This window comes from Salinarimonas sp. NSM (assembly GCF_052380005.1).
Lineage (GTDB): Bacteria > Pseudomonadota > Alphaproteobacteria > Rhizobiales > Beijerinckiaceae > Salinarimonas.
In genome coordinates this window covers 54,400-109,453 of sequence record NZ_JBQTCJ010000001.1, presented here as the reverse complement: position 1 = coordinate 109,453, position 55,054 = coordinate 54,400, and the positions used below count along the sequence as shown (strand labels likewise).

Genomic DNA, 55,054 nt, shown 5'->3' with positions numbered 1-55,054 from the left:
GGCGTGGACGGCGCTGAGACGGTCCTCGGCCTGTGCCGCGAGCGTCGATGCGGCGAGGGCCGCGATGGAGACGGTGGCGAGAATGGACTTCATGGCGGGTTCCCCTCTTCTTTCGTTGCGGGGCGTCGCGCGCCCCCGTCGTGCCCGAGCTTTGCGGCTCCCGCCGCCCGGGAATGGTATGAGCCTCATGCGCGCCACAGCCAGGGCGCCTGCGCGCGACGCTCGGCGGTGAAAGCCGCGATGCGCTCGCCCCAGGAGGCGGTGAGGTCGATGTCGTCCCAGCCGTTCAACAGCTTCACCCGGAAGACCGGGTCGATCTCGAAGCCGAAGCGCCGCCCTCCGGCTTCCACCGTCGTCGTGTCGAGATCGACGACGACGGGGCACGGGGTCATGCCGAGGAGCGCTTCGATGGCGTCGGGCTCGAGGCGAGCGGGCAGGAGGCCGTTGGCGACGGCGTTGCCGGAGAAGATGTCGCCGAAGCTCGGCGCCAGGACGGCGCGGATGCCGGCATCGACGAGCGCGTAGACCGCGGCCTCGCGGGAGGAGCCGCCGCCGAAATTGCGCCGCGCGACGAGCACGCTCGCGCCGACGGCTTCGGGCCGGTTCAGCGGAAAGTCGGGGCGTGGCGCGTCGGCCTCGTCGTGGCGCAGATCGTGCAGCAGAAAGCGGCCGTAGCCCTCGGAGCGCGGCGTCGACATGAAGCGCGCGGGGATGATCTGGTCGGTGTCGACGTTCTCGAGCGGCAGGCCGACGGCCGTGCCTTCGTGGCGTGTGAAGGGCGTCACGACACCGGCCTCCCCTCCAGCATCGGCCGCACGTCGATGAGCGCGCCGGCGACGGCCGCGGCGGCGACCATGGCCGGCGACATCAGGTGCGTGCGCGCGCCGGGGCCCTGGCGTCCGCGGAAATTCCGGTTCGTGGTGGAGGCGCAGCGCTCGCCCGGCGCGACGATGTCGCCGTTCATGCCGACACACATCGAGCAGCCGGATGCGACCCAGTCGAGCCCGGCGTCGAGGAAGATGCGATCGAGCCCCTCCTGCTCGGCCTGCGCCTTCACCAGGCTCGAGCCCGGCGAGACCATGCCGGGCACCTTCGCCCTGCGCCCGGCGAGGACGGCGGCGGCGGCGCGCAGATCCTCGATGCGGGAATTGGTGCACGAGCCGATGAAGACCCGGTCGACCGGCGTACCCACGAGCGGGCGGCCGGCGGTGAGCTCCATGTAGTCGAGCGCGGCGCGGATGCGCTCGGCCCGCGAGGGATCGCCTGCGCGCGCGGGATCGGGAACGTGCTCCGTGATGGGCAGCGCGTCCTCGGGGCTCGTGCCCCAGGTCACGATCGGCGCGATCTCGCCCGCGGTGAGCGAGACCTCGCGATCGAACGCCGCGTCCTCGTCGCTCGCGAGCGAGAGCCAGTGCCCAGCCGCCTCCTCGAACGCTTCGCCCGTCGGCGCCTCCGGCCGCTCGCGGAGCCAGGCGATCGTGGTTTCGTCCGGCGCGACCATGCCAAAGCGACCGCCGCCTTCGATCGAGAGATTGCACAGCGTCAGCCGGCCCTCGACGGAGAGGGCGCGCACCACCGCGCCCGCATATTCGATGGCGTACCCGCGCGCGCCGTCGGCGCCGAGTTTCGCGATCCAGGCGAGCGCGACGTCCTTCGCGCCGACACCGGGGCCGAGCCGGCCCTCGACGGCGATGCGCATGCGCTTGGGCTTCGTCTGCCAGATCGTCTGCGTCGCGAGCACGTGCGCGACTTCCGTCGCGCCGATGCCGAAGGCCATCGCGCCGAGCGCGCCGTGGGTCGAGGTGTGGCTGTCGCCGCAGACGATGAGCGTTCCGGGGAGCGTCAGGCCCTGTTCCGGGCCGACCACGTGGACGATGCCCTGGCGCGGATCGTCGAGGCCGTAGAGCCGGAAGCCGTGCTTTGCCGCGTTCTCGTCGAGCGTGCGGACCATGCGCGCGATGCTCGCATCCGCGATCGGCGCGCCGCGCCCGCGGGTCGGGACGTAATGGTCCGCGACGCCGAACGTCAGGCCGGGCTGCGAGACCGGCATGCCGCGCTCGGCGATCTTGCGGAAGGCGTGGTGCGAGCCCTCGTGGACGAAGTGGCGGTCGACGAACAGAAGCGACGTTCCGTCGTCGCGTACGGCGATCTCATGCGCGGCCCAGACCTTGTCGAGGAGGGTGCGCGGGGCGTTCATTGCGCCGCCTCCGCGACGCGCGGACCGGTCGTCGGCGCCCAGAGGCGCGCACCGTCGCGCTCGATGCGCTCGAGCGTCATCTCCAGGCGGAACCGGTCGGGCCGATAGAGCGCGGTGAGGTGCTCGACGCCATGTCCGTCGCGGTCGTAGACGACGCGCACCAGCGTCACCAACGCGGCCCCGACGGCGACGTCGAGCGCGTCCGCGATCTCCGGCGTGGCGAGCGTGGCCGAGATCGCCTGCGTCGCGCGCTCGATGGCGACGCCGGAGCGCTCGAGAAGCCGCAGGAGGGGCGTCGTCGCGAGGTCGGCCTCGGAATAGGACCGGGCGATCGCCTCCGGCACGTGGGTCGTCAGGTGCGAGAAGGGCGCGCCCTCGAGCAGGCGCACGCGCACCGCACGCTGCACCCGCGCGTCCGGCGCGAGCCGCAGCGCTTCCGCCACCGCGGGCGTGGCCGAGCCGTAGCCGTAATCGACGAGCCGCGCGGTGGTGGAGAGGCCCATCGAGACGAGCTGCGGCATCAGCGTCGCGAGGTCGGCGGAGATGGCCTGCGAGGGCCCGTCCGCACGGCGGACCACGGTGCCCGAGCCGGCGCGGCGGGCGACGAGCCCGTCGGACTCGAGCGCGTCGAGCGCGCGGCGAATGGTGACGCGGGAGACGTCGTGGAGCTCGGCGAGACGGTGCTCGCCGGGCAGGAGCGATCCGACGGCGAGGTCGCCGCGGAGGATCTCGTCGCGCAGGAGCAGGTAGACGCGCTGCGCCTTTCCCCCCTCCGGCCGTTTGCGAGACGCGTCGCTCACCCCGTGCCCTCACGATACGAAACCCGGGGATCGTAGCCGCCCGATGACCGGATGCAAGCGAATTGTCTGGACGAAACGCAAGAAAATGTCTTTTCGCGTGCCGCGCGATCTGTATTACTGATGAGACAGATCGCAGGCGGGAGTCGTCATGCCCATCGTCACCGTGCAGCTCCTCGAAGGCTACGACGAGAGCGCGAAAGGCCGGCTCGGCCGGGTGCTCACGGACGCCGTGCGCAGCGTGATCGACGCGCCGCCCGAGGTGGTCACCATCATCGTGCAGGATCTGGCGCGCGACGGCTACATGCGCGGACGCACCCGCCGGCGGCCCGGCCCGGTTCTGCCCGACGCCGCCGAGACCGTGCGTTCCTTCCTGTCCGAGATGGAAGCGCGCGACCTCGACGCCGCCCGCGCCCGCCTCGCCGAGGGTTTCGAGATGACCTTCCCAGGTAACGTGCGCATGCGCACGCTCGACGAGCTCGTCGCCTGGGCCCGCCCGCGCTACCGCTTCGTGCGCAAGACCTACGAGCGCTTCGACACGGCGCCCGCGGAGAGCGAGACGCTGGTCTACTGCTTCGGCACGCTTTCCGGCGAGTGGCCCGACGGCACCGCATTTTCCGGCATCCGCTTCATCGACCGCTTCGCGCTCGCGGGCGGGAAGATCGTCCGCCAGGACGTGTGGAACGACATCGCCGAGGTGAAGGCGGGAGCGGCCTCATGACGATCGACCCGATCACGCTCGCGGTTCTGGCGGGGCGGCTCGAGCAGATCGCCGACGAGATGGACGCGACGCTGTTCCGCTCGGCCTTCAACCCGATCATCGCGGAAGCCCACGACGCGAGCCACGGCATCTACCACGCCACCACCGGCGAGACGATGGTGCAGGGCAAGTCCGGCCTGCCGATCTTCGTCGGCGTCATGGCGGTTGCCGCCCGTGCCGTGATCGACAAGGCGGCGCGCGACGGCGATCTCGTCGAGGGCGACGTCTACGTCTTCAACGACGCCCATATCGGCGGCACGCACCTCTCCGACATGCGGCTCGTGCGGCCGTATTTCCACGACGGCGAGGTGTTCTGCCATCTCGCCTCGGTCGGCCATTGGCACGACGTCGGCGGCGCCGTGCCGGGCAACTACAATCCGCGTGCGACGGAGGTCTTCCAGGAGGCCTTCGTGCTGCCGCCGGTGAAGCTGGTGCGTGCGGGCGTGCTGCAGACCGACATCGTGGACATCGTCATGCGCAACACGCGCCTGCCGACATCGGCCAAGGGGGATCTCGCGGCGCAGATGAACGCGCTCGATCTCGGCGTGAAGCGCATGGACGCGCTCCTCGCCGAATACGGCGCCGACACCGTCCGCGCCGCGCTCGATGCGTTGGGTGATCGCGCCGAGGCGCTCGCGCGCGCCGAGATCGCGGCGCTCCCGGACGGGCGCTGGGAGGCGGAGGATTACCTCGACAACGACGGCATCGACGACGTGCCGCTGCCGATCAGGGTCGCGCTCGAGATCCGCGGCGACCGGCTGACGCTCGATTTCACCGGCACCGCCGGGCCGGCGAAGGGGCCGGTCAACATCTCGAAGGGCACCGCGATCGCCTGCGTCTACGTCGCGATCAAGCACGTCTTTCCGGCGCTGCCCGCCAATGCCGGCGTGATGCGCCCGATCGACGTGGTGGTGCCGGAGCCCTCGCTCCTCGCCGCGCAATTCCCGGCGCCGACGGGCGGATACACCGAGACCATCCTGCGCATGATCGACGTGATCTTCTCCGCCGCGGCGCAGGCCGCGCCCGAGCGCGTCGTCGCCAACGCCTACGGCACGATCAACGCGCTCTCGATCGCCGGGACGCGCGGCGACGGGCGGCGCTGGGTGATGTTCTCCTTCTACGGCGGCGGCCATGGCGGCTCGCCCGAGAGCGACGGGCTCAACCACGGCAACGCCCCGATCTCGACGGCGACGATCCCGCCCGTCGAGATCCTGGAGGCGGCCTACCCGATCGCCTTCCGGCAATGGGCGCTGCGACCCGACAGCGCGGGCGCCGGCGCGCATCGCGGCGGTCTCGGCGCGGTCTACGAGATCGAATTGCTCGAGGAGAGTGCGGACGCGTTCCTGTTCGGCGAACGCGGGCGCTTCGCGCCCAAGGGCGTCGCCGGCGGTGGGGACGCCGCGCTCAACGCCTTCGCCTTCCAGCAGGGCGAGACGATGGAAACGCCGGCGCTCGCCTCGAAGGCGCTCGGGATCCGCCTCGCCCGCGGGGAGCGGGTCCGGCTCGAGACGCCCGGTGGCGGGGGCTGGGGTGATCCATCGAAGCGCGAGCCGGCGGCCGTCGCCCGCGACGTCGCGCTCGGCTACCAGAGCGCGGCCGCGGCCGACGCCGCCTACGGCACCGCCTGGCGGGCGGCGCCGGGGGAGGCTGGGCGATGATGCGCTCCACGGGTTCGCGCTCCACCATCGTCGGCGTCGACGTCGGCGGCACCTTCACGGACGTGTTCGTGCTCGACGAGGCGACGGGCGAGGCGAGCGTCGCCAAGGTCCCGACGACCCGGCCCGACCAGTCCGGCGGCTTCCTCGCGGGCGTGCGCACCGTCGCCGATCCGGCGAGCCTCACGACCGTCGTCCACGGCACGACGGCGGGCACCAACGCGCTGCTCGAGCGCAAGGGCGCCCGCATCGGCGTGATCACCACGGCGGGCTTTCGCGACGTGCTCGAGATGCGTCGGCGCGACCGGCCCCGCACCTGGGGCCTGCGCGGCGACTTCGAGCCAGTCGTCCCGCGCGATCTGCGCCTCGAAGTGCCCGAGCGCACCCTCGCCGACGGCACGGTCGAGACGGCGGTCGATCTCGACGCGGTGCGGGACGCGGCCTTGCGACTGCGGGAGATGGGCGCCGAGGCGGTGGCGATCCTCTTCGTCAACGCCTATGCCGACGCCTCCAACGAGGCCGCGGCGGCCGCAGCGGTGCGGGCGATCTGGCCGAACCCGCACGTCTGCGCCTCCTCGGAGATCCTGCCCGAAATCCGCGAATTCGAGCGCTTCTCGACGACGGCGCTGAACGCCTACCTCCAGCCGGAGGTGTCGGGCTATCTCGCCCGGCTCGAGGCGGCTCTGCGCGAGGGCGGCTTCCCGGGCGAGTTCCTGATCGTGCAGTCGAACGGCGGCGTCATGACCGTCGAGACCGCCTGCGCGCGCCCCGTGCGCACGGCGCTCTCGGGTCCCGCCGCGGGCGTCATCGCCGCCGCCTGGATCGCCGAGAGCGCCGGCTTCCCCAACGTGATCACGGGGGACGTCGGCGGCACCTCCTTCGATGTCGCGCTGATCGAGGGCGGGCGCTCGCGCCTCGCGGCCCAGACGAGCATCGATTTCGGCATGGTCGTGCGCACGCCGATGATCGAGATCACCACGATCGGCGCCGGCGGCGGCTCGATCGCGCGGGTCGACGCGGGCGGTCTCCTCGAGATCGGCCCCGAGAGTGCAGGCTCCGATCCCGGCCCCGTCGCCTACGGCCGCGGCAACGACCGCCCGACGGTGACCGACGCCAACATCGTGCTCGGCCGCATCGACGCCGAGCGCCCCATCGGCGGCTCGCTCGCGCGCCTCGACGTCGAGGCCGCCCGCGCGGCCATCGCCCACCACGTCGGCGAGCCGCTCGGGCTCGACGTCGAGGACGCGGCGGAGGCGATTTTGCGCGTCGCGAATTCGCGCATGGCGGGCGCCATCCGCCTCGTCTCGATCGAGCGCGGGCACGACCCCAAGCACTTCGCCTACATGCCCTTCGGCGGCGGCGGCGCGTTGCATGCGGGCGCGCTCGTCGCGGAAGTGGGGCTCGGCTCGGCACTGGTGCCACGCTATCCCGGCGTCACCTCCGCCATGGGCTGCGTCATCGCCGACATGCGCCAGGATTTCGTCCAGACCGTCAACGCGCCGACCGACGCGCTCGATGTCGCGGCGCTCGGCGATCTGATGCAGGCGCACCGCGACGAAGGCCACCGGCTCCTCGACATCGCCGGCGTCGCCTTCGCCGGGCGCGAGACGCTGTTCGAGCTCGACATGGCCTATATCGGCCAGACCCATACGGTCGCCGTGCCGATCGGCGTGCGCATCACGGACCGCCGCGTCGAGGCGCCGAGCCGCGATGACGTTGCGGCGGCCTTCGGCGAGGCCTACCGGCGCGCCTACGGACGCCTGCTCGAGGGTGCTCCGACACGCGTGTTGAACCTGCGCTCGGCCGTCGTCGGCATCCGCCCGAAATTCGACCTCGCCACCCTCGCCCCCGCCGCCGACGCATCGCTGGCAGCGGCGAAACGCGGCTCGCGGCGCGTGCGCTTCGCCGGTGCATGGCGGGACACCGCGCTCTACGACCGCCTGGCGCTGCCCGTCGGCGCCGAGATCGCCGGGCCTGCGATCCTCTCGCAGCCGGACACGACGATCGTCGTCGACCCGGGCCTCGTCGGACGCGTCGACCGCTTCGGCAACATCGTGCTGACCCGGGAGGAGACGGCGTGACCGCTGCCATCGACCCGAGGACGACCGCGCTCCTCACGATCGACCTGCAGAACGATTTCCTCCATCCGGAGGGCGCCTACGGCCGCGGCGGGCAGTCCGCGGGGGCGATCACCGCCCTTCCGGCGCGCATCCGCCCGCTCGTTGACGCGCTGCGTGCGGCGGGTGGGACCTACGTTTCGGCGCAGTTCACGCTGGTGCCGGGCCCGGGCGGCGCCCCGCTGATCTCGCCGCATCTGAAGGAGCTGCGCCCGTTCCTGGCCAAGGGCGATTTCGCGCCGGGCTCCTTCGGCCATTCCCTCGTCGATGCGCTGGCCCCGGCGGACTACACGATCGAGAAGGTCGCGTATTCGGCCTTCTACCAGACCCGCCTCGAGTTCGTGCTGCGCTTCCTCGGCATCCGCACGCTCATCGTCGGCGGCATCGTCACCAACGGCGGCGTCGCCAGCACGATCCGCGACGCGCATCTGCGCGACATCCCGACCGTTCTCCTCTCGGACGGCTCGGCCGCGTTCCGGGCCGACGTGCACGAGGCGACGCTGATGTCGCTCGGCACGGTCACGCGCGTCGTCACCTGCGCGCAGGCGCAGGCCCTCGTCACGGGAGCCGCCCCATGACCAGCCTCGCCGAACGCCTGCGCCGGCCCGAGATCCTCGTCGCACCCGGCGTCTACGACGGCCTCACCGCCGCCCTCGCCGAGCAGGCGGGCTTCGAGGCGGTCTATCTCTCCGGCGCCGCGGTCTCCTACACCCGCCTCGGCCGCCCCGACATCGGCCTCGCCTCCGTCTCCGAGATGGCGGACACGCTCGCTCTCGTCCGTGACCGCATCGGCCTGCGGATCGTGGTCGACGCCGACAACGGCTTCGGCAACGCGCTGAACGCGCGGCGCACGATGATCACCTACGAGCGCGCCGGCGCCTCCGCACTCCAGGTCGAGGATCAGGTCTATCCCAAGCGCTGCGGGCACTTGGCGGAGAAGGCTCTGGTTTCAGCGCGGGAAATGGCCGGCAAGGTCGCCGCCATGGCCGACGCGCGGCGCTCGGCCGAGACGCTGATCATCGCGCGCACCGACGCCATCGCGGTCGAGGGCTTCGAGGCCGCGCTGGAGCGCGCGTCCCTTTATCTCGAGGCCGGGGCCGACGCGCTCTTCGTCGAGGCGCCGCGCTCGCTCGAGGAATTGCGCACCATCGCCGAGACCTTCCGCGGTCGCGCGCCGCTGATGGCGAACATGGTCGAGGGCGGCGCGACGCCGATCCGCACCGCCGCCGATCTCGAGGCGATGGGCTTCGACCTCGTGATCTTCCCCGGCGGCATCGTCCGCGCGCTCGCGAAGACGGCGGAGGACTATTACCGCAGCCTGAAGGCGGCGGGCTCGAACGCGCCCTTCTCGAACCGCATGTTCGATTTCGGTGGCCTCAACGAGCGCATCGGCACCCGCGCCATGCTCGACGAGGGCAAGCGCTTCGAAAGCTTCGACCCGAAAGGCTGAGCCCGTGCGCGTCCTGCCGCCGCCCGCCGAAGGCTTTCCCGCGACCGTCGAGACCCTGATCGTCGGTGCCGGGGCCGGCGGCATGGTCGCCGCGCTCGCAGCGGCGCAGGCGGGCGACGAGGTCGTCGTCGTCGAGCGCGACGCGGTGCCGTCGGGCTCGACGGCGCTCTCCGCCGGCCTGATCCCCGCCGCCGGCACGCGCTTCCAGGCCGCCCACGGCATCGCCGACGATGCGGCGACCTTCGCCGCCGACATCCAGCGCAAGGCGAAGGGCGAGAACGAGCCGACGCTCGTCGAGACCATGGCGTCGACCGCCGCGGAAGCGATCGAGTGGCTCGCCGATCGCTTCGGCCTCGCCTTCTCCCTCGTCCACGATTTCGACTATCCCGGCCACGGCCGGCGCCGCATGCACGGCCTGCCCACGCGCTCGGGTCGCGAGCTGATCGACGCGCTGCGCGTCGCCTGCGAGGGCGCCGGTGTGCCGATCCTGTGCGAAGCCCGCGCCGACACGCTCTACGCCGATGCCGACGGGCGCGTGCAGGGCGTCGGCCTCGTGCGCCCGGACGGCTCCGAGGAGCGGATCGGCTGCGGGCGGCTGATCCTCGCCTCGAACGGCTACGGCGGCAACGCCGCGCGGGTCGCGCGTCACATGCCGGAGATCGTCGGCGCGCTCTGGTTCGGCCATTCCGGCAACGACGGCACCGCGCTCGCCTGGGGCGAGGCGCTCGGCGCCGAGATCCGCCATCTCGGCGCCTATCAGGGCCACGGCAACGTGGCGCACCCCCACGGCATCCTGATCACCTGGGCGGTGATCGGGGAGGGCGGTTTCCAGGTCGACCGCACCGGCCGGCGCTTCTGGAACGAGGCGCAGGGCTATTCGGAAGCGGCCCGCGCCGTGCTCGCCCGGCCCGGCGGGGAGGCCTTCGCGATCTTCGACGCGCGCATCGCCGGTATCGCGCGTCAGTTCGCCGATTTCCGCGAGGCGGAGGCGCAGGGCGCCGTGAGGTCCGCGGACACGCTCGACGCCCTCGCCGGCGCGCTCGGGCTGCCGACGGACGCGTTCGCCGAGACCTGCGCCGCCGTCGACACGGCGAAGGCGGGGCGGGCGGACGACCCCTTCGGCCGCGCCTTCGCCGGCGCGACACCGCTCGCGCCGCCCTTCTGCGGTGTGCGGGTGACGGGCGCGCTCTTCCACACCCAGGGCGGCCTCGCGGTCGACGCCGATGCGCGGGTGCGCCGCGCCGCCGGCGGCACCTTCCCGAACCTCCACGCGGTGGGCGGCGCGGCATGCGGCGTCTCGGGCTCGGGCGATTCGGGCTATCTCTCCGGGAACGGCCTGCTGGCCGCCGTGACGCTCGGCTTTCGGGCGGGGCGTGCGGTGCAGGCTGCGCGCGACGCGTCCGGCTGACCCGGCCGCGCGGTCGGACCGGCGATCAAGTCCTTGATATAATTAATGAAGATTGGAGCGGGCGATCGGGATCGAACCGACGACATTCAGCTTGGGAAGCTGACGTTCTACCACTGAACTACGCCCGCGTCGGCACCATAGATAGCCGTGCCCGCGGCGGCCCGCAAGCGGGTTTTCGTGCGCCGCCGGCGCGCTCCGCGGGCCCGCCGCGCGGCCTCCTCAGAGGGGCTTGAGCCCCCGCTCGATCTCCGCGCGGCGCGGCTCGAGGAAGGGTGGCAGGGCGAGGCGCTCGCCCAGCGTGTCGAGCGGCTCGTCGACCGCGAAGCCGGGGCCGTCGGTGGCGAGCTCGAAGAGGATGCCGTTGGGCTCGCGGAAGTAGAGGCTGCGGAAGTAGTAGCGGTCGACCGGCCCGCTGGAGGGGACGCCGAGACCGCGCAGCCGCTCCGCCCAGGCCTCGTAATCCGTGTCGGGAACGCGGAAGGCGACGTGGTGGACCCCGCCCGCGCCCTGCCGCGCCGGCGGGAGCCCGGGCTCCACCGCGACGTGAAGCTCCGCCGCCGGGCCGCCCTCGCCCATCTCGAAGACGTGCGTCGTCGATCCCGGCCGGCCCGGCGTCTGGTAGGCGCGGGCCTCGCGCATGGCCATGAGCCGCACGAGGACCGCGGCGGTGGGCGCGAGGTCCGGCACCGAGATCGTGATCGGGCCGAGCCCGCGCACCTGATGCTCGGCCGGGACGGGCGAGCGCTCCCAGGGATGCGAAGGCCCCGTGCCGCCGTCGCCGACGAGGGTGAGGCGCTGGCCCTCCGGGTCCTCGAGGTCGAGGACGAGCCGGCCGTCGCGCCGGTCGATCCCGCGATTGGCGACGCCCCGGTCGGCGAGCCGCGCCTCCCAGTAGGCGAGCGAGGCCTCGCCCGCGACCCGCAGGCCCGTGCGCGTGACGGCGCGCGTGCCGCGCTTTTCGCGCCCCACGGGCCAGTCGAAGAAGGTGAGGTCCGATCCCGGCGAGGCGAGCCCGTCGGCGTAGAACAGGTGGTAGGCCGAGACGTCGTCCTGGTTCACCGTCTTCTTGACGAGGCGCAGCCCGAGCACGTCCGTGTAGAAGGCGTGGTTCCCGGGCGCGTCGGCGGTCACCGCGGTGAGGTGATGGATGCCGGTGAGCTGCATGGCGACCTCCTGATCGTCTGGACGGGAGGCGTGAGCCTAGCACGAGCGGGCGCGCTACGGGCTTTCACGGATGCAAGACGCCGCATGCGGCGTGGACATCCCGGCGGGCCGCGCCGTCGCGCCGACGAACCCGCGCTGCTAGGATCGCGTTCGCGTGCGGTGCGGCCCGCGGGGCCGCGCGCGAGGAGCATCGTCCATGGTCTGGTCCTTCCCCATCGGCGTGATCGCCGGCACCGTCGTGAAGATCCACGTCACCTTCGTGCTGTTCCTGGTGTGGATCGCCGGCGCGGCCTGGCGGGGCGGGGGCTTCGAGGCGGCGCTGACGACGACCTTGTTCGTGCTCCTGCTGTTCGCCTGCGTGCTCGCGCACGAGTTCGGCCACATCTTCGCCGCCCGCCGCTACGGCATCCGCACGCCGTCCGTGATCCTCTCCCCGATCGGCGGCATCGCGAGCCTCGAGCGCATACCCGAGGACCCGCGCCAGGAGCTCGTCGTCGCGATCGCGGGGCCCGCCGTGAACGTGGTGATCGCCGTCGTGCTGCTCCTCGTGCTCGGCGCGACGCTCGACACCGCGAATTTCGTGGAGATCGAGAACCCGGGCCTCTCGCTGCTGGCGCGGCTCGCGGCGGTCAACGTCATCCTCGTCGTGTTCAACCTCATCCCCGCCTTCCCGATGGACGGCGGGCGCGTCCTGCGTGCGCTGCTCGCGATGCGCATGCCGCACGCACGGGCGACCCGGATCGCGGGACGCATCGGCCAGGCGGCGGCGGTGGCCTTCGCGGTGATCGGGCTGTTCTGGAACCCGATCCTCATCGTCATCGCGATCTTCGTCTATCTCGCCGCCTCCGCCGAGGTCGAGCAGGTGCAGATGAAGGGCGCGACCAGGGACGCCACCGTCGGCGAGGCCATGGTCAGCGTGGTGGAGACGCTCTCCCCGGGCGCGACCCTCGACGACGCCGTGGAGTGCCTGATCCGCACCTCGCAGAAGGAGTTTCCGGTGCTCGACGGGGCCGGGCGCCCGCGTGGGCTCGTCACGCGCGACGCGCTGATCCCGGCGCTGCGCCACGGCAGCCCGGCCGACCCGGTCTTGGACGTCATGGCCCGCGACATCCCCGAGATCGGCGCGGGCGCGCCGCTCGCGGAGGGCATGCGGGTGCTCTCGACCTCGCGTGCGCCGGCCTTGTTCGTGCTCGATGCGGCGGGACGGCTCGTGGGCCTGCTCACGCGCGAGAACCTCGCGGAGGTGATGATGGTGCGCGAGGCCCGTCCGGACTGGCCGCTGCACGCGCCGAAGGGGACGGGTGGCTGGAAGGATCACACCTACGGTTGAACTGTCGCGAGCGTACCGATCGGGCTTGACGCCCCATGCGAAGAGTTGCTATTCTGTTCGCGATACGACCGAGAAGGACAGATGATGGACGGCCCGACCCGCCAGGAGGTGGACACCAAGCTCGCCCTCGTCGAGTCGCGGCACGCCACGCAGCTCGAGCGGATCGACGGCAAGATCGACCGCATCGTCGACCAGGTGAGCGCGTTCGCGCGCCAGGCGCGGGCGGACCATGCGGACCTGAAGGAGGAGCATCGCCGCACGCGGCAGGAGTTCGTGGAGCTGCGTGGGGAGTTCAACGGGCTGCGTGGGGAGTTCAACGGGCTGCGCGGCGAGTTCAACGTGCTGCGCAGCGATACGCAGGGTGCGCGGCTGACGATCGTCATCACGGTGCTCGGCACCGGCATCGCGCTGTTCGCGGCGCTGAACGGCGCGATGGGCGGCTTCATCGGCGCCTTCCAGACGGGCCTGACCGCCTATTCCGCGACGCCCGACCCCAGGCCGGCGCCGGCGACGGAGCGGCCGCGGCCCGTCCCGCCGGAGCCCGCCGCGCCGGCGCGTTGAGGCGTGCCCCAACTGGGCTTGCGGCCCCTCAATGCGCCTCCTCCCAGTTCCCCGCGGCCCGCGCCTCCACCGCCAGCGGGACCTTCAGGGTCAGCGCCGGGTGGGGCGCGTCCTCCATCACCTTGATCACCACCGGCAGCGTGGCGTCGACCTCGTCCTCCGGGACCTCGAAGACGAGCTCGTCGTGGACCTGGAGCAGCATGCGCGCCGAGAGCTTCGCGTCGGCGAGGGCGTCCTCCATGCGGGCCATGGCACGGCGGATGATGTCGGCGGCCGAGCCCTGGATCGGCGCGTTGATCGCCTGGCGCTCGACGCCCGCGCGCTCCGCCGGGTTGCCGGCGCGGATCGCCGGATAGTGGCACACCCGCCCGAACAGGGTCGTGACCCAGCCGTTCTCACGGCAGAAGGCCTTGGTCTCGTCCATGTAGGCGCGAATGCCGGGGAAGCGCTCGAAGTAGCGCTTGATGAAGGCTGCAGCGTCGCCCTGCGGGATGCCGAGCCGCGCGGCGAGCCCGAAGGCCGAGATGCCGTAGATGATGCCGAAGTTGATCGTCTTCGCCTGCCGGCGCAGGTCCGGCGTCATCTGGTCGAGCGGCACGCCGAACATCTCGGACGCGGTGGTCGCGTGAATGTCGACGCCTTCGGCGAAGGCCGCCTGCATCTGGGGAATGTCGGCGATGTGGGCGAGGAGCCGCAGCTCGATCTGCGAGTAGTCCGCCGAGACGATGCGGTAGCCCGGCTCGGCGATGAAGGCGGTGCGGATCTTGCGGCCCGCCTCGGTGCGCACCGGGATGTTCTGGAGGTTGGGGTCCGACGAGGACAGCCGCCCCGTCGTGGTGGCGGCGAGTGAGAAGCAGGTATGCACGCGCCCCGCCTCGTCCATGTAGCCCGGCAGCGAATCCGAGTAGGTTGACTTGAGCTTCTGCACCTGCCGCCATTCGAGAATCTTTGCCGGCAACTCATGTCCCGCCTCGGCGAGCTCCTCGAGCGCCGCGGCCGGGGTCGCCCATTGGCCGGACGGCGTCTTCTTGCCGCCGGGCAGCCCGAGCTTGCCGAACAGGATCTCCCCGATCTGCTTGGGGCTTCCCACCGAGAAGCGCACGCCGGCATCCTGCTGGATCTCCTCCTCGAGCCGCGCCAAGGTCTGGGCGAAATCGGAGGATAGCCGGCTCAGCACCTGCCGGTCGACCTTGATGCCGCGGCCTTCCATGCGCGCGAGCACGGGCGCCAGCGGGCGCTCCAGCGTCTCGTAGACGGTGACCTTCCCCTCCGCGACGAGGCGGGGCTTGAGTAGCCGCCACAGCCGCAGCGTCACGTCGGCGTCCTCGGCGGCGTAGGTCGTCGCCCTGTCGATCGGCACGCGGTCGAACGACACCTGCGCCTTGCCGGAGCCCGCGACCTCCGCATACGCGATGCAGGTGTGGCCGAGGTGGCGCTGGGCGAGGTCGTCCATGCCGTGGTTGCTGCGGCCGGCGTCGAGCACGTAGGACATCAGCATCGTGTCGTCGAAGGGCGCGACCGCGACGCCGTGGCGCTGCATCACGAGCCAGTCGTACTTCATGTTGTGCGCGACCTTGAGGACGCCCGGGTCCTCCAGCATCGGGCGCAGCACCGCGAGCGCCTGCGCGACCGGGATCTGGTCGGGCAGGAGCCCGGTCCCGGAGAACAGGTCGCTCTCCGGGTCGCGGTGCTGGAGCGGGACGTAGCAGGCGCGGCTCGGGCCGGTGGCGAGGGAGACGCCGACGAGATCCGCCTTGTGCGCCTCGAGCGCGGTGGTCTCCGTGTCGAAGGCGACGATGCCGACCGCCGTCGCCTCCGCGACCCAGGCGCGCAGGCGGTCGAGCGTCGTCACGCGCTCGTAGCCGTCCCGGTCGACCTTGGCGTCCGTCGCCTCCTTCAGGCGCAGCGCCACGACCCGCGCCGGCGTCGAATCCTCGTCCGCGACCGGCGCTTCGGCCGCGTCGGCTGCGCCGTCGCCCGCGCCATCCTCGCCGTCCGCCGCACGCGCAGCCCCTCCCGTGCGCGCCAATGCCGGGTCGGCCTCGACCTCGTTGAGCTCGATCCCGTGGTCGGCCGCGACGCGCTTCGTCACGGTGGTGAACTCCATCGCCTTGAAGAAGGCGATCAGACGGCGGGCGTCGAAGGCGCCCAGCCGCAGGTCGTCGACCGGCACCGGCATCGGCGCCGCGTCGTCGAGCAGGACGAGGCGCTTGGACAGCCGCGCCACGTCGGCGTTGGCGATCAGCGTCTCGCGCCGCTTGGGCTGCTTGATCTCGTCGGCGCGCGCGAGCAGCGTCTCGAGGTCGCCGTACTCGACGATGAGCTGCGCGGCGGTCTTCTGGCCGATGCCGGGGACGCCGGGCACGTTGTCCGAGGTGTCGCCCATCAGCGCGAGCACGTCGGCGATCTGCCCGGGCGGCACGCCCCAGCGCTCGGTCACCGCCGCCTCGTCGAGGTCGCGCTCGGGCCGGTACCCGGGCTTGCCCTTGATGCCGCTCTCGAAGTCGAAGAAGCGCACCGTCGGCCCGACGAGCTGCATCAGGTCCTTGTCCGCCGAGACGATGAGCACGTCCGCCCCGCGGGCGGAGGCCTCCTTGGCGTAGGCGGCGATGAGGTCGTCGGCCTCGTAGCGCTCGAGCTCGATCGGCTCGAGCCCGAAGGCGCGCACCGCGTCGCGCATCAGCGGCATCTGCGCCTTGAGGTCCTCCGGGGCGTCCGGGCGGTGGCCCTTGTACTCCGGATAGATCTCGCGGCGGAACGAGCCCTCGGACTTGTCGAGCACGATCGCGAGATGCGTCGGCTTCATGCCGGCGGCGCCCTTCTCGAGAAACTGCAGGAGCTTGACGCAGAACATGCGCAGCGCCCCGGTCGGAAGGCCGTCCGAGCGGTAGTTGTAGCGCGCGTCCTGGTTCATGGACTGGAAGAAGGCGCGGAAGACGAAGGACGAGCCGTCGACCAGGATCAGCGTGTCGCCGGAGCCGAGCGGGGCCGATGCGGTCGTGCTGGTCCGAGGGGTCGCGGTGGCGGTCATGGCGGGGCTCCGTGCGGTCTGCGGCGCGCACCCTAGAGCGGGACGCCGCCCGGGTCACGGGCGAAAACCGCCGCGCCCGGCCGACCCGGCGCTAGGACGGCTCGGCCTCCGCCAGGCCGAGCCGCGCGCGCATCGCCGGCCCACGGCCGACGAGATCGGCGAGCGTGAGCCGGTCGAGCTCCGCGTAGAACGCGTCGAGCGCCCGCGCCAGCGCGCCGGTCAGCCGGCAGGCGCCGGAGAGCACGCAGGTCGCCGGTGCGTCGCCGAGGCAGGCGACGAGGCCCGGATCGTCCTCCAGCGCGCGCACGACCGCTCCCATGCGCACGTCGGCGGGCCGCACCGCGAGGCGCAGCCCTCCGGCGCGGCCGCGCACGCCCCTGACGAGCCCCATGCCCACGAGGGACTGCGCCACCTTGCGCAGGTGGTTCTCGGAGACGCGATGGCGCCGCGCCAGCTCGTCGATCGTCGCGATCCGGTCGGGGATGAGCGCGAGCGTCATCAGCACGCGCAGCGCGTAGTCCGTGTGCAGGGTGAGCTTCATCGGGTCGTATCCGTGAAAAGAGGTATCGACAGTACCTGAATTCGGGCGTAGACGAAACAGGCATTCCCGTCGGCTCGCGCTGTTCGAGGCGACCGCTCGGGAGGTCTGCGCGCCCGACGCCGCCGCCTTCCTCGTCGATCGCGCGGGGCGCATCGCCGACAGCCTGATGATCGGGCTCGGCGTCGGCCCGCACGCGCTCGACCTGCCGACCTGAGACGGACGAGAACCCTCGGGCGCGCCGCGTCGTTCGCCCGAGACGGACACCACCGGCGGCGGTGCCGCCACAACCCGGAGGTCGCCATGGCTTCGCTCTTCTCGAAAGACCGAGCGCCGAGAGGCCGGGCGCAGGGAGCGACCGCCCTCGCCGCCGTGCTCGGCGCCTGCGGCGCGCTCCTCGCCGCCACACCCGCGCAGGCGCACGTGAAGTGGTTCGCGCCCTACATCGTCGACGCGGCGCCGCAGCCGATCGGCGCGACGCTGACGAATTTCTGGTTCTGGACCGGCATCGCGCTCGTGCTGGCCTTCTTCCTCGTCACCCGCGCGGTGGAGCGCTCGCGGGTCGGCGAGCCCGTCCTCGCGGCGATGGACCGGGCGACCGACCCGCTGCATCGGCGTCTCGACGACTTCATGCGGGTGTGCATCGGCGGCTTCTTCGTCGCGGTGTTCGCGGTGGGCGGCGTCTACCTGACGCCCGACCTGCAGACGCCGAGCGAATGGGTCTCCTGGGCCCAGCTCGCCATCGCCGCCTGCGTCTTCTCGCGGCGCACGATGCCGCTCGCCGCCATCGGCATCGTCGGCCTGTGGGCGCTGGCGCTGCGGGACTACGACTTCTTCCACCTCCTCGACTACCTGGCGCTCGGGCTCGGCGTCGCCGGCTATCTCGTGCTCGCCTCGTCCTCGAAGGAGGAGTGGCGGCGGCATCGCTTCGAGACGCTGCGCTGGGCGGTCGCCATCGCGCTGATGTGGTCGAGCCTCGAGAAGTTCGCCTATCCGGACTGGTTCTACCCGCTCGTGGAGGAGCGCCCGTTCCTCACCTTCGGGCTGCCGCGGGACGTGTTCATCCCCATGGCCGGGGTCGCCGAGTTCACGCTCGGGTTCGGGCTGATCTGGACGCCGCTCGTGCGGCGCCTGTCGGCGATCGCGCTTCTCGTCATCTTCACGGCCGCCGTCTACCCGTTCGGGCGCATCGACCTCGTCGGGCACGCGCTGATCATGGCGGTGATCCTCGCCATCGCCGCCGACCACGAGCGGCGGGTGCACTTCCTGCCGGCGGTGAAGCGGCGCCTCGCGGGCGTGCCGGCGGGGCTCGCCACCGCGCTCGTCGTCATGGTCGTCGGCTATTGGGGCCTCCACTTCGCCTTCTACGGGCAGGGCTACGGGCCGGCTCCCGGCGCGGCGCAGATCGCGACCCACGCCCCGAGCGCGGAGCATCCCCACGGCTCGCTCGCCCCGATCGAGCCGCAGCCCCTCGACGCCGACGCCACCGGCGGCGTCGCCGAGAGCCTCGATCCCGCGAGCGCGCTCTTCGCGCAGGCGAACGCGCGCATGCACGAGACGATGGTGCAGGACCCCTCCGGCGACGTCGATGTCGACTTCGTGCGCGGCATGATCCCCCACCATGTCGGTGCCGTCGAGATGGCCGAGATCGTGCTCGAGCACGGCGACGACCCGCAGATCCGCGCGCTGGCTCGCGAGATCGTCGCGCATCAGCGCGAGGAGATCCGCATGATGGAGGACTGGCTCGCGCAGACGGGCGACTGAGCGCGGCGTGATCGCCGGGTGCGGCGGCGCGGTCGGCCGTCAGGGCGCGTCGTCCTCCGCATCCCCGCCGTTCGCGCGCCCTTCGCCGGTCGCATCGTCGGGCGGGATCTCCGGGTTTATGCGGCTGGACAGCCATTGGTAGCCGCCGAGGGCGACGAGGGCAGACATCGCGGCGACGAACAACGCCGCCGGGTAGATCGCGTCGGGAATGCTGGCGCGGCTCGTCTTGAAGACCATGACGAGCGCCTCCAGGCTCGCGGCGATGACGATGATGGTGATGAACTTGGTCAGCGAGCGGCGCGATTCCACCGCCGAGCGCAGCTCGCGCCGACGCAGGATCTCCTCCTCGGCGATGAACTTCGCGGTCTCCACCACGGCGAAGCCGATGATCAGGAGCCCGATTCCCTCGAGCACCGGGTCGACCACGTCCCCGCTGGGCAGCGCGACCCACACGCGCCACAGCGCGCTCGCGACGAGCAGGAAGGCGAGCAGCATGATCGAGATCGTCGCGACGACGAAGTATGCGAGGGCCAGCCCCGAGTAGAGCGTCTTCATTCCCGTCGTTGCCCTTCCTCGTGCACGCGCCGGCGTAGCGGGTCGACGGCACGTCGGCGGCATGGAGGAGAGGAACGCACGGGCGTGCGTGACCGTTCGGCTCGCGCGTCGGCGCACCGCCGATCGCGGGCGCGGCCCTATCCGCCGGGGGCACCAGGCCGTAGGCCGGTGGCGTGCGCCGTGCGGAGAGAGGCCGCGCGGCCTCACCAGAACGAGCGACAGATCCGGACGGTCCCCGAGCCCATGCCGAGCTTCATCCGAGAGAACGCCCGCTGGCTCGCGGCAGGCTTCCTGCTGACCTTCGCCTCGGCCTTCGGCCAGACCTGGTTCATCGCGCTCTTCGCGGGCGCGATCAAGCAGGAGCATGGGCTGAGCGACGGCGGCTGGGGCACGCTCTACACCGCGGCGACCCTCTCGGCCGCGGCGCTGATGTTCTGGCGCGGCGCGCTCGCGGATACGATGCCGCTGTCACGGCTCGCGCCGCTCACGGCCTGCGCCTTCGCGCTCGCCGCGCTGGGCATGGCGGGCGCGCAATCGCTCTGGCTGCTCGGCGCGAGCGTCTTCCTGCTGCGCTTCTGCGGGCAGGGCATGTTCAGCCACATCGCGATGACGGCGATGGGGCGCTGGTTCGAGGCGCGGCGGGGGCGGGCGGTCTCGCTCGCCAATCTCGGCCATCCCGCCGGCGAGATCGCGGTCCCACTCGTCGTCGTGGCCGCGGCCGCGAGCCTCGGCTGGCGGCCGACCTGGATCGGCGTCGCGGGCGTGCTCGTCCTCGTCGTCGCGCCGCTCCTGTGGGCGCTGCTGCGGGAGGAGCGATCGCCCCGCGGCCGGCTCGACGCCGCCCCCCGCCGCGGGCTCGACGGGCGCGACTGGGCACGCGCCGACGCGCTGCGGCACTGGTTTCTCCCCGCGCTCCTGCCCGTGCTGCTGACGCCCGGCTTCATCGCCACCGTCGCCTTCTTCCACCAGTCGCACATCGCCGCGGTGAAGGGCTGGACCCTGGCGGAGATGGCGCCGGGCTACCCCGCCTTCGCGACGACGACGGTGATCTCTGCGCTCGCGGCGGGATGGGCGGCGGACCGGTTCGGGCCGCAGAGGCTCCTGCCGGTCTTCCTCCTGCCGATGGGCATCGGCATCGCCCTCGTCTTCCCGGCGGAGCGGGTCGTCGCCTGGTGGGGCGCGCTCGGCGTGATCGGGATCACGCAAGGTGCCGCGAGCGCGCTGTGGGGCGTGCTCCTGCCCCACGTCTACGGCACGCGGCACCTCGGCGCGATCCGCGCGCTGGCCACGACGATCATGGTGGTCTCGACGGCGATCGGCCCGGGCCTCACCGGCGTCCTGATCGACCTCGGCATCGGCTTTCCCACGCAGAGCCTGTTCATGGGCGCGTGGTGCGTCGTGCTGTCGATCGCTTGCGTCGCCATCGCGCGGCGGCTGACGGCGGAGCTGCGGCGCGGGTGGGAGATCGACGGGCTCGGCGAACCGGGCCGCTGAGCCCCGCGCCGGGTGTCCTCAGCCGCCCCGCATGTACGTCGCGAACGCGTCCGCCCAGTCCGGATGCCAGCGCGAGAGCGCGGGGCGGTTCTCGACGATGTCGCCGGCCGCCCAGAGGATGCGCTTCTCGTCCACGGCCCGGGTCACCTCGTTGTCCGGGCACAGGACGTAGAAGTCGCCCTCCTCGATCCGCTCGAGCATGAAGGTCACGGTCTCCTCCGGCGTCCAGGCGCCCGCCGGCTTCTCGGTGCGGCCCCGCGCGGTCAGCCCGGTGAAGACGAAGCCGGGAATGAGGAGGTGCGCCGTGATCCGGCAATCGGGATCCTGGCGCAGGTCGTGGGCGAGCGCCTCGGCGAAGGCCTTCACCCCCGCCTTCGAGACGTTGTAGGCGGGGTCCCCGGGCGGCGTGGTGATGCCCTGCTTCGAGCCGGTGACGACGACGAGCCCGTCGCGGCCGCCCCGGCGCATGCCCGGCACGAAGGCGTGGGCGCCGTTGATCACGCCCCAGAGGTTCACCGCGAGGATGCGCTCCCAGGCCTCGCGCGGGCCGTCGACGGCGCTGCCCGGCTGGATGCCGGCGTTCAGCATCAGCACGTCGGTGCCGCCGAAGCGCGCGGCGACCTCAGCCTCCAGCGTGACGAGGTCGGCGAGGCTCGACACGTCGCAGGCGCGCGCCAGGATGGCCTCCCCGCCGCGCGGCGCGTCGGCGTCGAGCACCGCCGCGGCCTGCGCGAGGCGCTCCTCGCCGAGATCGGCGACGACGACGTTCAGGTCGGCTCGCGCGAAGCGGCGCGCCGCGGCGAGGCCGATGCCCGCCGCGCCGCCGGTGACGACGGCGGTGGCGCCGGGCTTCAGGGAGGGATGGGCCATGGCGGATCCTCCGAGCTGTTCGTTTCCCGCCCTCCGACGTCGCGGCGTCGATCCGGTGCGCGGCCGGGGGGCTGCCGGCGGCCCTCTTCGCGAGGCGCCGTCGGCATCATGGAATCGTCGACGGCGGATCGCCATCCGCTTTCGCGCACCACGGGGCGGGAGCCGGGCGCCCTCACCCTCCGCCACGTCGTGGTCGTCGCCGTGGAAGCGCTCGGCGACCGCCCCGTTCGCCGAGCTCGACGGCGGGCACCGACGCGGTCGCGTCCGCCGGAGGTGGCACCATGGGGGGATCGGACGAATGCGGGACGTCTATCGGCGTCGGACCGACCCGAGGCGCGACTTCATGTCCTCGCGGGCACGGTGGACGCGCGTGCGGTAGGTCGCGAGCGTGATGCCCATGCGCGCGGCTCTGCCCGACTGATCCCCTCCGACGTTCATCTCCACGAGCAGCGCGTCGCGGCGACCCGGGGCGAGACCGTCGATCGCGTGGACGATGTCCGCACAGGTCACCGCCTGCTCCTGCAGTGGCGGCGTGCTCGGCTCGCTGCCGGGCTCGATGGGCAGCAGATCGGGCGTTCTCGCCTCGCGCTTCGCCGCGTCACGCGCAGCGTTGCGAAGGATCGCGTGAAGCCACGCCTGCGGCGAGCCGTCGCCCGCGTAGGTGGCCCGCTTCGCGAGCGCGCGGGCTATCGCCTCGTGAACCAGATCGTCCGCGAGATCCCTGTCACCGACCAACCGCAGCGCATGGCGACGAAGGCGCGGCACCTCGTCCACCACGAGACCCTCGAAGCGCGTCATCCAACCTCCCATCGTCGATCACAGCCAAGAGGCGAACCGTGGCCGGAGCATGGCGTGCCGTCGGGGTGAAATCATCCGGCGTGCGCGTCGTCATCTATCGTGGGCTGGGCATTCATCCTCTGAAGGAGACACGCATGATCAAGCGCTGGCAGGTCGTTCGGGCCGCCCTCATCGCAGGCTTCATCTCGTTCGGCATCGCCGCCCACGCTCAGGAGACGGCGCCCGGCGGGGCGTTGCCGGAGGTCGAGATCACCGAGGAGAAGATCGATGCGTTCGCCGAGGCGACGCTCGCGCTCTCCGAGATCAATCGCGCCTACGAGGAGCAGGCGGCTGACGTCGGCACCGAGGAGCAGCGCGAGCAGCTGATGATGGCCGTCAACGTGGCGATGCTGGATGCGGTAGAGCGGGTCGAGGGCATCTCGGTGGACGAGTACAACGCAATGGCTGTCGCCGCGCAGAGCGACGTCGAGCTGAACGGCGCGATCACCGAGGCGATCGAGGCCCGTATCACGATGCCGCAGTGACGCGGCGTCCCGACGACGAGAGCGTCCCCGGCCGTTCGGAGCCGGGGGCGCTGGCTCGATCGAGGTCGGTGGCGCGCGCTCCGAGGCGCGCCCCCCTTCGCCCTTCCCCTTCTGCGCGAGCCCTCGCCGCGCAGCGCCGCCCACGTTCCCCGCGAAGCGTGGGAACGGCGGCCGTGCGTGCGGGGGTGCGCGCGGCCTCAGAGACCTTCGAACAGCGCGCTCGAGATGTAGCGCTCGGCGAAGGAGCAGGCGAAGGTGACGATCGTCTTGCCCTTCATCTCGGGACGTGCGGCGATCTCCAGCGCCGCGGCGACGTTCGCGCCCGTCGAGATGCCGCCGGGGATGCCGTCGGCGCGGGCGAGCGCGCGGGACGTGTCGAAGGCCGTCTGGTTGCCCACCGTCACGACCTCGTCGATCAGGTCGCGCTCGAGGACGTCGGGCACGAAGCCCGCGCCGATGCCCTGGATCTTGTGCGGGCCGGGCTGCCCGCCCGACAGGACCGGGCTGTCCTCGGGCTCGACCGCGATCACCCTCACCGCGGGCTTGCGCGCCTTCAGCACCTTGCCGACGCCGGTGATCGAGCCGCCGGTGCCCACCGCCGAGACGAGGACGTCGACCTCGCCGCTCGTGTCGTTCCAGATCTCCTCCGCCGTCGTCACCCGGTGGATGTACGGGTTCGCGGGGTTGGAGAATTGCTGCGGGATCACCGCGCCCGGGATCTCCTGCGCCAGCTCCTTCGCCCGCGCCACGGCGCCCTTCATGCCCTGCGGACCGGGCGTGAGCTCGAGCTCGGCGCCGAGGAAGGCGAGCATCTTGCGCCGCTCGAGCGACATCGTCTCGGGCATGACGAGGATGAGCCGGTAGCCGCGCGCGGCGGCGACGAAGGCCAGCGCGATGCCGGTGTTGCCCGACGTCGGCTCGATCAGCGTGGCGCCGGGCGCGATGCGCCCTTGCGCCTCCAGATCCTCGATCATGGAGACACCGATGCGGTCCTTCACCGAGGCGATGGGGTTGAAGAACTCGAGCTTCAGCAGGATGTTCGCCTCGATGCCGCGCTCCTGCGGCAGCCGCGCGAGGCGCACGAGGGGCGTGTCGCCGATCGTCTGGGTGATCGAGTCGTAGACGCGACCGCGCCCGTGGGTGCGCGGTGTCTCGTCGGTGCGTGCGGTCTCGGCCATGAGAGCCTCCGTGTTTCGGTTCGGCCCCCTTTAGCGTATTTCACGCGTGATGTCGCGCTTGTTTTGGAATTCACATCTCAGATAGCGAAATCGAGCGCGCCGTCGCTGCTGGCGCCGGGCTCCTTCATCGCGTCGGAGCGCGTGCACAGGTCCTCCACCGTGATCGCGTCGAGCTCGCCGAGGAAGGCCTCGCCCGCGCTCTTGACCACGGGACCGACGACCTCGTCGACGAGCTGGCTCTCCGGCAGCGGCGGCAGCCCGTCCTCGCCGGTGACGCTCATCGCCGCGCGCACGATGTCGCCGGCGGTGATCCGCCGGCGCTCCTTGGCCAGCTCGTAGCCGCCGCGCGGCCCGCGCACGCCCTTGAGGATGCCGAAGCGCACCAGCGCCTGGAGCACGGTCTCCAGATGGCGCGGCGGCAGGTTGTGGCGCTGCGCCAGCACCTTCGCCGCCACCGGTGTCGGGCGTGCGTGGAGCGCGATGTCCACCACGGCGGCGATGGCGAGCAGCGAACGGCGTGACAGCAGGATCATGATGGCGAACCCCCTCGTGCGGCCGTTCGGCCATCCTTTTCCACCGGCCTCCCGGCGCTCACCCGCCGGTCGATCCGAACCCCCCACCGGCGCGGGGCGTCTCCCCGAGCGCGGCGACCTCGATCAGCGTCGCCCGCGTGACCGGTGCGATGACCAGCTGCGCGATGCGCATGCCCCGGGTGATCCGGAACGGCGCCTCGCCCAGGTTCACGAGCAGCACCATCACCTCGCCGCGATAGTCCGCGTCGATGGTGCCCGGCGCGTTGAGCACGGTGACCCCGTGCTTCGCCGCCAGCCCGGACCGTGGCCGCACCTGCGCCTCGTAGCCGTCGGGCAGCTCGAGGGCGAAACCCGTCGGGACCAGGGTCCTCTCCCGAATCCCCAGCTCGACATACGTAGTATGACCGATCGCCGCAACGAGGTCGAGCCCCGCCGCACCGTCGGTCTCGTATTTCGGCAACGAAAGATCGCCGCAATGGGGCAGGCGCTTGACGCGAATGGTCGCAGTCACGTGGGGGGGGCCTCCTCTCCCGCCGCGAGCAGGATCGCGATGCGGTCCACGAGGCGCCGCGCGACCTCGTCCTTGCCGGCGCGGGGCCAGCTCTCGACGCCCGCCCGATCGACGAGATGCACGGCGTTGTGATCCCCGCCCATCACCCCGCCGCCCGCGACGGAGACATCGTTGGCGACGACGAGGTCGCAGCCCTTGCGCGCGAGCTTGGCGCGGGCGTTGGCGATCACGTCGTCGGTCTCCGCGGCGAAGCCGACGACGAGGGCCGGGCGGCCGTGCGTGCGCTGCGCGACGCCGGCGAGGATGTCCGGGTTGAGCGCGAGCGCGAGCGGGGCGGGGGCGCCGCCGTCCTTCTTGCGCTTGGAGGGCGCCTCCTCCGCCGCGCGCCAGTCGGCGACCGCGGCGGCGAAGATCCCGACGTCCGCCGGCAGCGCCGCCTCGACGGCGGCCGCCATCTCGCGCGCCGTCTCGACGCGCACGACGGCGACGCCCGGCGGATCGGGGATCGTCACCGGCCCGGAGATCAGCGTCACCCGGGCGCCCGCAGCGGCGGCGGCGGCGGCGATGGCGTGGCCCTGCTTGCCGGAGGAGCGGTTGGCGATGTAGCGCACCGGGTCGATCGGCTCGTGCGTGGGGCCGGACGTGACGAGGACATGGCGCCCGGCGAGGGGTCCCGTGCGCGCGGACGTCCGGGCGGCCAGGAGCGCGGCGAGCGCCTCGGCGATCTCGACGGGCTCCGCGAGCCGCCCCGGCCCGCTCTCGGGCTCGGCCATCGGCCCGGCGTTCGGGCCGACGACGGCGACGCCGTCGGCCTCGAGCGTCGCGAGGCTGCGACGAGTCGCCGGGTGGCGCCACATCGTCGGGTTCATCGCCGGCGCGATCAGGACCGGCGCCGTCGTGGCCAGCAGCACGGTGGTCGCGAGGTCGTCCGCCAGGCCGCTCGCCATGCGCGCCATGAGGTTCGCCGTGGCGGGGGCGACGACGACCGCGTCCGCCTCCCGCGCGAGGCGGATGTGGCCGATCGCAGCCTCGTCCTCGCCGTCGAACAGGTCGGTGAAGGCACGCTCCCCCGACAGCGCCGCCGCCGCGAGCGGCGTCACGAAGCGCTGCGCGCCCTCGGTCAGCACGCAGCGCACCCGCGCCCCGCGCTCGCGCAGGCGGCGGATCAGGTCGAGCGCCTTGTAGGCGGCGATGCCGCCGCCGATGACGAGGAGGATGCGGGTGCCGTCGAGGGTCATTGGAGCCGCCGTCGATGAGCGTTGATCGATCTCTAGCACGCCCAGGCGCCCATGCGGAACGCGGCCCCACGCGGATGCGCGCAATTCGACGCGTCCGGTGAACGCTCCGCCGACCATGCGACGCGATTGAGCCTCTCTCAACCACGTTCGCTCACCCGCCGCTGGCGGCGATCGCGCGAGAACGCTCCCCTGTCACGCACCCGGGGGAGGCCCGACGCCATGCAGCGTCTCACCATGATCCTCGTTCTCGCCGCCTGGTTCGCCTTCGCGCCGGCGCCGCTGCAGGCGCGCGAGCGCGTCGCCTTCGACCTCGACGTGCCCGCCGGTACGATCGTAGTGCGCGCCTCCGAGCGGGCGCTCTATCTCGACCTCGGCGACGGCACCGCGATCCGCTACCGCGTGGCGGTGCCGCGCGCCGACAAGATGTGGACCGGCTGGCGGCGCATCGACGGCAAGCACGTCGCCCCGGCCTGGACGCCCCCGCCGGACGTGCGCCGCGACATGCCCCACCTGCCCGACCTGATCCCCGGCGGCCACCCCTCGAACCCGATGGGCGCCGCCGCGCTCACCCTCGACGACGGCCTCACGGCCATCCACGGCACGACGCGCACGATGCGCGCCTCGATCGGCTCGGCGGCGAGCTACGGCTGCATCCGCATGCGCGACGAGGACGTGCTCGACCTCATGCAGCGGGTGCGGGTGGGGACGCCGGTGGTGATGGTGCGGTGAGAGGGGGGGGCGTGCACGCCGCCTTGCTTCATGCTAGACGTAGAGTCCCGCCCGGGTAGCGCGGGCGATCGGAGGAAGGCATGAGCGCGGGACGTGTCACGATCGAGCTGCCGGCCGAGATCGTCGAGGTCGCGAGGCGCGCCGCCGCGATCGACAAGCTCGACGTCGAGACGCTCCTCGCGGATCTCGTGACGCGTCATGCGGAATACGTCGACGCACTGTCCGACGGAGACACCTCGAAGATCCGCTTCTCTCTGGATCGCTACGAGCTTCAGCGCGATCCGGGCGAGAGCGACGCGGACTTCGAAGAGCGCCTGTCGCTCTTCAGGTGATGCGGGCATGATCCCGCTGAAGGCGGGCGACTTCGTCTGGACCTCGTTTCCCTACGAGCAGTCACCGAACATGCCGGGTCCGGTTCGCCACGCCGCCTGCGTGATCGGCGTCTTCACGCCGCGCGACGCGGCATCGATCACCTCGGCACCGCTTTCGAGCCGAGGTCTCGTCGTCGCGGTCTACACCACCTCGCGCGTCGGGCGCTTCGAGGGCGCCCTGCCCGTGGGGGTGCTCGGCGTGTCCGTCGATGCGGCACGGCGGAGCGGGCAGTCGGTGCCGTTCCTGATCGACGTGCGCAAGCGCGCCTGGATACCGTTCGACCGCAGGTTCTTCCCGGAGATCGACAGCCCCGGGCACGGCGTGATCGGGCCGGCGGGTCCGCAGCTCTTCCGCCGGATCGTCGACGAGTACCGCAGAATCAACGAGCGGCATCGCGAGCTCGTCGTCGATCTCGGCCCGCTGCGGCCGTGATCGCGCCCCCGTCGATCCCTCACGCCGCCGCGAGCCGCCGCCCCCGCCGCACGAGCAACATCGCTATCACGCCCATGTTGACGAGGTTCCAGGCGAGCCCGTTGAGGAAGGCGGGCGCGTAGTCGCCCGACGCGTCGAAGATCGCGCCCGAGAGCCAGCCGCCGAAGGCCATGCCGAGGATCGTCGCCATCAGCACGAGGCCCACCCGCATGCCGGCCTCCGCCGGCGCGAAGTACTCGCGCACGACGATGGCGTAGCTCGGCACGATGCCGCCCTGGAACAGGCCGAACAGCGCCGAGACGACGTACAGCGCGGCGAGCCCGTCGACGAGCATGTAGAGGAGGAGCGCGAAGGCCTGCAGCGTCGAGCCGATCAGCAGCGTCGCGAGCCCGCCGATCCGGTCGGCGACGAAGCCCGACGCGATGCGGCTGACGATCCCGAAGAGCATCATCAGCGAGAGCATCTGCGCCCCCGCCCCGGCGCCGAAGCCGAGCTCGGTGCAATACGCGACGATGTGCACCTGCGGCATCGCCATCGCCACGCAGCAGGCGATGCCGGCGACGAAGAGGAGCGCGGTGAGCGCGTTCGTCGAGAGCCCGAGCGCGGCACGCCCGGGCGGGACGACGTGCGCCGTCCCCGCCTCGCCGAGCGGCGCGCGGCGCCGCAGCGAGAGCGCGAGCGGCACCATGCCGACGAGGAGGATGCCCGCGATGACGAGGTGCGCCGTGCGCCAGCCGCTCGTCTCGACGAGCGCCTGAACGATCGGCGGCCAGATCGCGCCGGCGATGTAGTTGCCGGCAGCGCAGATCGCCACCGCGATGCCGCGCCGCCTGAGGAACCAGTGCGAGATCTCGGCGATCAGCGGCCCGAGCGTCGCCGACGCGCCGAGCCCCACGAGCCCGTGGGCGAAGATGAAGACCGGCAGGCTCGGCGCCGCCGCGCTCGCGACGTAACCCGTCGCGAGGAGGCCCGCGCCGGCGAGCAGCGGCGGCACGATGCCGGTGCGGTCGGCGAGCCGCCCCATCGTCACGCCGCCGCCGGCGAAGGCGAGCATCAGCACGGTGTAGGCGAGCGAGGAGGCCGCGCGGCTCGCCTCGAAGGCCGCCTCGACGGTCGGCAGGACGACGACGATCGACCACATGCCCACGCCGCCGAGCGAGGACAGGCACACGGCGATGGCGAGCCGGATCCAGGCGGGCCGGGCGTCGATCGCGTCCGCGGAGGCGCGCGCGAGGGGAGGGGGTGCCTTCATCCCGCGAGCCCTATCACGGGAACGCCCACGCGACGAGGGCGCGGCATGCCGAGGCCGTCGTGCGGCGAGGCGCGCGTCGTGCGAGGCGCCGCGCGGCTCACCCGTCGAGCGGCACCGTCTCCTCCAGCGCGATGCCGAAGCCCGCGAGCCCGACATAGGCGCGCGACGAGCTCGCGAGGTTGCGGATCGAGGAGACGCCGAGGTCGCGCAGGATCTGCGCGCCGAGCCCCACCTCGCGCCAGGCGGCGTTGCGCTCGGCCTCCGAGCGGCTCGCTTCCTCGGAATAGGAGGTGAGCGGCACGCCCGCCGTGCCCTCGCGCAGGTAGACGAGCACGCCGCGCCCCTCCGTCGCGAAGCGCGCGAGCGCGCGGTCGACGGCGCCGGTGGGTCCGAACACGTCGGAGACGACGTTGGCGCGGTGCAGGCGCGCGAGCACGCCCTTGCCGTCGCCGATGCGGCCGTGGACCACCGCGAAGTGCTGCACGGCGTCGAAGGGGGTCGTGTAGGCGTAGCCCGTCATCGGCCCGTGGCGGGTCTCGACGGGGAAGGTGCCCACCCGCGTCACCAGGCTCTCCCGGCGTTGACGATAGGCGATCATGTCGGCGACCGAGACGCGCACGAGGCCGTGGCGCTCGGCGAAGGCGACGATCTGCTCGCCCTTCATCACCGTGCCGTCGTCGTTTGCGAGCTCGCAGATCACGCCGACCTCGGGGAGCCCCGCGAGCCGGCACAGGTCGACGGCGGCCTCGGTATGGCCGGAACGCATCAGCACGCCGCCCTCCTTGGCGACGAGCGGGAAGACGTGGCCCGGGCGCACGAAGTCCTCGGCACCCATGTTGCCGTTTGCCAGCGCCCGCACGGTGTTGCAGCGCTGCTCGGCGGAGATGCCGGTGGTCAGCCCGTGGCGGACGTCCACCGAGACCGTGAAGGCGGTGCCCAGCGGCGCGTCGTTCGAGGCGACCATCGGGTCGAGCCGCAGGCGCTTCGCCTCTGCCGCCGTCACCGGCGCGCAGACGATGCCGCAGGTGTTGCGGATGATGAACGCCATCTTCTCGGGCGTGCACAGCGAGGCGGCGACGATGAGGTCGCCCTCGTTCTCGCGGTCGTCGTCGTCGGTGACGATGACGATCTCGCCGCGGGCGAAGGCTTCGATGGCGTCGGTGACCGATTGGGGCATGATGTCTGCTCGTCGGCGGGCGGATGTGCCGCGCGGGTGTCTTAGCCGAAGGGACGCTCCAGGGGCCAGCGGCGCACGGCGCCGACCTGTCCCCTGTGGCGCAGATAGTGGTCCGCGATCACGCAAGCCACCATGGCCTCGCCCACCGGCACGGCGCGGATACCGACGCAGGGGTCGTGGCGGCCCTTGGTGACGACCTCCGTCTCCTGGTTCTCGCGCGTCACCGAGGCGCGCGGCGCCAGGATCGAGGAGGTCGGCTTGACCGCGAAGCGGGCGACGACCGGCTGGCCCGTGGAGATGCCGCCGAGCACGCCGCCGGCCCTGTTGGAGCGGAACACCGGCGCGCCGTCGTTGCCCGGGCGCATCTCGTCGGCGTTCTCCTCGCCGGTGAGGGCGGCGGCCGCGAAGCCCTCGCCGATCTCGACGCCCTTGACCGCGTTGATCGACATCAGCGCGCCGGCGAGATCCCCGTCGAGCTTGGCGTAGATCGGCGCGCCGAGGCCCGGGGGCACGCCCTCGGCCACGATCTCGATCACCGCGCCGATCGACGAGCCCGCCTTGCGGATGCCGTCGAGATAGTCCGCCCAGCGCTCCGCCGCCTTCGCATCGGGGCAGAAGAAGGGGTTGCGGGAGACCTCCTCCCAGTCCCAGGCCGTGCGGTCGATCGCATGCGGGCCCATCTGCACGAGCGCGCCGCGTACCACCATGCCCGGCACGACCTTGCGGGCGATGGCGCCGGCCGCGACCCGCGCCGCCGTCTCGCGCGCCGAGGAGCGCCCGCCGCCGCGATAGTCGCGCACGCCGTACTTCACGTCGTAGGCGAAGTCCGCGTGTCCGGGGCGGTAGGCGTCCCTGATCTCGCCGTAATCCTTCGAGCGCTGGTCGACGTTCTCGATGAGGAGCGCGATCGGCGTGCCGGTGGTCACCTGCGCCGCCATCCGCTCGTCCTGGAACACCCCCGAGAGGATCCTCACCGCGTCCGGCTCGCGCCGCTGCGTCGTGAAGCGCGATTGCCCCGGCCGGCGGCGGTCGAGCTCGGCCTGGATCTCCTCCACGGTGAGCGGGATGCCGGGCGGGCAGCCGTCTACCACGCAGCCGAGCGCCGGCCCGTGGCTCTCGCCGAAGGTCGTGACGCGGAAGAGATGGCCGAACGTGTTGTGGGACATGGGGGTGGGCTCCTGCCCCGGTTTCTAGGGGAGAAGCGCGGGGAGGGGAAGGGGGAGGGAGGGCGCAGGGGGAGCGGCACGGGTTGCGATTGATCCGGGCAACGATTGCACGTATCCAGGGGTATCGCCATCCACCGGATCGAGCCGTCGCCATGGATGAAGCCCTCGTGCTCCTGGGAATCCTCGGCGCGCTCCTGGCCGGTGCGATCAGCCCGGGACCGAGCTTCGTCCTGGTGTGCCGCTCGGCGATGCTCTACTCGCGCAAGGCGGGGCTCTCGGCCGCCCTCGGCATGGGGCTCGGCGGCGCGATCTTCGGCAGCCTGGCGCTCCTGGGCCTCGGCGCGCTGCTGCGAGAGGTGCCTTCTCTGCACGTCGCCCTGAAGCTCGTCGGCGGCGCCTACCTCCTCTACCTCGCCTGCCGGATCTGGCGCGGCGCGACGGAGATCCTCGACGTCCGCGAGGCCGACGCCACGGGCGGCGAGCGTCATCTGCGCCGTGTCTTCTGGCTGTCGCTGACGACGCAGTTGAGCAATCCGAAGACCGCCGTCGTCTACGGCAGCATATTCGCGGCCTTCCTGCCGGCGAACCCGCCGGTGGGGCTGCTGCTCGCGCTCGTCCCCGGGATCTTCCTGGTCGAGTTCGCCTGGTACGCCGTGGTCGGCACGGTCTTCTCCAGTCGCAGGCCGCAGGCGGCCTACCTCCGCTCGAAGCGCGCGATCGACCGTGTCATCGCCCTGATCCTCGGCGGGCTCGGGGGCAAGCTGCTCTACGAGGGACTGTCCCAGAGGTGACGCGGGCTCTGGACGAGATCTCTCGAGGAGGAGCGGGCTCGGCCCCCCACCGGATCTACGCCACGGCCGCGCGCGGCGCCGCCCCGTCTGCGCCGATCGCCTCTCCGGTCGCGATCGAGGCCGCCCCGAACAGATCCCCCTGCAGATAGTCCACGCCCCAGCTCGCCAGCATGGCGGCGGCTTCCTCGGTCTCGACCCACTCCGCCACGGTGGGGATGCCGAGGTGGTGGGCGAGGTCGACGAGGGTGCGCACGAAGAAGCGGTCGTCGGGCGAGCGGGCGAGGTTCTGGACGAAGGCGCCGTCGATCTTCACGAGATCCACGGGGAAGTCGCGCAGGTGGCGGAAGGAGGTGTGGCCCGCGCCGAAATCGTCGAGCGCGATGGCGACGCCCAGCGCCTTCATGGCGTCGAGCCGGCCGCGGGTGGCGTCGGGATCGCGCACGGCGACCGTCTCCGTCACCTCGACGATCAGCCGCTCGGCGACCCCGGGATGCGCGCCGAGCGTCGCGGCGAGGATGCCGAGCCAATCCGGCGTCTCGAGGGTGAGCGGCGAGAGGTTGACCGACAGCCGCTCGGCGGGATGCGCGACGAGGTGCCGGGCGGCGAGCTCGAGCACGCGCGCGTCGAGCAGCGGCACGAGGCCCGCGCGCTCGACGACGGGGATGATGTCCGCGGCGCCCACGATGCGGCCGTCGGTCTCGCGGATGCGCGCGAGCGCCTCGTGGAAGGCGACGCGGCGCGTCCCGCCGGCCTCGACCACCGGCTGGCGGGCGGCGACGACCCGGCGCTCGTTCAGCGCGGCGACGACGTCGAGCTCGCGACCGGCCCGCGTCGCCGGCCCCCCGCGCAGCGTGCCGGGACGATAGATCTGGTAACCGGCGGCGGTGCGACGGCTCGCGGTGAGCGCCTCCTCGGCCCGGCGCAGCAGGCCCGCCGCCTCGCTCGCGTGGTCGGGCGCGCTCGCCGCGCCGATGGCCACGCGCACGGAGACGGGGCCGCGGGGCGTCGCCAGCGGCGCACCCTCGACGCCGGCGCGCAGGCGCTCGGCGGCGATCGGCGCCTGCTCCAGCGTGCAGGACAGCAGCGCGACGCCGAAGCGGTTCGAGGCGTAGCGCGCGAACACGTCGCGGCGGCGCATCACCACGGCGGCGCGGCGCATCGCCTCCTCGATGGCGAGGTCGGCGACCTCGAAGCCGTGCTCCTGGTTCAACCGGTCGAGGCCCTCGATCGACATGACGAGGAGCGTCATCGACCGGTTCGAGCGCACCGCCGCCGCAACGTCCCGCCCGATCTGGGCGAGGAAGGCCGCCCGCGTGTTGGGGCCGGACTGCGTCTCGTGCGCGGGCGGAGCCAGACGCAGGACGCCGTGCGCGAAGGCGGGGCGCCCGTCGGCGTCGGCGTACCAGCGCCCGGTATCCTCGACCTGGACGCAGCCGTCCGTGCCGGCGCCGTGGGCACCGCGGGCGGCGGCGGGCAGGCGCAGCAGGTAGGTGGCGCGAAAGGGCACGCCCGCGCCGGAGGCCGCCTGTGCGCTCTCCACCTGTCCGGCGTCGAGCACGGCGTCGTGGCGGGTGCGCCCGCCGACGTCCTCGCAGGCGAGCCCGAAGGCGGCGCCGGTGGCGAAGGGCGCCATGTCGGGCAGGCCGAAGACCTCCGCCGCGTTGGCGCTCCAGGCGAGCGCGTCGCTCGCGACGTCCCAGTCGTAGACGACCTCGCCGATCGAGGTGAGCACGGAGCGCGGGTCGAGGGGGCCGCGAGCGCGCTCGGGGCGGCATGCGGCGGGATTCGCTCCGGCCGCGCTGCGGTCGATCTCGCGTCTCGCGCCGCCGGGGCGTGCTCCCTCGAATTCCATGACGTCCCCGTCCCCCGCCCGACGCCGCGCGTGCCCACGCGCGCAGGTTCTCGGAAACGACGATGCGAGCGGAGGGTTAACGAAGGGTGAAGAGCGGCGCGAGACTTGCTAGCAATGAGCCGTCGTCCACGAGGGAGGCCACGGCGTTGCATAACGAGACATTAACGCGAGGGTCGCAATGCCGCGCGCTCGTGCCGCTGGAGGCGCCGGCGGCCGCGCCGTGCGCGGCGGCGGGCCGCCCCGACGCGGGCTTCCTCACCCAGCTCATCGCCTGCGAGCGCCGGCTGCCGGCCTATCGCGAGCGCCGGCGCGCCGAGCCGGCGGACGGGGCGGCGCGCTACGGCGCCGTCGGGGCCACGGGAGCGCGGGCGGGCTGGTCGCGCAACCTCTGAGGCGCGGGAGCGCGGCGGGAAGGGAGCACGGGCGACGTGCCCCTCGAACGCCGAAAGGCCCGCGCGAGCGGGCCTTCGTCATGTCCGGAGGAGCGAATGCGCCTTAGCGACGAAGCCGGGGAGGTCAGTCCTCGGACTTCACCGTCAGCACCTGGCGACCGCGGTACATGCCGGTCTTCAGGTCGATGTGGTGCGGGCGGCGCAGCTCGCCGGAATCCTTGTCCTCGACGTAGGTCGGGGCCTTCAGCGCGTCGGCCGAGCGGCGCATGCCGCGCTTGGACGGCGAGGTCTTTCTCTTCGGAACGGCCATTGTTCGTCTCCGGTCGGGGCATACGTCGGCGCACGCGGGTCCGCGGCTCGCCGGCGGGAATTTCGGTCGAGGCGCGGTCTATATACGCTCGGGCCGCCCTTGCCTACCCCCAAAAATCGAGCCGACGACGAAATCCGCCGCGGCGCGCCGGCCGGCCCGCCCAGGTGCCCGCGCGGCCTCTGGCACGACGACGCGCCACGCCCTACCTCGGAGCGACGAGACGCGCACAGGAGGAACACCCGATGTCCGGCAAGACGCTCACCGCCGCGGAGCGCGACGCGATGCTCCCCGGGCTCACCGGCTGGAGCCTCGTGGAAGGCCGCGACGCCATCCACAAGCGCTACGAGTTCGCCGACTTCGTCTCCGCCTTCGGCTGGATGGCGAAGGTGGCGATCGTCGCGGAGAAGCACGACCACCACCCCGAATGGTTCAATGTCTACAAGACGGTGGAGGTGACGCTCTCCACCCACGACGCCGGGGGCCTCACCCGCCTCGACGTGGCACTCGCCCAGGCGATGGACCGGCTCGCCGCCGGTTGAGCGGCCGTGATCATCGCGTCGCCGCCACGAAGCCGCCGTCGACGACGATCTCGGTCCCAGTGACGTAGCGCGCCTCGTCGCTGGCGAGCCAGGCGACGGCGTTCGCGACGTCGAAGGCGTCCCCCATGAAGCCCATCGGCACCTGCGCATTGCGGGTGGCGACGAAACCCTCGTAGTCTCCCCCGGCATACTTGTCGGCGAGGCGCCGCACCAGCGGCGTGCCGATCAGGCCCGGCACGACGGCGTTGAGGCGCACGCCCTTCGGGGCGTAGATCACCGCCGTCGTGCGGGTCATCTGGAGGAGCGCGGCCTTCGCCGCGGCATAGGCGACCTGCGGCTTGCCGATGTAGCGCAGCCCCGCGACCGAGGCGACGCTCACCACCGCGCCGCGCCCCTGCCGCTCCATCACCGGCAGCACCGCCTTGCAGCACAGCCAGGCGCTCTTGAGGTTGACGTCGATCTGCGCGTCGAAGGTCTCCTCGTCCATCTCCACGGGGCCGCCCGGCTCGGAGCGGCCGACGTTGTTGACGAGGACGTCGATGCGTCCGTGCCGGTCGACGACGCCGGCCGCGAGCGCCTCGACGGCGGCGCGGTCCGTCACGTCGCAGGCGTGCACCTCGCAGCGGCCGCCCTCGCCGGCGACGATCCTGCGCGTCACCTCCGCCGCCTCGGGGTCGCGGTCGCAGCCCACCACAATCGCGCCGCGGCGCGCCATCAGGGTGGCGATGGCCTGGCCGTTGCCCCAGCCCTCGCCCTTCGAGCCGTCGGCGCGCGAGCCGCAACCGGTGACGAGGACGATCCGGTCCGTGAAGTCGAGCATGAGGTGCCTCCCGAGCCCGGCGCGGGCCGTATGCTTTCCCTAATGTAAAGCGCGTCGGTCGCGCACGTCTCGAAATGGAGCGTTCGCGCAAACCCGGCTTTCGGATCTCGCTGCTTAAAGGATCCTGAAAGCGAGGAGAACGACCATGTTCGATTTCGGGAAGCCCTCCCTTCGGAAGACCCGCTTCTGGAGCCACGACGCCGGCAACGTCGCCATCGCCTTCGCGCTGACCCTGATCCCGACGCTGGGCCTCACCGGTGCCGCGGTGGACTACACCCGCGTCAACGCCGCCCGCGAGTTCGCGCGCAGCGTGAGCGACGGGACCGCGGTGCGCATCGCCGCCGCGGACGCCGACATCGCGACGCAGGCGCTCGCGGGAGCCAGGGCGCTGATCGAGAGCCGCTACGGCGACCAGCTGACCGCGATCGAGGTCACCGGCCGCTGGCTCGACCCGGCGCATTACTCCGTGCGCGTCGAGGCCTCCCTCGACACGCGCATCCTGGCCGCGGTGCCGGGCATGCCGCGCGAGATACCCTTCACGCTGGAGAGCGTGACGCGGCGCATCCCGCCGACATACGTGACGACGCCGCCCCACCGATCGCTGCTCGAGCCGGAGGCGGCGGACTACAACCGCATCTACATGTACTGCTACGATCCCGAGCGCGCGAACGAGGCGGACGGCGGGCGCCGCGCGATCACCCCCATCGCGGACAACGGCTCGCCGCCCACGGACTATGCGGCGCAGGGGCGCACGCTCCCCACCTGCGGTGCGGGCGAGGTGGTGAGCTACATGCTGCGCAACGTCCGCAGCGCCCGCTCCGACCCGCGCCGCTGGGATGCGCCGGGCGAGCAGGTCTACGAGTACTATGCCGACACGGTGCTCGATCCCGAGACGCGGGTGATGATCCACGACGTGCGCGGCTATCGCGTGACGGCCGGCACCACGCGCACGCCCCTCGACATGCGTGCGAGCCCGATCCTCGAGACGATCCGCTGCGCGACGCTCGCCGAATGCGAGCCGGTGGCGCGAGGCGGCATCATCCCCAACCGCCGCACCGGCCGCACGCCCCAGACGGCGACGCAGGCCTGCGAGGAGGGCATGTACATGTACTTCGGCTGGGAGGACCGTCCGCCGAACCTCGGCTGGACCGACACGGACTACGACGACATCCGCCTCGTGGTGAACTGCCCGGTGCGGGAGCGGGTGACCGACAAGCAGGTGATGATCGTGCGCTGAGGCACCCGGAGCGGCGGTCGCGCGCCGGTCGCGCGCTCAGAAGCCGCCACCGAGCTCGAGGATGCGCTCGCGCAGCCGTGCGACCTCGGCCTCGAGCGTCCGGATCCGTGCCTTGAGCGCCGCCTCGCTCGGCGTGCCGGCTTGCGTCGCCGGGGCGGCTCCCTCGGCCCGCGGCTCGCCCTCGCCGGCGTCGAGGAAGGCGACGCCGGCCTCGCCGCCGCGGCGCCAGCGCAGCTCGGCGCGGTGCACGACGTTCATCTGCGGGATGACGATCTCGAAGTGGCCGGGCAGCGTCACACCCTCCGAGATCGCGATCTTGGCGCCGGTCTCCGAGATGTTGCGCACCACGCAATCGACCGTGACCGAGCCGCCGCCGTAGCTGATGCGCGCAGCCACGAGCGCGCGCCGCCGTGGCGCCGTCCGCTGCTCGCTCGTCTCGTCCAGGATGCTCATCGTCGCGTCCTTCCGATCACGCAGCGTAGCGACGCGCTGCTGCGATCCGGTTAACGCGATGCCCGAGCGGCCGGCCAGGTGAAGTCGTCCGCCCGACCCGGGACGGCGGTGGGCGCGACGCCGTCGGCGAGCACGCGCTCGTTGAGCAGGCGCGTCGCCCGGCCTGCCAGCGGCGGGGCGCGAACGAGCGCCGGCGAGGCCGCCGCGGGGGCCTCGGTCAACGGCACCACGGGGCCGATGGCGGGCGGGGCCTCCTCGATCTCGACGTCCTGCGGCGCCTCGGGAAGGGCGGAGAGCCGTGCGACGATCTCGTCGACGGTGAGCGCCTCGAGGTCGCCGATCGCCGCGAGGCCGCCGGCGGCGGGTGCCGCCGCGGCCGCGGCCACGGCCGGGCGGTCGCGGGCGAGGAGCCTGCGGATCTCGACGTCGGCGAAATGCGCGGCCTTGCGCCCGCCGGCGGGCGTGAAGTGGATGCCGTCGCCGGCGCGCAGGCGCGCGATCTGGCCCTCCAGCGTCGGGCCGTTGTCGGAATAGCGGTTGTCGTCGTCGACGAAGCCCTGCCAGATGTCGACCCAGATCCCGCCGCCGCCGCCGCGCATCACGCGCCCGCGGACGATCTCGTTGATCGCCTGGAGATCCGTCGTGAGCCGCGAGGAGCGCATCGGCGGCAGGCCGACCCAGACGAGCGGCACGCCGGCCGCGCGGAACTTCGCGAGGATCGTGTCGACGCGCTGCGCGTAGGCGTCCTTCCATTCCGGGCCGAGCCGCTCGAGCCGGCCGTCGGGCGACGTGATGTCCTGGCGGTCGTTGAGGCCGACGAGCACGACGCCGATGTCGAAGGCCTCCTCGCCGGTCAGCAACGGGTCGATCTCGGTGCGCCAGTCGTGGAAGTCGTCGCGCACGAGGCCCGAGGAGCCCTGCGCGCGGGTCTCCACGACGACGTTCGGCTTGTCGGAGAGGACGGCGGCGAGGCCCTCGCCGAGATTCGTCGCGAGCGAATCGCCGAAGACGACGACGCGATGGGTGACGGGCACGTCCTGCGGCACGCTCGCCTCGGCGATCGCCGCCGACTCGGCGGGTGCCGGCGCGGAGGCGGGAGCCTGGGCCGGGCGGGCGGCCCGTCGGGGCCGCTGGCGCGGCGCGGGCGCGGGCTCCGCCGCCACGGGCGGCGTGCGGATCATCTCGAGCCAGATCCGCCGCTCGTCGTCGTTGGCGCGCGCGGACGCCGTTCCCGCCACGATCGCGAGTACGAGCGCGGCGCAGGCGAGGGCGAGACGGACGAGCGGACTGGGCACGCGCATCGGCATGCCCGGATCATAGCGCATCCGCCCGTCGCCGTCAGCGCCCGCGCAGCGCCTCGAGAACGGCGACGTCGGCGTAGCCGTCCGCGGTCAGGCCGCGCGAGAGCTGGAAGCTGCGCACCGCCTCGCGGGTCATCGAGCCGATCTTGCCGTCGATCGTGCCGTCGTAGTGCCCGAGCCCGGCGAGCCGGGTCTGCAGCTCGCGACGCTCGGCGGCGTCGAGCATGCGCTCGCCCCGCGGCCAGTCGCCGCGCACCCCGCCGCCGCCGGTGAGCCGCTGCCCGAGCAGCGCCACGCCCATGGCGTAGCTGTCGGAGGAATTGTAGCGCTTGATCACGTCGTAGTTGGCGGTGACGAGGAAGGCCGGGCCGCGGGCGCCCGCGGGCAGGAACAGCGTCGCCTCCGCGCCGCCCGCCGGCAGCGCGCCGCCCGCGGCGGGCGCGACCCCTAGCGCCGCCCAGCCGGCGAAGGGCATCCTCTGCTGCGTCAGGTCGAAGCCCGCCGGCAGGCGCACCTCGACGCCCCAGGGCAGCCCGGTGCGCCAGCCGTGCTCCTTGAGGTAGTTCGCGGTGGAGGCCAGCGCGTCGGGGATCGAGCGCCAGATGTCGCGCTTGCCGTCCCCGTCCCCGTCGACCGCCCAGCGCAGGTAGCTCGTCGGCATGAACTGGGTGTGGCCCATGGCGCCCGCCCACGAGCCCTCCAGCTCGCCCCGCGAGATCTTGCCCATCTCGAGGATCTCGAGCGCGGCGAGCAGCTCGCCGCGGAAGAAGTCGCCCCGGTGGCGCACGTGGGCGAGCGTGGCGAGCGAGCGGATCACGTCCATGTCGCCGGTGAAGCCGCCGAAGTTGGTCTCCATGCCCCAGACGCCGAGCACGATCGCCTGCGGCACGCCGTAGGTGCGCTCGACGTCGGCGAGGATCGAGGCGTAGCGTGTGCGCGCCGTCTCGCCGAGGCGGATGCGCTCGGCGGACACGGCGTTGTCGATGTATTCCCAGATCGGGCGGGTGAACTCGGACTGGCGCCGGGTCAGCTCGATGATGCGGGGGTTGGGCGTCACGCCGGCGAAGGCGGCGTCGAACGTGGCGCGGGAGACCCCGCGCGCCTGCGCCTCGGGCCACAGCCCGGCGACGAAGCCGCCGAAATCGCCCTGCGGCACGCCCTCCTGCGGCGCGCGCGCGTCGAGGCTCGCGGTCGCGACCCCGATCGGCTCGCCGATGCCGGTCCCCGCCCCGGCGACGGTGCAGCCGCCGAGCGGCAGCGCCGCGGCCGCGATCGCGACGGCGAGCGCGCGGGCGCGGCGCGGGAAGGGCTGTCGTGTGAAGGTGCGGAGCATGGGCGATCGCTTTCGGGGACCGAGACTAACGCGTTGCGCCGGATGCCACCAGAGTATGGTGAAGATGGGATTAACCCGGACCGCCCGCCCCGCCGCGTCACCCCGCCGCGTCACCCCGCCGCGTCACCCGGCCGCGCGCACCTGCTCGCCGCCGTTGCCGAGCCGCCGCTCCCAGGCGAGCGCCTGGGCGACGATGGTGTCGAGGTCGGCGTAGCGCGGCTCCCAGGCGAGGACCTCGCGGATCAGCGTCGCGTCGGCGACGAGCGCGGCGGGATCGCCCGCGCGGCGAGGCGCCTCGGCGATCGGGAAGTCGAGGCCGGAGACGCGCCGGACCGTGTCCACCACCTCCCGTACGGAGGCCCCCGTCCCGTAGCCGCAATTGAGCGTGAGCCGCCCGCCCTCGCTGCGCAGGTGGCGCAGGGCCGCCACGTGGGCGTCGGCGAGATCGCTCACCTGGACGTAGTCGCGCAGGCAGGTCCCGTCGGGGGTCGGGTAGTCGGTGCCGAAGATCGACAGCCCGGGGCGCGCGCCGAGCGCCGCCTGGGCGGCGACCTTGATAAGGTGCGTGGCGCTGCGCGACGACTGGCCCGCCCGCCCGCGCGGATCGGCGCCCGCGACGTTGAAGTAGCGCAGGACCGCGTAGTCGAGCCCGTGCGCCGCGGCGGTGTCGCGGATCATCCACTCGCTCATCAGCTTCGAGCGGCCGTAGGGATTGATCGGCGCCGGCGCGCAGTCCTCGGCGATCAGCGGCAGGTCGGGCTCGCCGTAGACGGCGGCGGTGGAGGAGAAGACGAGCCGCTCGACGCCGGCGGCGACCGCGACCGCGAGGAGGGCGCGGGTCTTCACCGTGTTGGCGTCGTAGTAGCCCAGCGGGTCGGCGACGGACTCCGGCACCACGATCTTGGCGGCGAAATGCAGGATCTCGCGGATGCCGTACTCGGCCAGGATGCGCGTCACCAGCGCGGCGTTGGCGACGTCGCCGACGACGAGGCGCACGCCGTCGGGAACCGCCTCGGCGACGCCCGTGGAGAGATCGTCGAGGACGACGACGTCCTCCCCGGCATCCGCGAGCGCGAGGACCGCATGCGCCCCGATGTAGCCCGCGCCACCCGTCACCAGCACCGTCATCGTCCGCTCCCGCCTTTACGCCACGCGCGGGCCTCTGGCATGGTGCCGCCGAGCCCGGATCGGGAGAGATCCTGCAACGAGACGGCTCAAGGAGCCGTTAAGCCGACCGGGCGATGCCAGCCGGACGAACCGGCGGCCGCGAAAGACCAGCGAGGACCAACGTCATGAAGCGCATCCGCAAGGCCGTCCTTCCCGTCGCCGGGCTCGGCACTCGTTTCCTGCCCGCCACCAAGGCCGTGCCCAAGGAGATGCTGACGGTGGTCGACCGGCCGGTGGTCCAGCACGTGGTCGACGAGGCGAAGGCGGCGGGCATCGAGCACTTCGTCTTCGTCACGGGGCGCAACAAGGGCGCGATCGAGGATCACTTCGACATCGCCTACGAGCTCGAGGCGACGCTGGAGGCGCGCGGGAAGAAGCCGGCGCTCCAAGGCCTGAAGGCGGATCTCCCGAAGGCGGGCGCGACGAGCTTCACCCGACAGCAGGCGCCGCTCGGGCTCGGCCACGCGGTCTGGTGCGCCCGTGAGATCGTCGGCGACGAGCCCTTCGCGGTGATCCTGCCCGACATGCTGTCGAAGGGCTGCATGACGCAGATGCTGGAGGCCTACGAGCGCCACGGCGGCAACATCATCGCCTCCGAGGAGGTACCGATGGAGGAGACCTCGAAGTACGGCATCCTCTCGGTGGCCGAGGACCACGGCCGCACCTTCCGGATCTCCGGCATGGTCGAGAAGCCCAAGGTGGAGGAGGCGCCCTCCAACCTGATGATCTCCGGCCGCTACATCCTCCAGCCGGAGATTTTCGACGTGCTCGAGCGCCAGGAGCCCGGCGCCGGCGGCGAGATCCAGCTCACCGACGCCATGAAGACGCTGATGGGCACCCAGGACTTCCACGGCATGCGCTACGAGGGCACGACCCACGACACGGGCTCGAAGATCGGGTTCCTGGTCGCCAACCTCGCCTACGGGCTCGAGGACCCCGAGCTCGGGCCGGCGCTGCGCCGGGAGATCGCGCGGCTGACGGGGTGACGATCGCGGGGGGAGCCGGAACAGCCGATGCCACAGGGGGCGGTGCCCGGGTGCCGTTGCAGCAGGTCGAGCCCGCGTCGGACCGTAGCACCCCCTCCCGCGCGGCACGCGCGTTCTCCATCTAGAAGGCGTCGAGGGGGCGTTCACGCCCGCGCCGCGCGCCGGGAGTCGCGCGAAAGCCGCCGTTTCGGCACGGTTCGCGATATCCGTGCGACCCCGCGGGGCCTTGCCACCCGCCGGGGCGTGGGCTAAGCGTCGCCCGGCGCAACGCCATCCAGATTCCGCCTCTTCCAAGGCGGAGCCATCGGCGTTGCGGGCCGCCGTCGAGGCCACTCGAGAAGGGAGCGTCATGACCGCGCTTTTGGCCGACTACCTGCCGCTCGTCATCTTCATGGGCGTCGCGCTCTTCATCGGCGCCGTCCTTCTCGCCGCGCCCTTCGTCGTGGCCTACAAGAGCCCCGACTCGGAGAAGCTCTCGGCCTACGAGTGCGGCTTCAACGCGTTCGACGACGCGCGCATGAAGTTCGACGTGCGGTTCTACCTGGTGGCCATCCTGTTCATCATCTTCGACCTCGAGGTCGCCTTCCTGTTCCCCTGGGCGGTCGTCTTCGGCGGCATCGGCTGGTTCGGCTTCTGGTCGATGATGATCTTCCTCGGCGTGCTCACCGTCGGCTTCGTCTACGAGTGGAAGAAGGGAGCCCTGGAATGGGACTGATCGATCCCGGCAAGGCGCGTCCCGACGTGCCGCAGACGGAGGACGGGCTCGGCCTCGCGCACGGCGCGCCGCGCGGCGAGGACCCGTTCTTCGCCAACGTCTCGGCCGAGCTCGCGGACAAGGGCTTCCTCGTCACCTCGGTCGACGACCTGATCACCTGGGCGCGCACCGGCTCCCTGATGTGGATGACGTTCGGGCTCGCCTGCTGCGCCGTCGAGATGATGCAGATGTCGATGCCGCGCTACGACGCGGAGCGCTTCGGCTTCGCCCCGCGCGCCTCGCCGCGCCAGTCGGACGTGATCATCGTCGCCGGCACGCTCACCAACAAGATGGCCCCCGCCTTCCGCAAGGTCTACGACCAGATGCCGGAGCCGCGCTACGTCATCTCGATGGGCTCCTGCGCCAACGGCGGCGGCTACTATCACTACTCCTACTCGGTGGTGCGCGGCTGCGACCGCATCGTCCCGGTCGACGTCTACGTGCCAGGCTGCCCGCCCACCGCGGAGGCGCTGCTCTACGGCGTGCTGCTCCTGCAGAAGAAGATCCGCCGCACCGGCACGATCGAGCGCTGAGGAGGGCTCGCGAGGGATCATGGCCATCCAGCCCCACATCGACACCGACGCGCTGCTCACGATCGGCAATCACGTCCGGGACGCGCTGCCGACGGCCGTGACCGGCGTCGCGGTGGCCGCCCACGGCGACCTCGCGCTCGACGTCGAGGCGGCCGCGATCCGCGACGTCGTCGCCTTCCTGCGCGACGACCCGCGCTGCCGCTTCGTCTCGTTCGTCGACATCTGCGGCGTGGACTACCCCGAGCGCCCGCAACGCTTCGACGTCGTCTACCACTTCCTGTCGCCCGAGCACAACACGCGCGTGCGCGTGAAGGTGCGCACCGACGAGCGCACGCCGGTGCCGTCGATCATCGACGACTTCCCGGCCGCGAACTGGTTCGAGCGCGAGGCCTACGACCTCTACGGCATCCTGTTCTCGGGCCATCCCGACCTGCGCCGGCTGCTGACCGACTACGGCTTCGAGGGCCACCCGCTGCGCAAGGACTTCCCGCTCACCGGCTTCGTCGAGGTCCGCTACGACGAGGCGCAGGGGCGGGTGATCTACGAGCCGGTGAAGCTCACCCAGGAGTTCCGCAATTTCGACTTCCTCTCGCCGTGGGAGGGGACGGACTACGTCCTGCCCGGCGACGAGAAGGCCGAGGGCGCGAACAAGGGCGCGAACAAGGGCGCGAACAAGGGCTGATCGAGGAGAGCGCCATGGGCGAGCACGACATCCGCAACTTCTCGATCAACTTCGGCCCGCAGCATCCGGCCGCGCACGGAGTGCTGCGCCTGGTGCTCGAGCTCGACGGCGAGATCGTCGCGCGCGTGGACCCGCATATCGGGCTCCTGCACCGGGGCACCGAGAAGCTGCTCGAGCACAAGACCTATCTCCAGGGCACGCCCTATTTCGACCGGCTCGACTACGTCGCGCCGATGAACCAGGAGCACGCCTTCTGCCTCGCCGCCGAGCGCCTGCTCGGCATCGAGGTGCCGCGCCGCGCGCAGCTGATCCGCGTGCTCTACTGCGAGATCGGCCGCATCCTCTCGCACCTCCTCAACATCACCACGCAGGCGATGGACGTGGGCGCGCTCACCCCGCCGCTGTGGGGCTTCGAGGAGCGCGAGCGACTGATGGTGTTCTACGAGCGCGCCTCGGGCGCGCGGCTCCACGCCAACTACTTCCGCTTCGGCGGTGTCCACCAGGACCTGCCGGAGGACCTGATCGACGACATCGAGGCCTGGTGCGACCCGTTCCTGAGGACGGTCGACGACCTCGACGCCCTCGTGATGGGAAACCGCATCTTCAAGCAGCGCAACGTCGACATCGCCGTCGTGTCTCTCGAGGACTGCTGGAAGTGGGGCTTCTCCGGCGTGATGGTGCGCGGCTCGGGCGCGCCGTGGGACCTGCGCAAGTCGCAGCCCTACGAGTGCTACGACGAGATGGAGTTCGACGTCCCCGTGGGGAAGAACGGCGACAACTACGATCGCCAGCTCATCCGCATGGAGGAGATGCGCCAGTCCGTGCGCATCATGCGCCAGTGCATCAAGAAGCTCCGCCGCCCGGACGGCAGGGGGCCGATCGCGACCAGGGACGGCAAGGTGGCGCCGCCCAAGCGCGCCGAGATGAAGCGCTCGATGGAGGCGCTCATCCACCACTTCAAGCTCTACACGGAGGGCTTCCACGTCCCCGAGGGCGAGATCTACGCGGCGGTCGAGGCGCCCAAGGGCGAGTTCGGCGTCTATCTCGTCTCGGACGGCGGCAACAAGCCCTACCGGGTGAAGATCCGCGCGCCGGGCTTCGCCCATCTCCAGGCGATGGATTTCCTGTGCCGCGGGCACATGCTGGCCGACGTCTCGGCCATCCTGGGGTCGATCGACATCGTCTTCGGCGAGGTCGATCGCTGATCACGCGAGACCGGCGCGGGGGAGGTCCTCCTCCGCGCGGGCACGAGGAACGCGCGCGGCGGGCAGGCCGGCCGCGCCAGAGCGAGTAGAGGCAGATGGCCGTTCGCAGGCTCGCACCCGACGCGGTGCAACCGAAGTCCTTCGCGTTCACGCCGCAGACCGAGGCGTGGCTCGTCGAGCAGGTGCGCAAGTATCCGGAGGGGCGCCAGGCCTCCGCCGTGATCCCGCTCCTGTGGCGCGTCCAGAAGGATTGCGGCAACTGGCTTCCGCAGAAGGCCATCGAGGCCGTCGCGGAGCGGCTCGCCATGCCCTACATCCGCGTCTTCGAGGTCGCGACATTCTACACGATGTTCAACCTCGAGCCGGTCGGCAAGTTCTACATCCAGATGTGCGGGACGACGCCCTGCCAGCTGCGCGGCTCGGATGCCGTCAAGAAGGTGCTGGAGCGCCGGATCGGTGCGCCGCATCACGTGACGGAGGACGGCCTGTTCTCCTGGCTCGAGGTCGAGTGCCTGGGCGCCTGCTGCAATGCGCCGATGGTGCAGATCAACGACGACTATTACGAGGACTTGACCGCGGAGAGCTTCGAGACGCTCCTCGATGATCTCGCGGCCGGGCGCGAGGTCCGCGTCGGCTCGCAGGAGGGCCGCGTCTCCTCGGAGCCGACGGACGACGTGCGGACCCTCCAGGACCCGGCGCTCTACGACGGCTCGCGCGTCGGCGCCTGGAAGAAGCGCTTCGAGGAGGAGGCCATCCGCAAGGCCGCCGAGGCGGAGGAGACGGCGAAGGCCGAAGGGGCCGCCGCCGACAGGTCCGCCGCCGTCGAGCCGAAGCCGGCGAAGCCGGATGCCGGCCGCGCGACTGGGACGAAGGCGGCGGACGCGCCGGCCCAGCGTGCAGCCGCCGGCGAGAAGCCGGTGGATCCGGCCGCGCGGGTCGAGGCCTCGCAGACCGCGACGCGCACCGTCTCCGACGACGCGGCCGTTGCCGAGGAAGCCGAGATCTCGAAGGCGCTCTCCGCGCTGCCGAAGGACGCGAGCGCCGAGGACAAGGCGAACGCGGTCGGCGCACGGCCCGACGGCCTCGCCGCTCCGCGCGGCGAGAAGGCGGACGACCTGAAGCGCATCCTCGGCATCGGGCCCGTGAACGAGCGCAAGCTCAACGAGCTCGGCATCTTCCATTTCGATCAGATCGCGGCCTGGGACCGGGCGCAGATCCGCTGGGTCGGCGTCTATCTCGCCTTCCCCGGCCGGATCGACCGCGAGAACTGGGTCGAGCAGGCGCGCGCGCTCGCCGACACCGACACCAAGTCCTGAGAGGAGACCGGCTCGTGCTTCAGGACCAGGACCGCATCTTCACCAACCTCTACGGCTTCCACTCCCCGGGGCTCGAGGCCGCGCGCAGGCGCGGCGCCTGGGACGAGACGAAGTTCCTGGTCGACCAGGGCCGGGACTGGATCATCGACGAGATGAAGAAGTCGAACCTGCGCGGCCGCGGCGGCGCGGGCTTCCCGACGGGGCTCAAGTGGTCGTTCATGCCCAAGCAGAACGACGGCCGGCCGCATTATCTCGTCGTCAACGCCGACGAATCCGAGCCGGGCACCTGCAAGGACCGGGAGATCATGCGGCACGATCCGCATCTCCTGATCGAGGGGTGCCTGCTCGCCTGCGTCGCCATGGGCGCGCACGCGGCCTACATCTACATCCGCGGCGAGTACATCGCCGAGCGCGAGGCGCTCCAGCGCGCGATCGACGAGGCCTACGAGGCCGGGCTGATCGGCAAGGACAACGTCCACGGCTGGCCGTTCGACTGCTATCTCGCCCACGGCGCCGGCGCCTACATCTGCGGCGAGGAGACGGCGCTGCTCGAGAGCCTCGAGGGCAAGAAGGGCATGCCGCGCCTGAAGCCGCCCTTCCCGGCCAACATGGGCCTGTGGGGCTGCCCGACGACGGTGAACAACGTCGAGTCCATCGCCGTGGCGGGCACGATCCTGCGCCGCGGCGGCGCCTGGTTCGCCGGGCTCGGCCGGCCGAACAACCACGGCACGAAGCTCTTCTGCGTGTCGGGCCACGTGAACAAGCCCTGCAACGTCGAGGAGGAGATGGGCATTCCCTTCCGGGAGCTCATCGACAGGCATTGCGGCGGCATCCGCGGCGGTTGGGACAACCTCAAGTGCGTCATCCCCGGCGGCTCCTCGGTGCCGCTGGTGCCGGGCGAGCAGATCGCCGACGCGCCGATGGACTTCGACACCCTGCGCGGCCTCGGCTCCGGCCTCGGCACCGCGGCGGTGATCGTGATGGACAAGTCCACCGACATCATCCGGGCGATCGCCCGGATCTCCTACTTCTACAAGCACGAGTCCTGCGGCCAGTGCACGCCCTGCCGCGAGGGCACGGGCTGGATGTGGCGGGTCGTCTCGCGCATGGCCGAGGGGCGCGCGCAGAAGCGCGAGATCGACATGCTGCTCGAGGTGACGAAGCAGGTCGAGGGCCACACGATCTGCGCGCTCGGCGACGCGGCCGCCTGGCCGATCCAGGGCCTGATCCGGCACTATCGCCACGAGATCGAGCAGCGCATCGACGATTACGCCGCCAACCCGCATCCCGAGCCCGTGCGGGCCGTGGCTGCGGAGTGAGGACGAGACCATGCCGAAGATCATCGTCGACGACATCGAGGTCGACGTCCCCGCCGAGTACACGCTGCTCCAGGCCTGCGAGGCCGCGGGGGCCGAGATCCCGCGCTTCTGCTTCCACGAGCGGCTGTCCATCGCCGGCAATTGCCGCATGTGCCTCGTCGAGCTGAAGGGCGCGCCGAAGCCCGTGGCGTCCTGCGCCTGGGGCGTGAAGGACTGCCGGCCCGGCCCCAACGGCGAGCCGCCGACGGTCTACACGAAGTCGGCGAGCACGAAGAAGGCGCGCGAGGGGGTGATGGAGTTCCTCCTCATCAACCACCCGCTCGACTGCCCGATCTGCGACCAGGGCGGCGAGTGCGACCTCCAGGACCAGGCGATGGCCTACGGAGTCGATTCCACGCGCTTCCACGAGAACAAGCGCGCGGTCGAGGACAAGTACATCGGCCCGCTCGTCAAGACGTGGATGAACCGCTGCATCCACTGCACGCGGTGCGTGCGCTTCGCCACCGAGGTGGCCGGCGTGCCGGACCTCGGCGCCATCGGCCGCGGCGAGGACATGGAGATCACGACCTACCTCGAGAAGGCGATGGGCTCCGAGCTCCAGTCCTGCGTGGCGGACCTCTGCCCCGTCGGCGCGCTGACCTCGAAGCCCTACGCCTACAACGCCCGCCCCTGGGAGCTGACCAAGACCGAATCGGTCGACGTCATGGACGCGGTGGGGTCCGCGATCCGCGTCGACACCCGCGGGCGCGAGGTGATGCGCATCCTGCCGCGCGTCAACGAGGCGATCAACGAGGAGTGGATCACCGACAAGACCCGCCACATCGTCGACGGCCTGCGCCGCCAGCGGCTCGACCGCCCCTACGTGCGCGGCGCCGACGGGCGGCTGGCGCCCGCCTCGTGGAGCGAGGCCTTCGCGGCGATCGCGGGGGCGGTGAAGGGCAAGGACCCGTCGCGCATCGGCGCGATCGCCGGCGATCTCTGCGCGGTCGAGGACATGTGGGCGCTGAAGGGCCTGATGCAGGGCCTCGGCTCGCCCAACCTCGACTGCCGCCAGGACGGCGCGGCCCTCGATCCGGCGCTGGGGCGCGCGAGCTACCTCTTCAACCCGACAATCCAGGGCATCGAGGAGGCTGACGCGATCCTCGTCGTGGGCGCCAACCCGCGCGTCGAGGCCTCGCTCGTCAACGTGCGCATCCGCAAGCGCTGGCGCCAGGGACCCGTCGCCATCGGCCTCGTCGGCGAGGCGGCGAACCTCACCTACGACCACGCCTATCTCGGCGCCGGCCCGCAGACGCTCCAGGAGATCGTCGACGGCAGGCACGCCTTCGCCGAGACGCTGAAGGCGGCGAAGCGCCCGATCGTGATCGTCGGCCAGGGCGCGCTGGCGCGGCCGGACGGCGCGGCGGTGCTCGCGCTCGCGGCGAAGGCGGCGGAGACCTTCGGCGCGATCGCCGAAGGCTGGAACGGTTTCGCCGTGCTGCACACGGCGGCGGCGCGCGTCGGCGGGCTCGACATCGGCTTCGTGCCGGGCCGAGAGGACGGACGGGGTGGCAAGACCGCCGCCGAGATCGCCGCGCCCGGCGCGATGGACGTGGTCTGGCTGCTCGGCGCCGACGAGATCGAGGTCGCGCCCGGCGCGTTCGTGATCTACCAGGGCACGCACGGCGACCGCGGCGCGCACCGCGCCGACGTGATCCTGCCCGGCGCGGCCTACACCGAGAAGAACGGCCTCTACGTCAACACCGAGGGGCGCCCGCAATTCGGCTGGCGCGCCGCCTTCCCGCCGGGCGACGCCCGCGAGGACTGGGCCATCCTGCGTGCGGTCTCGGACGTCCTGGGTGCGAGGCTGCCCTTCGACACGCTGGCGCAGCTGCGCCAGGGGCTGTTCGCCGCCCACCCGCACCTCGCCGACGACGAGCGGATGACGCCCGCCGACTCGGCGGCGATCGGCGCGCTCGCGGCGCGCGGCGGGGAGATCGGGAATGCTCCCTTCGCGAGCCCTGTGACGGACTTCTACCTGACGAACCCGATCGCCCGCGCGTCGGCGATCATGGCGGAATGCTCTGCGCTCGCCCAGGGCGCCCGGCAGGAAGCGGCCGAGTGAGGACGGATACGACACCATGACCTTCTGGGAAGCCGCCCTCGACGTCGCGCTCATCGCGCTCGCCAGCTTCGCGCTGATGTCGATCCTGATGATCTACATCGCCTACGTTCTCTACGCCGACCGCAAGATCTGGGCGGCGGTGCAGCTGCGACGCGGGCCGAACGTGGTCGGGCCGTGGGGGCTCCTGCAGAGCTTCGCGGACCTGCTCAAGTTCGTGCTCAAGGAGCCGGTGATCCCGGCCTCGGCGAACAAGGGCCTGTTCCTGCTCGCGCCGCTGGTGCTCGTCTTCCTGGCGCTCACCGCCTGGGCGGTCATTCCGGTCGACGCCGGCTGGGTGATCGCGGACCTCAACGTCGGCATCCTGTTCATCTTCGCCGTGTCCTCGCTGCAGGTCTACGGCGTGATCATGGCGGGCTGGGCCTCGAACTCGAAATACGCCTTCCTCGGCGCGCTGCGATCCGCCGCGCAGATGATCTCCTACGAGGTCTCGATCGGCTTCGTGATCATCACGGTGCTCTTGTGCGTGGGCTCGCTGAACCTCACCGCGATCGTCGAATCGCAGAACTCGGAATGGGGCATCTTCGGCTGGTACTGGCTGTGGCTGTTCCCCATGTTCGTGATCTTCCTGATCTCTGCGCTCGCCGAGACGAACCGCCCGCCCTTCGACCTGCCGGAGGCGGAATCGGAGCTCGTGGCCGGTTTCATGGTGGAGTACTCCTCCACCCCCTACCTGCTGTTCATGCTGGGCGAGTACGTGGCCATCATGACCATGTGCGCCTTGATGACGATCATGTTCCTCGGCGGCTGGCTGCCGCCGTTCCCGATCGCGCCCTTCACCTGGGTGCCGGGGATCGTCTGGTTCGTCCTGAAGATGTCGCTCGTCTTCTTCATGTTCGCCATGGTGAAGGCGTTCGTGCCGCGCTACCGCTACGACCAGCTGATGCGGCTGGGCTGGAAGGTGTTCCTGCCCCTGTCGCTGGCGGCCGTGGTGATCGTGGCCTTCGTGCTCAAGCTCACCGGGCTCGCCCCCGGCATGGGAGCCTGAGAGCGATGGACTGGCTCTCGCCCGCCGGCCTGATCGGGGCCTTCATCGGCCTCGTCGTCGGCTGGGTGGACTACAGGATCGTCGCCGGCGTGGTGGAAGGCCGGCTGCGCCGTCTCGACGACAGCGAGACGGCGGCGGACAAGGCGGATTTCGAGCGGCGCATCAAGCTGTTGCGCGTGCTGCTCCTCGCCGCGACCGTAGTGGCCTTCCCCATCGTCGGCTATTTCGCCGGGCGTGCGCTCGGCGGCTGAGCGGACACGTACGAGAGGACCTCGAGAGGAGGTTTCGCCATGAAGCTCGACCAGAGCGCCAAGTCGCTGTTCCTCAAGGAGTTCGCGGCGGCCTTCGTGCTGTCGCTGCGCTACTTCTTCAAGCCCAAGGCGACCCTGAACTACCCCTTCGAGATGAACCCGCGCTCGCCCCGCTTCCGCGGCGAGCACGCCCTGCGCCGCTATCCCAACGGGGAGGAGCGGTGCATCGCCTGCAAGCTGTGCGAGGCGGTGTGCCCGGCGCAGGCGATCACCATCGAGGCGGGGCCGCGGCGCAACGACGGCACCCGCCGCACGACGCGCTACGACATCGACATGGTGAAGTGCATCTACTGCGGTTTCTGCGCCGAGGCCTGCCCCGTGGACGCCATCGTCGAGGGTCCCGGCATGGAGTTCTCGGTCGAGACCCGCGAGGAGCTGCTCTACGACAAGCAGAAGCTGCTCGAGAACGGCGAGCGTTACGAGAGGGCGATCGCCAAGAACATCGCGCTCGACGCGCCTTACCGCTGAGAACGATCCGGATCGGGCGCGCATCGGGTTGTGCGCCTGCGAACGCGGGTCTATAGACGAGCCGCCCGGACCCTCCGGGTGGCTTCCTCCAGAGCCCACCGCGACGCGGGGCGCCAAACGCCGCCCGCGGGCCGGCTCCACGGGCTTCGAGCGAGCGAGCATGAGCGTCACGGCAGCCTTCTTCTACCTCTTCGCCGGCATCACGGTGGCCTCGGCCTTCCTCGTGATCGCTTCCCGCAATCCCGTTCACGCCGTGCTCTTCCTCATCCTCGCCTTCGTGAACGCGGCGGGGCTGTTCGTGCTGCTCGGGGCCGAGTTCCTGGCGATGATCCTGATCGTCGTCTACGTCGGCGCGGTGGCGGTGCTGTTCCTGTTCGTCATCATGCTGCTCGACATCGACTTCGCCAGCCTGCGCCAGGGGGTGCTGCAATACCTGCCGATCGGCGCCACGGTGGGGGTGATCTTCCTCGTCGAGCTGATCCTGGTGGTCACGACCTACGCCGTCGACCCGGCGCTGCTCGCCGCCCAGCCGGTGGTCGGAGAGGTGCCGGTGATGACGAACACGGCCGCCCTCGGCTCGGTGCTCTACACCCGCTACGTCTACTTCTTCCAGCTCTCCGGCCTGATCCTGCTCGTCGCCATGATCGGCGCCATCGTCCTCACCCTGCGCGATCGTGTCGGCGTGAAGCGCCAGGACGCGGCACGCCAGGCCGCGCGCACGAAGGACGAGGCGATCGGCATGACCTCGCCGCCGATCGGCAAGGGGCTCGGATCCGGATCCGGCGTGCCCGCCCCCGTCCGCCCCCGCGAAGACGCCTGAGGAGGACGCGCGATGATCGGCCTGACCCACTTCCTCACCGTCGCCGCGATCCTGTTCACGCTCGGCGTGGTGGGCATCTTCCTCAACCGGCGCAACGTTATCGTCATCCTGATGTCGGTCGAGCTGATCCTGCTCGCCGTCAACATCAACCTCGTCGCCTTCTCCGCCTTCCTGAACGACATCGTGGGCCAGGTCTTCGCGCTGTTCGTGCTGACGGTCGCGGCGGCGGAGGCGGCGATCGGCCTCGCGATCCTGGTCATCTTCTTCCGCAACCGCGGCACGATCGCGGTGGAAGACATCAACACGATGAAGGGCTGAAGGCCGCGCCATGTACCAAGCGATCGTCTTCCTGCCGCTGCTCGGCTTCCTCGTCGCCGGCATCTTCGGCCGCTTCATCGGCGCGCGCCCGAGCGAGATCGTCACGACCGCGCTGCTCGTCGTCTCGGCGGCCCTGTCCTGGGTCGCCTTCCTCGACGTGGCGATGGGCGATGGGCCGGACGTCTTCCGCGTCCAGGTGGCGACCTGGATGGTGTCGGGCGGGCTCTCGGTCGACTGGGCGTTCCGCATCGACACGCTGACCGTGGTGATGCTCGTCGTCGTCAACACCGTCTCGGCGCTCGTGCACCTCTACTCGATCGGCTACATGCACGAGGACCCGTCGCGGCCGCGGTTCTTCGCCTACCTGTCGCTGTTCACCTTCGCCATGCTCATGCTGGTGACGTCGGACAACCTCGTCCAGATGTTCTTCGGCTGGGAGGGGGTGGGCCTCGCCTCCTACCTGCTGATCGGCTTCTGGTACCAGAAGCCCTCCGCCAACGCCGCCGCGCTCAAGGCCTTCGTCGTCAACCGCGTGGGCGATTTCGGCTTCGCGCTGGGCATCTTCGCGGTGTTCTTCCTGTTCGGCTCGGTGCAGTTCGAGGAGATCTTCGCGCAGATCGCCGCCTATGCCGAGGGCGGCGAGGGGCCGGTGCTGCTCGGGCTGTCCAACGTCGGCGCGCTCGAGCTCGCGGCGCTGCTCCTGTTCATGGGCGCGATGGGCAAGTCGGCGCAGTTCCTGCTGCACACGTGGCTCCCGGACGCGATGGAGGGACCGACACCGGTCTCCGCGCTGATCCACGCCGCCACCATGGTGACGGCGGGCGTGTTCCTGGTGGCGCGCATGTCGCCGCTCTACGAGTACACGCCCCTCGCGCTCACCGTCGTCACCTACATCGGCGCGCTCACCGCCTTCTTCGCGGCCACCGTCGGTCTCGTGCAGAACGACATCAAGCGCGTGATCGCCTACTCCACCTGCTCGCAGCTCGGCTACATGTTCGTGGCGCTGGGCGTCGGCGCGTACGGGGTCGGCATCTTCCACCTGTTCACGCACGCCTTCTTCAAGGCGCTGCTCTTCCTCGGCGCGGGCTCGGTCATCCACGCGCTGCATCACGAGCAGGACCTGCGCAACATGGGCGGCCTGCGCCGCCACATCCCCTTCACCGCCGCGATGATGGCGATCGGGACGCTGGCGCTGACGGGCTTCCCCTTCACCGCGGGCTACTACTCCAAGGACGCCGTGATCGAGGCGGCCTACGCCTCGCCCACGACGGCGGGCGACGTCGCCTTCGTCGCCACCGTGATCGCGGCGCTCTTCACCTCGTTCTATTCCTGGCGCCTGTTCTTCCTCGCCTTCGAGGGCGCGCCGCGCTGGGCCGGACACGGGGACGCGGCGCACG

Annotated in this window: 56 protein-coding genes and 1 tRNA gene (2 of these 57 running past the window's edge); 32 read left to right on the top strand and 25 right to left on the bottom strand. The window is 71.7% G+C overall.

Features of this window, described 5'->3' with window-relative positions; all coding sequences use genetic code 11:
* The 4 genes from dctP to ACTZWW_RS00550 form a co-directional block, all read right to left on the bottom strand.
* Positions 1-93, bottom strand: the start of a protein-coding gene (gene dctP, locus ACTZWW_RS00565) for a TRAP transporter substrate-binding protein DctP (protein WP_444778973.1). It extends 927 nt beyond the left edge of the window; 93 of the gene's 1,020 nt are visible here — the first part of the coding sequence; its start codon is at positions 91-93; its stop codon lies beyond the left edge, outside the window.
* 92 nt (positions 94-185) lie between these two features.
* Entirely contained in the window at positions 186-785 is a 600-nt protein-coding gene (gene leuD, locus ACTZWW_RS00560; protein WP_444778972.1) for a 3-isopropylmalate dehydratase small subunit, read from the bottom strand.
* Complete coding sequence (leuC, locus tag ACTZWW_RS00555) at positions 782-2,197, bottom strand: 3-isopropylmalate dehydratase large subunit (RefSeq protein ID WP_444778971.1); 1,416 nt, start codon at positions 2,195-2,197, stop codon at positions 782-784. Before leuC ends, leuD begins: the two co-directional genes overlap by 4 nt.
* Positions 2,194-2,997 carry a GntR family transcriptional regulator gene (locus ACTZWW_RS00550; protein WP_444778970.1) on the bottom strand — a complete coding sequence of 268 codons (804 nt, stop codon included), beginning with the start codon at positions 2,995-2,997 and terminating at the stop codon, positions 2,194-2,196. Before ACTZWW_RS00550 ends, leuC begins: the two co-directional genes overlap by 4 nt.
* Before the next feature lie 148 nt (positions 2,998-3,145).
* Between ACTZWW_RS00550 and ACTZWW_RS00545 the strand changes: the two genes are divergently transcribed.
* The 6 genes from ACTZWW_RS00545 to ACTZWW_RS00520 are packed head-to-tail and all read left to right on the top strand — an operon-like array spanning position 3,146 to position 10,384.
* Entirely contained in the window at positions 3,146-3,715 is a 570-nt protein-coding gene (locus tag ACTZWW_RS00545; RefSeq protein ID WP_444778969.1) for a tautomerase family protein, read from the top strand.
* The gene (locus tag ACTZWW_RS00540) at positions 3,712-5,412 is read left to right on the top strand and encodes a hydantoinase B/oxoprolinase family protein (protein WP_444778968.1); all 1,701 of its coding nucleotides are present in this window, start codon (positions 3,712-3,714) and stop codon (positions 5,410-5,412) included. The genes ACTZWW_RS00545 and ACTZWW_RS00540 overlap by 4 nt, the downstream gene beginning before the upstream one ends.
* The gene (locus tag ACTZWW_RS00535; RefSeq protein ID WP_444778967.1) at positions 5,409-7,490 is read left to right on the top strand and encodes a hydantoinase/oxoprolinase family protein; all 2,082 of its coding nucleotides are present in this window, start codon (positions 5,409-5,411) and stop codon (positions 7,488-7,490) included. The genes ACTZWW_RS00540 and ACTZWW_RS00535 overlap by 4 nt, the downstream gene beginning before the upstream one ends.
* On the top strand, positions 7,487-8,104 hold the full coding sequence (locus ACTZWW_RS00530; protein WP_444778966.1) for a cysteine hydrolase family protein: 618 nt from the start codon (positions 7,487-7,489) through the stop codon (positions 8,102-8,104). Before ACTZWW_RS00535 ends, ACTZWW_RS00530 begins: the two co-directional genes overlap by 4 nt.
* Entirely contained in the window at positions 8,101-8,976 is an 876-nt protein-coding gene (locus ACTZWW_RS00525) for an isocitrate lyase/PEP mutase family protein (protein WP_444778965.1), read from the top strand. Before ACTZWW_RS00530 ends, ACTZWW_RS00525 begins: the two co-directional genes overlap by 4 nt.
* 4 nt (positions 8,977-8,980) lie before the next feature.
* A complete protein-coding gene (locus tag ACTZWW_RS00520) occupies positions 8,981-10,384 on the top strand; it encodes an FAD-dependent oxidoreductase (RefSeq protein WP_444778964.1) in 1,404 nt (467 codons plus the stop codon).
* Positions 10,385-10,437: 53 nt separating this feature from the next.
* On the opposite strand, the gene ACTZWW_RS00515 is transcribed toward ACTZWW_RS00520, so the two are convergent.
* Both ACTZWW_RS00515 and ACTZWW_RS00510 read right to left on the bottom strand, forming a co-directional pair.
* A tRNA-Gly gene (locus tag ACTZWW_RS00515) sits at positions 10,438-10,512 on the bottom strand.
* A 91-nt stretch (positions 10,513-10,603) separates the two neighbouring features.
* Positions 10,604-11,548: a ring-cleaving dioxygenase gene (locus ACTZWW_RS00510; protein WP_444778963.1), complete on the bottom strand. Its 945-nt coding sequence runs from the start codon at positions 11,546-11,548 to the stop codon at positions 10,604-10,606.
* Between the two features lie 196 nt (positions 11,549-11,744).
* On the opposite strand from ACTZWW_RS00510, the gene ACTZWW_RS00505 reads away from it, so the two are divergent.
* Together ACTZWW_RS00505 and ACTZWW_RS00500 are read left to right on the top strand one after the other, a co-directional pair.
* A complete protein-coding gene (locus ACTZWW_RS00505; RefSeq protein ID WP_444778962.1) occupies positions 11,745-12,878 on the top strand; it encodes a site-2 protease family protein in 1,134 nt (377 codons plus the stop codon).
* A gap of 81 nt (positions 12,879-12,959) precedes the next feature.
* A complete protein-coding gene (locus ACTZWW_RS00500) occupies positions 12,960-13,439 on the top strand; it encodes a hypothetical protein (RefSeq protein ID WP_444778961.1) in 480 nt (159 codons plus the stop codon).
* Between the two features lie 28 nt (positions 13,440-13,467).
* On the opposite strand, the gene polA is transcribed toward ACTZWW_RS00500, so the two are convergent.
* Positions 13,468-16,470, bottom strand: a complete 3,003-nt coding sequence (gene polA, locus ACTZWW_RS00495) for a DNA polymerase I (protein WP_444778960.1) — start codon at positions 16,468-16,470, stop codon at positions 13,468-13,470.
* Positions 16,471-16,561: 91 nt separating this feature from the next.
* Positions 16,562-17,011 carry an RrF2 family transcriptional regulator gene (locus ACTZWW_RS00490; protein WP_444778959.1) on the bottom strand — a complete coding sequence of 150 codons (450 nt, stop codon included), beginning with the start codon at positions 17,009-17,011 and terminating at the stop codon, positions 16,562-16,564.
* A 300-nt stretch (positions 17,012-17,311) separates the two neighbouring features.
* On the opposite strand from ACTZWW_RS00490, the gene copM reads away from it, so the two are divergent.
* Positions 17,312-18,772, top strand: a complete 1,461-nt coding sequence (gene copM / locus ACTZWW_RS00485; protein WP_444778958.1) for a CopM family metallochaperone — start codon at positions 17,312-17,314, stop codon at positions 18,770-18,772.
* Positions 18,773-18,811: 39 nt separating this feature from the next.
* On the opposite strand, the gene ACTZWW_RS00480 is transcribed toward copM, so the two are convergent.
* Entirely contained in the window at positions 18,812-19,327 is a 516-nt protein-coding gene (locus ACTZWW_RS00480) for a GNAT family acetyltransferase (protein WP_444778957.1), read from the bottom strand.
* Between the two features lie 243 nt (positions 19,328-19,570).
* Between ACTZWW_RS00480 and ACTZWW_RS00475 the strand changes: the two genes are divergently transcribed.
* Positions 19,571-20,821: an MFS transporter gene (locus ACTZWW_RS00475; protein ID WP_444778956.1), complete on the top strand. Its 1,251-nt coding sequence runs from the start codon at positions 19,571-19,573 to the stop codon at positions 20,819-20,821.
* Positions 20,822-20,839: 18 nt separating this feature from the next.
* Here the strand turns inward: ACTZWW_RS00475 and ACTZWW_RS00470 are convergent, their stop codons facing one another.
* Positions 20,840-21,691, bottom strand: a complete 852-nt coding sequence (locus ACTZWW_RS00470) for an SDR family NAD(P)-dependent oxidoreductase (protein ID WP_444778955.1) — start codon at positions 21,689-21,691, stop codon at positions 20,840-20,842.
* A 309-nt stretch (positions 21,692-22,000) separates the two neighbouring features.
* Positions 22,001-22,489 (bottom strand): RNA polymerase sigma factor, encoded by a 489-nt coding sequence (locus ACTZWW_RS00465; protein ID WP_444778954.1) that lies wholly within the window; start codon positions 22,487-22,489, stop codon positions 22,001-22,003.
* A gap of 134 nt (positions 22,490-22,623) precedes the next feature.
* On the opposite strand from ACTZWW_RS00465, the gene ACTZWW_RS00460 reads away from it, so the two are divergent.
* Positions 22,624-23,013 carry a DUF4168 domain-containing protein gene (locus ACTZWW_RS00460; protein ID WP_444778953.1) on the top strand — a complete coding sequence of 130 codons (390 nt, stop codon included), beginning with the start codon at positions 22,624-22,626 and terminating at the stop codon, positions 23,011-23,013.
* A gap of 197 nt (positions 23,014-23,210) precedes the next feature.
* Here the strand turns inward: ACTZWW_RS00460 and cysK are convergent, their stop codons facing one another.
* From cysK to coaBC, 4 genes are all read right to left on the bottom strand, one after another.
* On the bottom strand, positions 23,211-24,191 hold the full coding sequence (gene cysK, locus ACTZWW_RS00455; RefSeq protein ID WP_444778952.1) for a cysteine synthase A: 981 nt from the start codon (positions 24,189-24,191) through the stop codon (positions 23,211-23,213).
* 77 nt (positions 24,192-24,268) lie between these two features.
* Positions 24,269-24,724, bottom strand: coding sequence for an RrF2 family transcriptional regulator (locus ACTZWW_RS00450; protein ID WP_444778951.1), 456 nt, complete (start codon positions 24,722-24,724; stop codon positions 24,269-24,271).
* Positions 24,725-24,782: 58 nt separating this feature from the next.
* Positions 24,783-25,235, bottom strand: a complete 453-nt coding sequence (dut, locus tag ACTZWW_RS00445) for a dUTP diphosphatase (protein ID WP_444778950.1) — start codon at positions 25,233-25,235, stop codon at positions 24,783-24,785.
* Complete coding sequence (coaBC, locus tag ACTZWW_RS00440; RefSeq protein WP_444778949.1) at positions 25,232-26,473, bottom strand: bifunctional phosphopantothenoylcysteine decarboxylase/phosphopantothenate--cysteine ligase CoaBC; 1,242 nt, start codon at positions 26,471-26,473, stop codon at positions 25,232-25,234. The genes dut and coaBC overlap by 4 nt, the downstream gene beginning before the upstream one ends.
* A 219-nt stretch (positions 26,474-26,692) precedes the next feature.
* Between coaBC and ACTZWW_RS00435 the strand changes: the two genes are divergently transcribed.
* The 3 genes from ACTZWW_RS00435 to ACTZWW_RS00425 all read left to right on the top strand — a co-directional run bounded on the left by ACTZWW_RS00435 (position 26,693) and on the right by ACTZWW_RS00425 (position 28,006).
* Positions 26,693-27,202: a L,D-transpeptidase gene (locus ACTZWW_RS00435; protein ID WP_444778948.1), complete on the top strand. Its 510-nt coding sequence runs from the start codon at positions 26,693-26,695 to the stop codon at positions 27,200-27,202.
* Between the two features lie 80 nt (positions 27,203-27,282).
* A complete protein-coding gene (locus ACTZWW_RS00430) occupies positions 27,283-27,534 on the top strand; it encodes a hypothetical protein (RefSeq protein ID WP_444778947.1) in 252 nt (83 codons plus the stop codon).
* Between the two features lie 7 nt (positions 27,535-27,541).
* Positions 27,542-28,006, top strand: a complete 465-nt coding sequence (locus ACTZWW_RS00425) for a hypothetical protein (RefSeq protein ID WP_444778946.1) — start codon at positions 27,542-27,544, stop codon at positions 28,004-28,006.
* A gap of 19 nt (positions 28,007-28,025) precedes the next feature.
* Here the strand turns inward: ACTZWW_RS00425 and ACTZWW_RS00420 are convergent, their stop codons facing one another.
* From ACTZWW_RS00420 to aroC, 3 genes are all read right to left on the bottom strand, one after another.
* The gene (locus ACTZWW_RS00420; protein ID WP_444778945.1) at positions 28,026-29,258 is read right to left on the bottom strand and encodes an MFS transporter; all 1,233 of its coding nucleotides are present in this window, start codon (positions 29,256-29,258) and stop codon (positions 28,026-28,028) included.
* Positions 29,259-29,355: 97 nt separating this feature from the next.
* The gene (gene ribB / locus ACTZWW_RS00415) at positions 29,356-30,435 is read right to left on the bottom strand and encodes a 3,4-dihydroxy-2-butanone-4-phosphate synthase (protein ID WP_444778944.1); all 1,080 of its coding nucleotides are present in this window, start codon (positions 30,433-30,435) and stop codon (positions 29,356-29,358) included.
* Between the two features lie 41 nt (positions 30,436-30,476).
* Positions 30,477-31,601: a chorismate synthase gene (gene aroC / locus ACTZWW_RS00410; RefSeq protein WP_444778943.1), complete on the bottom strand. Its 1,125-nt coding sequence runs from the start codon at positions 31,599-31,601 to the stop codon at positions 30,477-30,479.
* Between the two features lie 152 nt (positions 31,602-31,753).
* On the opposite strand from aroC, the gene ACTZWW_RS00405 reads away from it, so the two are divergent.
* Positions 31,754-32,392, top strand: coding sequence for a LysE family translocator (locus ACTZWW_RS00405; RefSeq protein ID WP_444778942.1), 639 nt, complete (start codon positions 31,754-31,756; stop codon positions 32,390-32,392).
* A 55-nt stretch (positions 32,393-32,447) separates the two neighbouring features.
* Here the strand turns inward: ACTZWW_RS00405 and ACTZWW_RS00400 are convergent, their stop codons facing one another.
* Complete coding sequence (locus tag ACTZWW_RS00400) at positions 32,448-34,124, bottom strand: EAL domain-containing protein (RefSeq protein ID WP_444778941.1); 1,677 nt, start codon at positions 34,122-34,124, stop codon at positions 32,448-32,450.
* A 266-nt stretch (positions 34,125-34,390) separates the two neighbouring features.
* Here ACTZWW_RS00400 and ACTZWW_RS00395 point away from each other — a divergent pair, with 266 nt between their 5' ends.
* Complete coding sequence (locus ACTZWW_RS00395) at positions 34,391-34,636, top strand: hypothetical protein (protein ID WP_444778940.1); 246 nt, start codon at positions 34,391-34,393, stop codon at positions 34,634-34,636.
* A 124-nt stretch (positions 34,637-34,760) separates the two neighbouring features.
* Here the strand turns inward: ACTZWW_RS00395 and rpmF are convergent, their stop codons facing one another.
* On the bottom strand, positions 34,761-34,946 hold the full coding sequence (gene rpmF / locus ACTZWW_RS00390) for a 50S ribosomal protein L32 (RefSeq protein ID WP_372425055.1): 186 nt from the start codon (positions 34,944-34,946) through the stop codon (positions 34,761-34,763).
* 242 nt (positions 34,947-35,188) lie between these two features.
* Between rpmF and ACTZWW_RS00385 the strand changes: the two genes are divergently transcribed.
* A complete protein-coding gene (locus ACTZWW_RS00385) occupies positions 35,189-35,485 on the top strand; it encodes a 4a-hydroxytetrahydrobiopterin dehydratase (protein ID WP_444778939.1) in 297 nt (98 codons plus the stop codon).
* A 10-nt stretch (positions 35,486-35,495) separates the two neighbouring features.
* Here ACTZWW_RS00385 and ACTZWW_RS00380 read toward each other — a convergent pair whose 3' ends face one another.
* On the bottom strand, positions 35,496-36,305 hold the full coding sequence (locus tag ACTZWW_RS00380; protein ID WP_444778938.1) for an SDR family NAD(P)-dependent oxidoreductase: 810 nt from the start codon (positions 36,303-36,305) through the stop codon (positions 35,496-35,498).
* Between the two features lie 145 nt (positions 36,306-36,450).
* Here ACTZWW_RS00380 and ACTZWW_RS00375 point away from each other — a divergent pair, with 145 nt between their 5' ends.
* Positions 36,451-37,542: a TadE/TadG family type IV pilus assembly protein gene (locus ACTZWW_RS00375; protein ID WP_444778937.1), complete on the top strand. Its 1,092-nt coding sequence runs from the start codon at positions 36,451-36,453 to the stop codon at positions 37,540-37,542.
* Positions 37,543-37,578: 36 nt separating this feature from the next.
* Here ACTZWW_RS00375 and ACTZWW_RS00370 read toward each other — a convergent pair whose 3' ends face one another.
* The 4 genes from ACTZWW_RS00370 to galE form a co-directional block, all read right to left on the bottom strand.
* Positions 37,579-37,995, bottom strand: a complete 417-nt coding sequence (locus ACTZWW_RS00370) for a PilZ domain-containing protein (RefSeq protein WP_444778936.1) — start codon at positions 37,993-37,995, stop codon at positions 37,579-37,581.
* Between the two features lie 50 nt (positions 37,996-38,045).
* Entirely contained in the window at positions 38,046-39,320 is a 1,275-nt protein-coding gene (locus ACTZWW_RS00365) for an SGNH/GDSL hydrolase family protein (RefSeq protein WP_444778935.1), read from the bottom strand.
* Between the two features lie 13 nt (positions 39,321-39,333).
* Complete coding sequence (locus ACTZWW_RS00360) at positions 39,334-40,629, bottom strand: lytic murein transglycosylase (protein ID WP_444778934.1); 1,296 nt, start codon at positions 40,627-40,629, stop codon at positions 39,334-39,336.
* A gap of 123 nt (positions 40,630-40,752) precedes the next feature.
* Positions 40,753-41,757: a UDP-glucose 4-epimerase GalE gene (galE, locus tag ACTZWW_RS00355; RefSeq protein ID WP_444778933.1), complete on the bottom strand. Its 1,005-nt coding sequence runs from the start codon at positions 41,755-41,757 to the stop codon at positions 40,753-40,755.
* A gap of 164 nt (positions 41,758-41,921) precedes the next feature.
* Between galE and galU the strand changes: the two genes are divergently transcribed.
* The 14 genes from galU to nuoL all read left to right on the top strand — a co-directional run.
* Positions 41,922-42,782 carry a UTP--glucose-1-phosphate uridylyltransferase GalU gene (gene galU, locus ACTZWW_RS00350; RefSeq protein ID WP_444778932.1) on the top strand — a complete coding sequence of 287 codons (861 nt, stop codon included), beginning with the start codon at positions 41,922-41,924 and terminating at the stop codon, positions 42,780-42,782.
* 349 nt (positions 42,783-43,131) lie between these two features.
* Positions 43,132-43,497 (top strand): NADH-quinone oxidoreductase subunit A, encoded by a 366-nt coding sequence (locus tag ACTZWW_RS00345; protein WP_444778931.1) that lies wholly within the window; start codon positions 43,132-43,134, stop codon positions 43,495-43,497.
* On the top strand, positions 43,488-44,069 hold the full coding sequence (locus tag ACTZWW_RS00340) for a NuoB/complex I 20 kDa subunit family protein (RefSeq protein WP_444778930.1): 582 nt from the start codon (positions 43,488-43,490) through the stop codon (positions 44,067-44,069). The genes ACTZWW_RS00345 and ACTZWW_RS00340 overlap by 10 nt, the downstream gene beginning before the upstream one ends.
* Positions 44,070-44,088: 19 nt before the next feature.
* Positions 44,089-44,751 carry an NADH-quinone oxidoreductase subunit C gene (locus ACTZWW_RS00335; RefSeq protein WP_444778929.1) on the top strand — a complete coding sequence of 221 codons (663 nt, stop codon included), beginning with the start codon at positions 44,089-44,091 and terminating at the stop codon, positions 44,749-44,751.
* 14 nt (positions 44,752-44,765) lie between these two features.
* Positions 44,766-45,956: an NADH-quinone oxidoreductase subunit D gene (locus ACTZWW_RS00330; protein ID WP_444778928.1), complete on the top strand. Its 1,191-nt coding sequence runs from the start codon at positions 44,766-44,768 to the stop codon at positions 45,954-45,956.
* Positions 45,957-46,051: 95 nt separating this feature from the next.
* Positions 46,052-47,272 carry an NADH-quinone oxidoreductase subunit NuoE gene (nuoE, locus tag ACTZWW_RS00325; protein WP_444778927.1) on the top strand — a complete coding sequence of 407 codons (1,221 nt, stop codon included), beginning with the start codon at positions 46,052-46,054 and terminating at the stop codon, positions 47,270-47,272.
* A 14-nt stretch (positions 47,273-47,286) separates the two neighbouring features.
* Positions 47,287-48,591, top strand: a complete 1,305-nt coding sequence (gene nuoF, locus ACTZWW_RS00320; RefSeq protein ID WP_444778926.1) for an NADH-quinone oxidoreductase subunit NuoF — start codon at positions 47,287-47,289, stop codon at positions 48,589-48,591.
* Positions 48,592-48,601: 10 nt separating this feature from the next.
* A complete protein-coding gene (gene nuoG, locus ACTZWW_RS00315) occupies positions 48,602-50,695 on the top strand; it encodes an NADH-quinone oxidoreductase subunit NuoG (protein WP_444778925.1) in 2,094 nt (697 codons plus the stop codon).
* A 16-nt stretch (positions 50,696-50,711) separates the two neighbouring features.
* Complete coding sequence (gene nuoH / locus ACTZWW_RS00310) at positions 50,712-51,740, top strand: NADH-quinone oxidoreductase subunit NuoH (protein ID WP_444778924.1); 1,029 nt, start codon at positions 50,712-50,714, stop codon at positions 51,738-51,740.
* Positions 51,741-51,745: 5 nt separating this feature from the next.
* Entirely contained in the window at positions 51,746-51,991 is a 246-nt protein-coding gene (locus ACTZWW_RS00305) for a hypothetical protein (protein WP_444778923.1), read from the top strand.
* A gap of 39 nt (positions 51,992-52,030) precedes the next feature.
* Complete coding sequence (gene nuoI / locus ACTZWW_RS00300; RefSeq protein ID WP_029030207.1) at positions 52,031-52,519, top strand: NADH-quinone oxidoreductase subunit NuoI; 489 nt, start codon at positions 52,031-52,033, stop codon at positions 52,517-52,519.
* 160 nt (positions 52,520-52,679) lie between these two features.
* Positions 52,680-53,339, top strand: a complete 660-nt coding sequence (locus tag ACTZWW_RS00295; protein ID WP_444778922.1) for an NADH-quinone oxidoreductase subunit J — start codon at positions 52,680-52,682, stop codon at positions 53,337-53,339.
* A gap of 12 nt (positions 53,340-53,351) precedes the next feature.
* Positions 53,352-53,657: an NADH-quinone oxidoreductase subunit NuoK gene (gene nuoK, locus ACTZWW_RS00290; protein WP_372426801.1), complete on the top strand. Its 306-nt coding sequence runs from the start codon at positions 53,352-53,354 to the stop codon at positions 53,655-53,657.
* A gap of 10 nt (positions 53,658-53,667) precedes the next feature.
* Positions 53,668-55,054, top strand: partial view of an NADH-quinone oxidoreductase subunit L gene (gene nuoL, locus ACTZWW_RS00285; protein WP_444778921.1) — the 5' portion only. Its footprint extends 692 nt past the window's final position; only the first 1,387 of its 2,079 coding nucleotides appear in the window; its start codon is at positions 53,668-53,670; the stop codon falls past the right edge of the window.

Coding starts and splice junctions, on each gene's coding strand:
- leuC (WP_444778971.1), bottom strand. CDS start 2,197: ATGAACGCCCCGCGCACCCTCCTCGACAAGGTCTGGGCCGCGCATGAG.
- ACTZWW_RS00545 (WP_444778969.1), top strand. CDS start 3,146: ATGCCCATCGTCACCGTGCAGCTCCTCGAAGGCTACGACGAGAGCGCG.
- ACTZWW_RS00540 (WP_444778968.1), top strand. CDS start 3,712: ATGACGATCGACCCGATCACGCTCGCGGTTCTGGCGGGGCGGCTCGAG.
- ACTZWW_RS00535 (WP_444778967.1), top strand. CDS start 5,409: ATGATGCGCTCCACGGGTTCGCGCTCCACCATCGTCGGCGTCGACGTC.
- ACTZWW_RS00525 (WP_444778965.1), top strand. CDS start 8,101: ATGACCAGCCTCGCCGAACGCCTGCGCCGGCCCGAGATCCTCGTCGCA.
- ACTZWW_RS00510 (WP_444778963.1), bottom strand. CDS start 11,548: ATGCAGCTCACCGGCATCCATCACCTCACCGCGGTGACCGCCGACGCG.
- ACTZWW_RS00505 (WP_444778962.1), top strand. CDS start 11,745: ATGGTCTGGTCCTTCCCCATCGGCGTGATCGCCGGCACCGTCGTGAAG.
- ACTZWW_RS00500 (WP_444778961.1), top strand. CDS start 12,960: ATGATGGACGGCCCGACCCGCCAGGAGGTGGACACCAAGCTCGCCCTC.
- polA (WP_444778960.1), bottom strand. CDS start 16,470: ATGACCGCCACCGCGACCCCTCGGACCAGCACGACCGCATCGGCCCCG.
- ACTZWW_RS00490 (WP_444778959.1), bottom strand. CDS start 17,011: ATGAAGCTCACCCTGCACACGGACTACGCGCTGCGCGTGCTGATGACG.
- copM (WP_444778958.1), top strand. CDS start 17,312: ATGGCTTCGCTCTTCTCGAAAGACCGAGCGCCGAGAGGCCGGGCGCAG.
- ACTZWW_RS00480 (WP_444778957.1), bottom strand. CDS start 19,327: ATGAAGACGCTCTACTCGGGGCTGGCCCTCGCATACTTCGTCGTCGCG.
- ACTZWW_RS00475 (WP_444778956.1), top strand. CDS start 19,571: ATGCCGAGCTTCATCCGAGAGAACGCCCGCTGGCTCGCGGCAGGCTTC.
- ACTZWW_RS00470 (WP_444778955.1), bottom strand. CDS start 21,691: ATGGCCCATCCCTCCCTGAAGCCCGGCGCCACCGCCGTCGTCACCGGC.
- ACTZWW_RS00465 (WP_444778954.1), bottom strand. CDS start 22,489: ATGACGCGCTTCGAGGGTCTCGTGGTGGACGAGGTGCCGCGCCTTCGT.
- ACTZWW_RS00460 (WP_444778953.1), top strand. CDS start 22,624: ATGATCAAGCGCTGGCAGGTCGTTCGGGCCGCCCTCATCGCAGGCTTC.
- cysK (WP_444778952.1), bottom strand. CDS start 24,191: ATGGCCGAGACCGCACGCACCGACGAGACACCGCGCACCCACGGGCGC.
- ACTZWW_RS00450 (WP_444778951.1), bottom strand. CDS start 24,724: ATGATCCTGCTGTCACGCCGTTCGCTGCTCGCCATCGCCGCCGTGGTG.
- coaBC (WP_444778949.1), bottom strand. CDS start 26,473: ATGACCCTCGACGGCACCCGCATCCTCCTCGTCATCGGCGGCGGCATC.
- ACTZWW_RS00435 (WP_444778948.1), top strand. CDS start 26,693: ATGCAGCGTCTCACCATGATCCTCGTTCTCGCCGCCTGGTTCGCCTTC.
- ACTZWW_RS00430 (WP_444778947.1), top strand. CDS start 27,283: ATGAGCGCGGGACGTGTCACGATCGAGCTGCCGGCCGAGATCGTCGAG.
- ACTZWW_RS00425 (WP_444778946.1), top strand. CDS start 27,542: ATGATCCCGCTGAAGGCGGGCGACTTCGTCTGGACCTCGTTTCCCTAC.
- ACTZWW_RS00420 (WP_444778945.1), bottom strand. CDS start 29,258: ATGAAGGCACCCCCTCCCCTCGCGCGCGCCTCCGCGGACGCGATCGAC.
- ribB (WP_444778944.1), bottom strand. CDS start 30,435: ATGCCCCAATCGGTCACCGACGCCATCGAAGCCTTCGCCCGCGGCGAG.
- aroC (WP_444778943.1), bottom strand. CDS start 31,601: ATGTCCCACAACACGTTCGGCCATCTCTTCCGCGTCACGACCTTCGGC.
- ACTZWW_RS00405 (WP_444778942.1), top strand. CDS start 31,754: ATGGATGAAGCCCTCGTGCTCCTGGGAATCCTCGGCGCGCTCCTGGCC.
- rpmF (WP_372425055.1), bottom strand. CDS start 34,946: ATGGCCGTTCCGAAGAGAAAGACCTCGCCGTCCAAGCGCGGCATGCGC.
- ACTZWW_RS00385 (WP_444778939.1), top strand. CDS start 35,189: ATGTCCGGCAAGACGCTCACCGCCGCGGAGCGCGACGCGATGCTCCCC.
- ACTZWW_RS00380 (WP_444778938.1), bottom strand. CDS start 36,305: ATGCTCGACTTCACGGACCGGATCGTCCTCGTCACCGGTTGCGGCTCG.
- ACTZWW_RS00375 (WP_444778937.1), top strand. CDS start 36,451: ATGTTCGATTTCGGGAAGCCCTCCCTTCGGAAGACCCGCTTCTGGAGC.
- ACTZWW_RS00370 (WP_444778936.1), bottom strand. CDS start 37,995: ATGAGCATCCTGGACGAGACGAGCGAGCAGCGGACGGCGCCACGGCGG.
- ACTZWW_RS00365 (WP_444778935.1), bottom strand. CDS start 39,320: ATGCGCTATGATCCGGGCATGCCGATGCGCGTGCCCAGTCCGCTCGTC.
- ACTZWW_RS00360 (WP_444778934.1), bottom strand. CDS start 40,629: ATGCTCCGCACCTTCACACGACAGCCCTTCCCGCGCCGCGCCCGCGCG.
- galE (WP_444778933.1), bottom strand. CDS start 41,757: ATGACGGTGCTGGTGACGGGTGGCGCGGGCTACATCGGGGCGCATGCG.
- galU (WP_444778932.1), top strand. CDS start 41,922: ATGAAGCGCATCCGCAAGGCCGTCCTTCCCGTCGCCGGGCTCGGCACT.
- ACTZWW_RS00345 (WP_444778931.1), top strand. CDS start 43,132: ATGACCGCGCTTTTGGCCGACTACCTGCCGCTCGTCATCTTCATGGGC.
- ACTZWW_RS00340 (WP_444778930.1), top strand. CDS start 43,488: ATGGGACTGATCGATCCCGGCAAGGCGCGTCCCGACGTGCCGCAGACG.
- ACTZWW_RS00335 (WP_444778929.1), top strand. CDS start 44,089: ATGGCCATCCAGCCCCACATCGACACCGACGCGCTGCTCACGATCGGC.
- ACTZWW_RS00330 (WP_444778928.1), top strand. CDS start 44,766: ATGGGCGAGCACGACATCCGCAACTTCTCGATCAACTTCGGCCCGCAG.
- nuoE (WP_444778927.1), top strand. CDS start 46,052: ATGGCCGTTCGCAGGCTCGCACCCGACGCGGTGCAACCGAAGTCCTTC.
- nuoG (WP_444778925.1), top strand. CDS start 48,602: ATGCCGAAGATCATCGTCGACGACATCGAGGTCGACGTCCCCGCCGAG.
- nuoH (WP_444778924.1), top strand. CDS start 50,712: ATGACCTTCTGGGAAGCCGCCCTCGACGTCGCGCTCATCGCGCTCGCC.
- ACTZWW_RS00305 (WP_444778923.1), top strand. CDS start 51,746: ATGGACTGGCTCTCGCCCGCCGGCCTGATCGGGGCCTTCATCGGCCTC.
- nuoI (WP_029030207.1), top strand. CDS start 52,031: ATGAAGCTCGACCAGAGCGCCAAGTCGCTGTTCCTCAAGGAGTTCGCG.
- ACTZWW_RS00295 (WP_444778922.1), top strand. CDS start 52,680: ATGAGCGTCACGGCAGCCTTCTTCTACCTCTTCGCCGGCATCACGGTG.
- nuoK (WP_372426801.1), top strand. CDS start 53,352: ATGATCGGCCTGACCCACTTCCTCACCGTCGCCGCGATCCTGTTCACG.